The organism is Mycolicibacterium novocastrense (assembly GCF_001499835.1).
Classification (GTDB): Bacteria; Actinomycetota; Actinomycetes; order Mycobacteriales; family Mycobacteriaceae; genus Mycobacterium; species Mycobacterium novocastrense.
The window spans coordinates 1-55,540 of record NZ_LQIH01000023.1 but is presented as its reverse complement, the minus strand read 5'-3'; the positions used below and the strand labels follow the sequence as shown (position 1 = coordinate 55,540).

Below are 55,540 nucleotides of genomic sequence, written 5' to 3'. Positions count from 1 at the left end.
GTGCTGCGCCGCTTCGCGAAGTATCCGGCCGACACCAAGACGGTGCTGATCGTCCGCCACGCCACCGCCGGCAGTAAGTCCCGGTTCAAGGGCGATGACCGCAAACGGCCCTTGGACAAGAACGGCCGCGCGCAGGCGCAGTCACTGGTCGCTATGCTGCTCGCCTTCGGCGCCGACCAGTTGTTCGCGGCGGACAGAGTGCGCTGTGTGTCGACATTGGAGCCACTGGCAGAAGAACTCGGGAAGACGATTCGAAGCGACGAGTTGCTGACCGAGGAGGCGTACGCCGACAACCGCAAGGCGGCCCGGCAACGCTTCCTCGAGATCGCCGGCACCCCTGGCACGCCGGTGATCTGCACTCAGGGCAAGGTGATTCCGGACCTCATCGAATGGTGGTGCGAGCGCGACGGTGTGCGGCCCGACAAGTCGCGCAATCGCAAGGGCAGCACCTGGGTGATGTCGCTTCACAACGGCCGGTTGATCGCGGCGGACCACATGGGCAGCCCACTCGCCGTGAAATGACGTCCACACGTTGAATGCAAATTCCGGGCGGACACCCGCCCGGAAAGATTGAGCCGTAGATGTTTTGGTGGGCGCAAAACGCGAACACGCCGTGGGTCGCGCAGACCCACGGCGTGTCCGGTCGATACTACTTGCGGCCGCGCTTGGTCGCGGCCTTCTTGGCCGGCGACTTCTTGGCGGCGGTCTTCTTGGCCGCCGTCCGCTTGGTCGCGGCCTTCTTGGCCGGAGCCTTCTTCGCGGCCGACTTCTTGGCCGGCGACTTCTTGGCGGCGGTCTTCTTGGCTGCCGTCCGCTTGGTCGCGGCCTTCTTGGCCGGCGACTTCTTGGCAGCGGTCTTCTTGGCCGCCGTCCGCTTGGTCGCGGCCTTCTTGGCCGGGGCCTTCTTCGCGGCCGACTTCTTGGCCGCCGACTTCTTGGCCGCCTTGCGGGCACTTCCCGCCGTAACGCCTCTCTTCACTGCTGGTCCTTCCGCCGGGAGGCGCTGCGCCCCAGAGACAACGGCTTTGAACTGAGCGCCGGGCCGGAATGCCGGCACGGAGGTGGGCTTCACCCGGACGGTCTCGCCGGTGCGCGGATTACGCGCGACGCGTGCTGCGCGGCGGCGCTGTTCGAAAACGCCGAAGCCGGTAATAGTGACGCTGTCACCCTTGTGCACCGCGCGCACGATGGTGTCAACGACATTCTCCACCGCGGCGGTGGCCGACCGACGATCCGAGCCCATTTTCTCCGTGAGTACGTCGATGAGCTCTGCTTTGTTCATGCATAACCTCCGGAAACCAGTGGTCCTCTTTGGACCGACTAGAGGACACGGTAAACCCATTCCCCATTGATTTCCAAGAGCCACGCGCAGTTTCAGGCGAAGCCAGCGAACTTTCTTGCCCCCCTTGACCTCCAGAGGGGCCCCGGAGAACCGGGTTCACAGACGGTGATTTCGGCTCACCGGCCGCCGTTATCCGGTCGGCAGAGTCCGCGGTTTCCAGTCCGGCCTGCGCGCTTCATAAGCCGCGATATCATCGCATTTACGCAGCGTAAGGCCTATATCGTCGAGTCCGGAGAGCAATCGCCAGGCCGTATAGTCGTCAATTCTGAACGGCACCATAACCGTTCCGGCGGCGATGGTTCGATCTTGAAGATTCACAGTGATTTCCAGGCCTGGCTGCTCCTCGATGAGCTTCCATAAAATTTCCACATCGTCTTGCGGAATTTCGGCCGCCAGAAGCCCGGCCTTGCCTGCATTGCCCCGAAAGATGTCGGCGAAGCGGGACGAGATGACGACCCGGAAGCCGTAATCCATAAGCGCCCACACGGCATGTTCGCGTGACGAGCCGGTGCCGAAATCGGGGCCGGCGACCAATACCGAACCTTTGTCGAACGGGGGCAGGTTCAAAACGAACGACGGGTCGTTGCGCCAGGCGGCGAACAGTCCGTCCTCGAAACCCGTTCGTGTAACTCGCTTCAGGTAGACCGCCGGGATGATCTGATCGGTGTCCACATTCGACCGACGCAGTGGGACGCCGATGCCGGTGTGGGTGTGGAAAGCCTGCATGCCCTGTGCTCCTATCAGTCGGTCAGGTCCGTGGGCGAGGACAACGTGCCGCGCACCGCGGTGGCCGCCGCGACGGCGGGAGACACCAGATGCGTTCGACCGCCCTTGCCTTGCCTGCCCTCGAAATTCCGGTTGGACGTCGATGCACAACGTTGACCCGGGGACAGCTGGTCGGGGTTCATCCCCAGGCACATCGAACAACCCGCCTGTCGCCACTCCGCTCCAGCGGCGGTGAAGATCTCTCCGAGCCCCTCCGATTCGGCCTGCAGGCGCACGCGCATCGATCCGGGCACGATCAGCATGCGCACCCCGTCGGCGACCTTGCGACCGCGCAGCACGTCCGCGGTCACCCGCAGATCCTCGATGCGGCCGTTGGTGCACGAGCCGACGAAGACGGTGTCGACCGCGATGTCACGCATTGCGGTGCCGGGTCGAAGGTCCATGTAGGCCAACGCCTTTTCGGCCGCTTGCCGTTCCCCCTCGTCGAACATCAACTCCGGGTCGGGTACCGAATCGGACAGCGGCACCCCTTGGCCCGGGTTGGTACCCCACGTGACGAACGGGCTCAGGGTCGAGGCGTCGATGTAGACCTCGGTGTCGAATTCGGCACCCTCGTCAGTGCGAAGGCTGCGCCACGCGGCGACCGCTTGGTCCCACTGTTCGCCCTGCGGGGCGTGCGGACGCCCGCGAAGAAACTCGAACGTGGTGTCGTCCGGTGCCACCATGCCGGCCCGCGCACCCGCCTCGATGCTCATGTTGCAGATAGTCATCCGGCCTTCCATCGACAGCGATTCGATGGCGCTGCCGCGGTATTCGATGACGTGGCCCTGCCCTCCGCCGGTACCGATCTTGGCGATCACGGCGAGGATGATGTCCTTGGCGCTCACTCCGTCGGGAAGCTCACCGTCGACGTTGACCGCCATGGTCTTGAACGGGCGCAACGGCAGGGTCTGCGTGGCGAGTACGTGCTCGACCTCCGATGTGCCGATCCCCATCGCCAGCGCGCCGAACGCTCCATGCGTCGAGGTATGGCTGTCGCCACACACAACCGTCATACCGGGCTGCGTCAATCCGAGTTGCGGTCCGATGATGTGCACGATGCCCTGTTCGGCATCGCCCATCGGATGCAACCGGATGCCGAATTCTTCGCAGTTGCGCCGGAGGGTCTCCACTTGTGTGCGCGACACCGGGTCCGCGATCGGCTTGTCGATGTCGACCGTCGGCACATTGTGGTCCTCGGTGGCGATGGTCAGATCCGGTCTGCGCACCGGACGCCCGGCCAACCGCAGCCCGTCGAACGCCTGGGGGCTGGTCACCTCGTGCACGAGATGCAGGTCGATGTAGATCAGATCGGGTTCGCGCGCAGCGCCTTCACCGCCGCCCTCGACGACGACGTGGTCGGCCCACACCTTTTCGGCCAACGTGCGCGGTGTGTCACCGCGCCCGCGGGCAGCACTGGAAACATCGGTCGACATCTTGACTATCTCACAATCTGGGACGTTAGTATCTCCTTGTGAGACAGGATAGCGGCATCGGCGTATTGGACAAAGCCGTGGGGGTGCTGCACGCGGTCGCCGATTCGCCCTGCGGGCTGGCCGAACTGTGCGAGCGCACAGGCTTGCCGCGCGCCACGGCGCACCGGCTTGCCGCGGGCCTGGAAACCCACCGCCTGCTGGCGCGTAACGGCGACGGCCGTTGGCGGCTCGGTCCCGGCCTGACCGAGTTGGCCGGACAGGTCAACGATCCGCTCGTGGCCGCGGGCGCGGTCGTCCTGCCCCGGTTGCGCGAGATCACCGGCGAGAGCGTGCAGCTCTACCGCCGCGAAGGCACCTCACGGATCTGCGTGGCGGCGCTGGAACCTCCTGCCGGGCTGCGGGATACCGTGCCGGTCGGCAGCACGCTGCCGATGACGGCGGGCTCCGGCGCCAAGGTTCTGCTGGCGTACGCCGACGCGGCCACTCAGCAGGCCGTACTCCCGAACGCGAAGTTCACCGATCGCGCGCTCGCCGAGGTGCGCAAGCGCGGATGGGCGCAGAGCGCGGCCGAACGCGAGCCGGGTGTGGCGAGTGTCTCGGCTCCGGTGCGTGACGGACGCGGCGTGGTCATCGCCGCGGTATCGGTGTCCGGGCCGATCGACCGGATGGGCCGGCGGCCGGGGGCGCGGTGGGCGGCCGATCTGTTGGCCGCTGCCGATGCCCTGGCGCGGCGCCTGTGAGAGTGACGCAATTCGCAGAGAACGCGAAATCTGTACCCCCGATGGGATTCGAACCCACGCTACCGCCGTGAGAGGGCGGCGTCCTAGGCCGCTAGACGACGGGGGCTAGAACTGGTTTCCGGATGGCCAGCATATCTCAGCGAGATTTGTCGGCCTAATCACGGTCATTGGCTGGGGTACCAGGACTCGAACCTAGAACGGCTGAACCAGAATCAGCTGTGTTGCCAATTACACCATACCCCATTGGCTGTCCGTAACCGCAGGTCACGGGCCCTATTTGGCCCCCCTTGCGCGGCCGGTGGAAGCCTTCGCGCGCGGTATCGGACCGACGTGCAGACTACCAAAGATTTTCAACGCGCTTTTCACGCCTCGGCTTCCGCAGCGGCGTGCTCGCGGCCGGCCCGCAGTCGGGCCAGGCTGCGTTCGCGCCCCAGCAGGTCGAGCGATTCGAACAGCGGCGGGCTGACCGATGAGCCCGTGGCGGCGACGCGGATCGGGCCGAACGCCTTACGCGGCTTGAGCCCGAGGCCGTCGAGCAACGCCTCCTTCAGCGCCGCCTCGATCACCGGGGTGGTCCAGTCGCCGATGTTCTCCAGGGCGCCCAGCGCGGCGTCGAGCACCGCCACCGCCTCGGCCTTCAACTCCTTGGCCGCCGACTTCTCGTCGAGCGTGAACTCCGCGTCGTTGAGGAACCGCAACAGGTCCCACGCGTCGCCGAGCACCACGATGCGGGTTTGCACGAGCGCGGCGGCTTCGGCGAAGCGGTCATCGTCGAGGCCGGTGTCGTGACCGTGCTCGGTGAAGTAGGCCCTCAGACGGGCGGTGAACTCCTGTTCGCTCAGCATCCGGATGTGTTCTGCGTTCAGCGCATCGGCCTTCTTCTGGTCGAACCGGGCCGGATTCGAGTTGACGTCGGCGACGTCGAAGGCCGCCACCATCTCGTCGAGGCTGAAAACGTCGCGGTCCTCGGCGATTCCCCACCCCAGCAGGGCCAGATAGTTCAGCAGGCCTTCCGGGATGAAGCCCCGTTCGCGATGTAGGAACAGGTTGGACTGCGGATCGCGCTTGGACAGCTTCTTGTTGCCGTCTCCCAGAACGCTTGGCAGGTGCGCGAACTCGGGGATCCGGTCCGCTACGCCGATCCGCATCAGAGCCTCATACAGCGCGATCTGGCGGGGCGTCGATGACAGCAGATCCTCACCGCGCAGCACGTGGCTGATCTTCATCAGCGCGTCGTCGACCGGATTCACCAAGGTGTACAAAGGCTCCCCGTTACCGCGGGTCAGCGCGAAATCGGGTACCGATCCGGCCGGGAACGTCGTTTCCCCGCGCACGAGATCACGCCAGCCGATGTCCTGGTCGGGCATCTTCAACCGCACCACGGCGCGCCTGCCTTGGGCGCGCAACTCCGTCCGCTGCTGTTCGGTCAGGTCGCGGTCGAAGTTGTCGTAACCCAATTTGGGATTGCGCCCCGCGGCCAAATGACGCGCTTCGACTTCCTCAGGTGTGGAGAACGACTCGTACGCGTCGCCGGCTTCGAGAAGCCGGGCGATGACATCGCGGTAGAGATCGAGTCGCTCCGATTGCCGGTATGGCCCGTAGGGACCACCGACTTCGGGGCCTTCGTCCCAGTCGAGTCCGAGCCATCGCAGAGCATCGAGTATCGCGCGGTAGCTCTCCTCGGAATCGCGCGCCGAGTCGGTGTCCTCGATGCGGAACACGAAGGCGCCGCCGGTATGGCGGGCGTACGCCCAGTTGAACAGCGCGGTGCGGATCAGGCCGACGTGCGGCGTACCCGTGGGTGACGGACAGAACCGCACCCGGACATCACTTGTCATCACTTCCCTTTGCGCACAACCGGATTCGTCAACGTTCCGATGCCTTCGACGGTGATGCTCACGGTGTCGGAGTCCTCGATCGGGCCTACACCCTCCGGCGTCCCGGTCAAAATGAGATCGCCCGGCAACAATGTCATCACCCGGGATATCCATTCCACGATCGCACCGACGTCGTGGATCATCAGCGACGTCCTGCTGTTCTGCTTGACGACACCGTTGACTTCGGTGCGGATCTGCAGGTCCGAGGGATCGACGTCGGTGACGATCCACGGCCCGACCGGGCAGAACGTGTCATGCCCCTTCGCGCGGGTCCATTGGCCGTCCTTCTGCTGCTGATCGCGTGCCGAGACATCGTTGGCGATGGTGTAACCCAGGATGTTCTCCGCCGCGCGGGCGGCCGATACGTCCTTGCACGGCCGGCCGATGACCGCGGCGAGCTCGCCCTCGAAATGCACGGGATCCGCGTCGGCGGGCAGCTGGATCGGCACGTTCGGACCGATGATCGCGGTGTTGGGTTTCATGAAGATGATCGGGTCGTCGAAAGTGGCAGGCTCCGAACCGTCTCCGGTGCGTGCGGCCATTTCGGCGATGTGGGCGGCGTAGTTCTTACCCACGCACACCACCTTGGTCGCGAGGATCGGGGCGAGCAGGCGCACATCGGCCAGCGGCCACTGCCGACCCGTGAACTGGGGGTTGCCGAACGGGTGCTCGGCGATTTCCCGCGCGATCGCATGAGCGGGGTCGTCGGGTGGACCCTCGACGCTGACGAAGGCGACACCGTCGGGGCTGGCGATTCGGCCAAGGCGCATGGCGTTCAGCCTAGTAGCCGGCCTGGTAGCGGCCGCCGACCGCTCCCACGACAGCCTTGTCTCGGCATATGAGAACACGATTCAGCATGGTGAGATCGCTGTGCCACGATGGTCCGATGTCCGCCGAGCCGCTCACCACCGCCCGTCGATGGTCGTTGCTGTGTATCGCGCTGGCGGCGACGACGAGCGCCAACGTGTTCATCAATGGTGCGGCCTTCCTCATTCCGACGCTGCACAGCGAGAGGGGCCTGGACCTCGCGGCGGCCGGTCTGCTCTCGGCGATGCCGGGCTTCGGGCTGGTGACCACGTTGATCGCGTGGGGTTATGTCGTCGACCGCTACGGCGAGCGCATTGTGCTGACGGTCGGCTCGGTGCTGATATCCGCGGCCGCCTTCGCCGCTGCGTTCTCCGAATCCCTGGTCGGCGTGGGCGCTTTCCTGTTCCTCGGCGGTATGGCGGCCGCGAGCAGCAACTCGGCCAGCGGCCGGTTGGTGGTCGGCTGGTTCCCGGTCAAACAACGCGGCCTGGCCATGGGGATCCGGCAGACGGCCACCCCGTTGGGCGTCGGGTTGGGAGCACTGGTGATTCCGCGGCTGGCCGAAAGCCACGGTGTGACCGGTGCGTTGCTGTTTCCAGCGGGGGTGTGCGCGGTGTCGGCACTGGTGTGCCTGGTCGCGGTGATCGATCCGCCACGGCCGCCGCGTTCCGAGGCGCCGATCGAACATCTCACGAACCCCTATCGAGGCTCTTCGGTGCTGTGGCGTATTCACGCCGTCTCGGTGTTGCTCGTCGTGCCCCAGGCGGTGGTGTGGACATTCACGCTCGTGTGGTTGATGTCCGAGCACGGTTGGTCGGCCGGCTCGGCCGGCCTACTCGTCATGGTGGCCCAATTGCTCGGTGCCGGAGGACGTATCGCGGCGGGGCATTGGTCCGACCGGTTGGGTCAACGGCTTCGCCCGATCCGTGCGATTGCCGCCGCCGCGGCGCTCAGCATGGCAGCACTCGCGTTGTCGGACTGGTTGAACTCCCCCGTCGCGGTGGCGGCGATGGTGGTCGCCTCGGTGATCACGGTGTCCGACAACGGTTTGGCGTTCACCGCCATCGCCGAGATCGCCGGGCCGTTCTGGAGCGGCCGCGCCCTGGGCACCCAGAACACCAGCCAGCATCTCGCGTCGGCCGTCGCGGCCCCCACGTTCGGGGCGTTGATCGGGGTTGCCGGTTATCCGGCGGCGTTCGCCGTCTGCGCGTTGTTCCCGCTGGCGGCGATCCCGCTCGTGCCCCCTGACCCCTCGGGTTCGCCGGAACCTGCGCGGGGGCTGTGATTCGGTGGCCGACTTCGGGCGGGGCTGTTCACGCCGGCGTCCTCAGTCTCCCCCGGAACCACTCCTGCCATTGCCCGCCTACGAGCGAATAATTCGCTGGCAGCGAATTATTCGCTGAGAGCTGGGCAGTACGGGGACGTAGTCGCCGGGGGTAGTGAGCGTCCGGAGTGCCCGGGCACCCGAGGGTCTGGGCGGCCAAAGCACCTGAGTGTCCGGAGTGCCCGGGCACCCGAGAGGTTCTGAGGCCGCCGTGGCACCTGAGCGCCCAGGGGTATCTGGAGCGGCGTGCCGCCGAAATCGATAGCGCCCTGGTTATAGGCCTTGCCTATAGATAGCCCGCGATCCGGTCGCCGACAGCGGTGGTGGACAGCTTCTGGTCACCGCGCGTGGCCAGATGCTGCTCGACGGCTTTGTCGACGCGCGCGGCCGCATCCGTCTCGCCGACATGGGCCAGCAGCAATGCGACCGACATGATCGCCGCAGTCGGGTCGGCGATCCCCCGGCCCGCGATGTCGGGGGCGCTGCCGTGCACGGGTTCGAACATCGACGGATTGGTGCGCGTGGCATCGATATTGCCGCTGGCCGCCAGCCCGATACCCCCGCACACCGCGGCCGCGAGGTCGGTGACGATATCGCCGAACAGGTTGTCGGTGACGATCACATCGAAACGGCCCGGGTCGGTGACGAGGTGGATGGTCGCGGCGTCGACGTGCTGGTAGGCGACCTCGACGTCTCCGAAGTCGGCGGCGACCTCCTGAACGGTGCGCCACCACAACGCGCCTGCGAAGGTCAGGACGTTGTTCTTGTGCACCAGCGTCAGATGTTTGCGACGTTGCTGGGCGCGGACGAACGCGTCCTCTACGACACGACGCACACCGAAAGCGGTATTGACGCTGACCTCGGTGGCGACCTCATGCGGTGTCCCGACACGGATCGCGCCGCCGGTACCGGTGTAGGGACCCTCGGTGCCTTCCCGCACGACGACGAAGTCGATGTCGGGGTTGCCCGCCAGCGGGCTGTTCACGCCGGGATAGAGACGGCCGGGCCGCAGGTTGACGTGGTGGTCGAGTTCGAACCGGATGCGTAGCAGGAGACCGCGTTCGAGCACGCCGCTGGGTACCGACGGGTCACCGATCGCGCCCAGCAGGATCGCGTCATGCCCGCGGAGCTCGTCGAGCACGGTGTCGGGCAGCACCTCCCCGGAGGCGTGGTACCGGCGGGCGCCGAGGTCGTAAGGCGTCTTGTGCACGCCGGGAAGCACCGCGTCGAGAACCTTGACGGCCTCCCCGACGACCTCCGGGCCGATCCCATCGCCCGCGATGATCGCCAGCTTCATGGCCGAACTCACGACAGATCAACCACTTCCAGCATCTTCGCCCCGACTTCTTCGGCGATGGTGGACCGGACATCGGCGGGAACGTCGCGGTCGATACGCAGCAGGATGGTCGCGCCGGGACCTTCGGCGTCCTCGCTCAACTGGGCGGCGTGGATGTTGATGCCCGCCGACCCGAGGACGGTGCCGATCTTGCCGAGCGTGCCCGGCTGGTCGACGTAGTTGACGATCAGGTAGATGCCCTCGGCGCGCAGGTCGAAATTGCGCCCGTTGATCTGGACGATCTTTTCCACCAGGTCGGTGCCGGTCAGCGTGCCCGCGACATTTGCGGTGGAACCGTCGGCGTAGACGGCCCGCACGTCGACCACGCTGCGGTGGTTGGGACTTTCGCTCGCGGTGCTGATCTCGGCCTGCACGCCGCGCTCGGCGGCCAGCGCGGGTGCGTTGACGAATGTGACGGGATCTTCGATGATCGCCGAGAACAGTCCGCGCAACGCCGAAAGCCGAAGCACCTCAACGTCTTCGGCGGCAAGCTCACCCTTGACCTGCACCGCCAGCGACACCGGCAGCTCGTCGCACAACACTCCGACCAGCAAGCCGAGCTTGCGGACGAGATCGAGCCACGGCGCGACTTCCTCACCGACCACTCCCCCGCCGACGTTGACCGCGTCGGGAACGAACTCCCCGGCCAGCGCGAGCTTCACGCTGGCCGCGACATCGGTGCCCGCCCGGTCCTGCGCCTCGGCAGTGGACGCGCCGAGATGCGGGGTCACCACGACCTGCGGCAGCTCGAACAGGGGGCTCTCGGTCGTGGGCTCGGTGGCGAACACGTCGATGCCGGCCGCGCGCACATGACCGGAGCGCACCGCTTCGGCCAGGGCGTCCTCGTCGATCAGGCCACCGCGGGCGGCGTTGACGATGATCACGCCGGGCTTGGTCTTGGCCAGCGCCTCCTTGCCGATCAGTCCTGCGGTCTCCGGCGTCTTCGGCAGGTGTACCGAGATGAAGTCCGCGCGCTCCAACAACTCGTCGAGGCTCAGCAGCTCGATGCCGAGCTGTGCAGCGCGGGCCGCCGACACGTACGGGTCGTACGCGACGACGTGGGTGCCGAACGCGGCCAGGCGCTGAGCCACCAACTGACCGATGCGGCCCAGACCGACCACGCCGACGGTCTTGCCGTAGATCTCGGTGCCCGAGAACGACGAGCGCTTCCAGGTGTGCGCGCGCAGCGACGCATCGGCGGCCGGGATCTCGCGTGCCGCGGACAGCAGCAGGGCCAGGGCGTGCTCGGCCGCGCTGTGGATATTCGAGGTCGGTGCGTTGACGACCAGCACGCCGCGGGCGGTGGCGGCGTCCACGTCGACGTTGTCGAGCCCCACTCCGGCACGGGCGACGATCTTGAGCTTGGGCGCGGCGGCGAGCACCTCGGCGTCGACGGTCGTCGCGGAGCGCACCAGCAGCGCGTCGGCGTCGGCCACCGCGGCGAGCAGCTTGGGCCGGTCCGGACCGTCGACCCAACGGACTTCCACCTGGTCACCGAGGGCGGCGACCGTCGATTCGGCCAATTTGTCGGCGATCAATACAACGGGCAGACTCACGCGGTCAGCCTAATGGGCTTGAATGTTCGGGTGGTGGGCGGGAGAAGCGCAAGCGTGGATGTCACCGTCGTCGGCAGCGGACCCAACGGTTTGGCGGCGGCCGTCATCTGCGCCAGGGCCGGGTTGTCGGTGCAGGTGCTCGAGGCGCAGCCGACCCTCGGCGGCGGGGCCCGCACACTTGCCGACCCGGAGTTTCCCGGCGTTTCCCACGACATCTGTTCGGCCGTTCACCCGCTCGCGCTGGCGTCGCCGTTCCTGGCCGAATTCGACCTGCCCGCCCGAGGCGTGAGCTTGCGGGTGCCCGAGGTCTCCTACGCCAATCCACTCCCCGGGGCGCGCGCCGCGATCGGCTACCACGACCTCGACCGAACCGTCGCCGAGCTCGAACACGGGCACTCGTGGCGCAGGTTCTTCGGACCCATGGTCGAAGGCGATGGCGCCGTTCTCGACCTGCTGCTCGGCGACAAACGATCGGTGCCGAGCAACCCGATCGCCGCCGTCCAGGTGGCGAGCAGGCTGCTCGAACAGGGCACCCCCGCATGGAGTGCGCTCAAGGGCGCCGACGCTCGCGCGTTGTTCAGCGGCGTTGCCGCGCATGTGATCTCGCGTATGCCGTCCCTGGTGTCGGCGGGTGGGGGCCTGATGTTGGCCACGCTCGCGCACACCGTCGGCTGGCCCATCCCCGTCGGGGGAAGTCAGGCCATCGTCGATGCGCTGATCTCGGATCTGCGGGCGCACGGTGGTGTGATCACGGCCGACCAGGAAGTCACCGAACCACCCGAGGGTGTCGCACTTTTCGACACCGCGCCGACCGCGCTGGCTCACATTTACGGCGACAAGCTGCCCCGCCGCTATGCGAAAGCGTTGCAGCGGTATCGATTCGGCCCCGGTGTGGCCAAGGTCGACTTCGTGCTCTCCGAGGATGTGCCCTTCACCGACGAGCGCTTACGGCAGGCCCCCACGCTGCACATGGGTGGCACCCGGGAACAGATGGCACACGCCGAACGCGAGATCGCCGCCGGGCGGCACCCCGAGTGGCCGATGGTGCTCGCCGCCCAGCCGCACCTGGAGGATCCGAGTCGTATCGACGCCGAGGGCCGGCGACCGTTGTGGACCTACGCGCACGTCCCGAACAGTTCGACCGTCGACCAGGCCGAGCGGGTCACCGCCATCTTCGAACGCTTCGCGCCCGGCTTCCGCGACATCGTGGTGGCCGTCCGATCCGTTCCCGCCGCACGCCTGGCAGAACACAACGCCAACCTGGTCGGCGGCGACATCGGCGTCGGCGGCAACACCCTCATGCATGCGCTGACGGGGCCGACCCCCCGACTCAACCCCTGGACCACACCCATCCCCAAGGCATATCTGTGCTCGTCGGCCACGCCACCGGGCGGAGGCGTGCACGGTATGGCCGGCTACTTCGCCGCACGCACAGTGTTGCGGCGCGAGTTCGGCATCAAGACGATGCCCGCACTGTCTCCCTGAGCGGACGCCCCTTACCTATCGATGCAAATTCGATGCATAGGTGTCGGCCAGAGGGGGTACCCCGGTTGAGTTCGACCGATTCGGGTACCTGTCATCGCATCGAGTAAAGGGGACGCTGCTTGAGCGGTATCAACGGAAACACGCAGACCCCGCTCCTGTCGGTGTCAGACCTCCCCGCTCCGCCAAAAGGGCTGATGACCAGGGCCTTTCCCGAATGGCGCGACGCCATACGCGACGAGGTGCTTGGGTCCCTCAACGAATTCGTCACTACGCGCTGCGCCGACGATCTCAAGTCGGCCGGTGTCGATATCGCCGCCGACGTCCTGAGCGATTTCGTCGACGGCGGAAAGTGCGTCCGCTCGACGTTCGTCTACCTGGGCTGGCTGTGCAACGCCGACGACGATCCCGGGGCGCTGCGGGCTGCGGCGAGCTTCGAACTGCTGCACGCGTTCGCCCTGTTGCAGGACGACGTGATGGACGGCTCCGCGCTGCGGCGCGGGCGACCATCGGCGCATGTGAGGTTCGCGCAGTGGCACCGCGAGCGGGCGATGTCGGGTTCACCCGACCGCTTCGGTGAAGCCGCGGCCGTCCTTCTCGGCGATCTGTGCCTGGTGTGGGCGCAACAGATGCTGCGGGAAAGCGGCATCGGCGAGGCCGCGCTGGCGCGGGGCTGGCACAGGTACGACGCGATGCGCACCGAACTCGCCGTCGGCCAGTTCGCCGACCTGGTCAACGACGCCGCCGAATTCCCCGAGTGGGAACGGGTTCTCGATGTGCTGCGGCGCAAGTCGGGCAACTACACCGTGCGCAGACCGCTCGAGATCGGCGCCGACATGGCCGGATGCCCGCCGCGCGTGCTGATGTTGCTCGGCGAGTACGGCGAAGCGGTCGGCGAGGCCTTCCAGCTGCGCGACGATGTGCTCGGCATCTTCGGGTCCCCCGAGATCACCGGCAAGCCGGCCGGCAGCGACCTCTTCGAGCACAAGGCGACCAGCGTCGTGGTGGCCGCCTACCGCCTCGCGGACGCGAGCCTCCGCCGCGACCTCACCCGTCTGATGAGCGCCCCCGACCTGGACGACGAGGACATCCGCCGGTGGCGCGAACTGATCGTCGCGACCGGCGCACTGGAATGGGTTGAACAGCTGATCGATTCGCGGCTCACCCGCGCACTCGAGCTGATCGACACCCGGCAACTGAATCCGTTGATCCGCACCGCGCTTGCCGACATGGCCGTCGCCTGCAGCGAACGGGCCGCATGATGCGCACCGTCGCGGGCCGCACCGACCACGTCGTGGTGGTCGGCGCAGGGTTGTCCGGGCTGTCGGCGGCGCTACAGCTCGCCGGACGAGGTCGACGCGTGACGGTCCTCGAACGCGGACATCACCCGGGAGGGCGCGTCGGCCGCGCCGATGTCGACGGGTACCGCCTCGACACCGGCCCGACCGTGCTGACGATGCCCGACATCATCGACGACGCATTCGCCGCCGTCGGCGAGACCGCCGCGGACCGACTGGAGCTGATGAACGTCGACCCCGCCTACCGTGCGTCGTTCACCGACGGCAGCTCACTTCACGTCCGCACCGAAGCGGGCGCGATGGCCGCCGAGATCGAGGGCTTCGCCGGTCCCGACCAAGCGGAGGGTTATCTGCGCCTTCGCGATTGGCTGACCAAGCTGTACCGCGTCGAGTTCGACGGGTTCATCGCCGCGAACTTCGACTCACCGCTGTCGCTTCTGACGCCGCAGCTCGCCCGGCTGACCGCCATCGGCGGTTTCCGGCGGTGGGACAGGATGGTGCGCCGATTCATCAGCGATGAGCGACTGCAGCGGGTGTTCACCTTTCAGGCGTTGTACGCGGGTGTGCCGCCGCACCGGGCGCTGGCGGTGTACGCGGTGATCGCCTACATGGACACGATCTCCGGCGTGTACTTCCCCCGCGGTGGCGTGCGGGCGTTGCCCGATGCGCTGGCCGCGGCCGCGTCCGACGCCGGTGTCGAATTCCGTTATGGCTCGGCGGTTTCGGCGTTGGAGCGCACCGGCGACCGGGTGGTCGCAGTGCACACCGAGGGCGGTGAGCGGGTCACCGCCGACGCGGTGGTGCTGACCACCGAACTGCCCGACACCTACCGGTTGCTCGGTCGCACGCCGCGACGTGCGCTGCCGCTGCGGCCCGCCCCGTCGGCGGTGGTGGCCCACGTCGGCTGCCGCGCAGTGGGTCCGGACGTCGGACACCACACCATCGTCTTCGGGAACGAGTGGGAGAAGACGTTCACCGACATCATTGACGACGGACGCGTGATGTCGGACCCGTCGCTGCTGGTGACGCGGCCCACCGCCGGCGACCCGTCGCTGGCACCCACGGGCCGGGATCTGCTGTACGTCCTGGCTCCCGCCCCCAACCTCGCAGTCGGCCATATCGATTGGGCGTCGGCGCGCGACGATTACGTGCGGCACATGATGGACGTGGTGAGCTCGCGGCTCCCGCAGGTGGGGCTCGACCCCGAGGTGCTGCACGTGGTGGATCCCGCGGACTGGGCACGCCAGGGGATGGCCGCGGGAACCCCGTTCGCGTTGGCCCACACGTTCGGCCAGACCGGCCCGTTCCGTCCCGCCAACACCGTTCGCGGCGTCGCCAACGTGGTGTTGGCGGGTTCGTCGACCGTTCCGGGAGTCGGCGTGCCGACCGCGCTGCTGTCCGGGCGGCTGGCGGCCGACCGAATCACCGGCCTGCCAGTCCGGCGGGCCCGAAGCCAGGTGGTGCAAGCATGATCGGTTCCGAACTCGACGCCGCGGGCGTACACGACCCGGCACTGCGCGAGGCCTATCGCCGTTGCCGCACGATCAACGCCGAACACGGCCGCACCTTCTTCTTGGCCACCCGGCTGCTCGCACCCGAACAGCGCCCCGCCGTGCACGCGCTGTACGGGTTCGCCCGCCGCGCCGACGACATCCTCGACGACTTCGATCCCGTCATCAGCATGGACGAACGCGCCGATCAGTTGCAGCGGCTGGCCACACAACTGTTCAACCGGCTCGCGCAGGGCAGCACCGACGACGCTGATCCTTGCCTGGCCGCGGTAGTGCACTGCGCCCGTCGGTACGGCATCCCGTGGGAACTGTTCGACGACTTCCTCGGCTCCATGCGCATGGACCTGACCGTCACCGACTACCCCGACCGCGCCGCCCTCGATCGCTACATGTACGGCTCGGCGGAGGTCATCGGTCTCCAACTGCTCCCCGTACTGGGCACCGTCGGCCCGCTCGAAGAGGCCGCGCCGTATGCGGCAGCACTCGGAAAAGCGTTCCAGCTCACGAATTTCCTGCGCGACATCGACGAAGACCTCGAGCGCGGCCGGGTCTATCTGCCCGCCGACGAACTCGCCGCACACGGGGTCGACCGGGATGTGCTGACCTGGTGCCACGAGAACCGGCGTACCGACGCGAAGGTGCGCCGGGCGCTGGTCGAACAGCACGCCATCAACCGGCGCGTGTACGACTTCGCGCGGCGCGGCATCGCCCACCTGAGCCCGCGGTCGCGCCCCTGCGTGTCGGTCGCCCTCACCCTGTACTCGGAAATCCTGGACCGTATCGAGCAAATCGACTTCGCCGTGTTCAGCCAGCGCGCCACCGTCGGCACAACTCGCCGCATCCGCGTCGGGTGCGCCGGACTACTCAAGGCGTGGAGGGCACGGCGACAGGTACCGAAGGCGTGACGATGGACAACTGGCACTACCTGTTGGTTCTGGCCGCCTGCCTGCTGATCACCGCGCCGTTGGAGATCTTCGGCGACGGCGTGTACCGGCAGGCGCGGCGCGCCGCGGCCGCGATCCTGCCCGTGGCAGCCGTATTCGTGCTCTGGGACGTGATCGCCATCTTCGCCGACGTGTGGACGTACAACTCGAAGTACGTCACCGGGATCGACATCCCCGGCGTCATGCCGATCGAAGAACTGCTGTTCTTCATCGTGATCCCACTGTGCGGATTGTTGACCTACAACGCCGTCACCACGATCCTGACCTGGTTGCAACGGACGCGGGATCGTGTGGAGCAAGCCAAATGACCGGACTCGGATACACGGTGCCCGCCGTGCTCGCGGTGATCGCCGTGTGCGTTCTGGAATTGGGCGTACTACGCACCGGACTGTTCCGTAAGCCCGCGTACTGGATCTCGATGGCGATCGTCCTCGGATTCCAGACACCGGTCGACGGTTGGCTCACCAAGCTCAGCGCACCCATCGTCATCTACGACGAACGGCACACCAGCGGTATCCGATTCCCGTTCGACATACCGGTCGAGGACTTCCTTTTCGGCTGGGCCATGGTCACCGCGGTGTTGTTGCTGTGGGAACGCCAGCGGTTGCGCACACAGAGGAGGAACGTGTCGTGAACGTCAATGCGGGTCGTGACGCCGGCGACCCCGTGGATGTTCCCGCCGCCTTCGACGAGGGGGCACCGGCCTACGACACGCTGGTCGACTCCAATCCCGGATACCATGAGCACCTGCGAATTTCGGCGCAGCGGATGCGGCTGCCCGATGACGGTCGCGGGCTGCGTCTGCTCGATGCCGGATGCGGCACCGGCGCATCGACCGCGGCGCTGCTGTCGGTGGCGCCGCACGCGGAGATCGTCGGTGTCGACGGTTCGGACGGCATGCTGGAGGTGGCGCGGGCCAAACAATGGCCGCCGTCGGTGCGGTTCGTCCACAGCCGGATCGAGGACCTCGCCGCCGCAGGCGTGAGCGGACCGTTCGACGGCATCTTCGCCGCCTACCTCATCCGCAACCTCCCCGACCCCGACGCCCAACTGCGTGGGTTCCGCGCACTGCTGCGCCCGGGAGCGACGCTGGCCGTTCACGAGTACTCGGTGCGCGACTCGCGGCTCGCGACCGCTGTGTGGAACGCCGTGTGCGCCACCATCATCATCCCCAGCGGACGTCTCCGCAGCGGTGACGCCTCGCTGTACCGGTACCTGCGGCGCAGCGTGAACCGCTTCGACGGGGCCGCCGATTTTCGTGATCGCCTGCGCCGCAGCGGCTTCACCGCCGTGCACAGCGAGACGATGCCGGGCTGGCAGCGCAACATCGTGCACACCTTCCTCGCCGAGGCCCCGCGATGACCGATCCGCACCGCATCACGCACTCCGCACCGCCGCCCGACCAGGTAGTGCCGTTCGACAAACCACACGTGGTCGTCGTCGGCGGGGGGATCGCGGGCTTGGCCGCGGCCACCGGTCTGGCCGAACGCGGTGTGAGCGTCGACATCCTCGAGCGCGAGACGTATCTCGGCGGTCGCGTCGGAGGATGGACCGATTCGCTCGACGACGGCGCCCCCGTCGCGATGAACCGCGGATTTCACGCCTTCTTCCGGCAGTACTACAACCTGCGAAACCTGTTGCGGCGCATCGATCCGGCATTGGGCATGCTCACCGCGGTCTCCGACTACCCGTTGGTCGACGCGCACGGTCGACGCGACACGTTCCGCGGTCTGCCGCAAACGCCACCGTGGAACGCGGTGGCCTTCGCGCTGCGCAGCCCCACGTTCCGGTTTCGTGACCTGATGCGGCTCAACGCACGCGCCGCGGCGCCCCTGGCCGCGGTGTCGGTCCCCGAGATCTATGACCGTCTCGACCACGTCGACGCCGATACCTTCCTACGCGACATCAACTTTCCCGAACCCGCTCGCCACCTGGCCTTCGAGGTCTTCTCGAGGAGCTTCTTCGCCGAACCGACCAACCTCTCGGCCGCCGAACTGGCGACGATGTTCCACATCTACTTCCTGGGCTCCAGCGAGGGCCTGGTCTTCGACGTGGCGGTTTCGAACTTCGATACGGCGCTGTGGGATCCGCTGCGCGCCTACCTGCAATCGCTGGGAGCCGGTGTACACACCGGCGTCTCGGTGACCGAGATACGCGCCGGTGACCGCTTCGCGGTGCACTCCGACGGTGGCGATCGCATCGAGGCCGACGGGGTGGTGCTCGCCACCGATGTCTCGGGCCTGCAGCACATCGTCGGCAATTCGGCGGCACTCGGCGATGACGAATGGCGGTCCCGGATCGCCGCGATGGGCACGGCCGCGCCGTTCGTCGTGCAGCGACTGTGGTTGGACCGGCCCGTCGATCCAGACCGTGCGGCTTTTCTCGGGACGGGCGGCCGACCGCCGCTGGACAATGTGAGTGTGCTGGACAGATACGAGCGGGAGGCGGCGACGTGGTCGCGCCGAACCGGCGGCTCGGTGGTGGAGCTGCACTCGTATGCGGTGACCGGCAGTACGGACGATGTGCTCGAGCGGTTGCCGGTGCGGATGCGCGAGCTGTATCCAGAAACGGTCGGCGCCAAGGTTGTCGGTGAACGGGTGCTGTGCCGACAGGACTGCCCGCGCTTCGCCCCCGGTGACTTCGCGCACCGCCCCACGGTCTCTACCCCGCAGGCCGGCCTGGTACTGGCCGGTGACGGTATCCGCATCGACCTGCCGGTCGCGCTGATGGAGCGGGCCGCCACCACCGGCTGGTCGGCGGCCAACCTGCTGCTGAAGCGCTTCGGCCTCACCGGCCACGACCTCCAGACGGTACCCACCCAGGGTCGCTTCGCGCCCCTGCGTCGGCTGGCCGAAAGGCAGTACGCATGACCATGCTCTCCGAACTCAAGGCGCGGTTGGCGAAAACCACGCCGTTCGAACTACTTCCACGCACCACGTGGTCCGGCCAACGGCCGACGTACGACGACGCCCAGCCGTCGTTGATCCACAGCGCCCTGCGCCGTTCGCAGCGCAGGCCCAGCGGCAACTGGTACGCGTTCGCGGCCAGCGACACCATCGGCAAACGACCGGTCAGCGCCACGGTCGGCGGAATCGAACTGGTCGCCTGGCGCGGCAACGACGGCAGTCTCGCGGTCGGCCCGTCGTCCTGCCCGCACCTCGGCGCGGACCTGTCCACCGGGACCGTCGAGTGCGGCACCTTGATCTGCCCGTGGCACGGCCTGCGCTTCGACGGCGGCCGGACCTGGACCTGGCGACCCTACCCCGCCCACGACGACGGTGTGCTCGCATGGGTGCGGCTCGACGCGCTCGGCGGCGAAACCCCCACGGAGGCACCGATACTGCCGAGGCGGCCCGACACACCGCGGCTGTCGGCAGTGACGCGGTTGGTCGGCACCTGTGAGCCCAGCGACGTGATCGCCAACCGGCTCGATCCGTGGCACGGGGCGTGGTTCCACCCGTACTCGTTCACGCGGCTGGACGTGCTGTCGGCCCCGGCCGCCGACGACGATCTCCCCGAAGACGCCGACCGCTTCCTCGTCGCGGTCACCTTCCGCATCGGGCAACTCGGCGTCCCGGTGATCGCGGAATTCACCACACCGGAGCCGCGCACCATCACCATGCGCATCATCGACGGCGAAGGTGCGGGAAGCGTGGTCGAGACGCACGCGACGCCCCTCGGTCCCGACCGGGACGGCGCTCCGCGCACCGCGGTCATCGAGGCGGTCATCGCACACTCCGACCGTCCCGGATTCGCGCACGCGCTTCGGGGCGCGCCGTTGATCACACCGTTCATGCGATATGCGGCCACCCGCTTGTGGCGTGACGATCTGGCCTACGCCGAACGGCTCTACCGGCAACGCTCGCAGCTCTGAGCTGTTTTGCTTGGCGGCGCCCGGGTATACCGCCACAGATGAGCAAGGACATCCACAAAGGCGACAAGGTGCAGTGGAAGAGCCACGGCACCAACGTGACTGGCACCGTCGAGGAGAAGATCACCTCGGACACGCAGGCCGCGGGTCGCACGGTGCGCGCCGACGCCGACAACCCGCAGTATCGGGTGCGCAGTGACAAGAGCGGCCGCGACGCGGTGCACAAGCCGGAAACGCTGAAGAAGAAGTAGCCACTCCGCCGCAGCGTCCGAGCCAACGGGTGGCGTTACTCGCTCACGAACCGGGACCCGGCCCCTGCGCGTAGGGCTCGTCGAGAAGCGGTATCTGCTCCATCGCCCACGGGCTGATCGACCAGGGCAACCCGACCGCCGAGCGCAGTTGTTCCCAGGAGACCCACATCCACTCCATGACCTCGGCTGGATCCGGCCGCAGCCGCCCGTCGCACCGGGCGAAGAACACCGGACAGATCTCGTTCTCGACCGTGCCGTCGGCCGCGACCGCGCGGTACCGGAAGTGCGGTAGCACGCACTCCGGCGATTGGATCGATACGCCCAACTCCTGGACGGCGCGGCGGCGCACCGCATCCTCGACCTGCTCCCCCGGCGCGGGGTGACCGCAGAAGGAGTTGGACCACACACCCGGCCATGTCGTCTTGTTCAGTGCGCGACGGGTCAGAAGCACGCGACCGTCCTCGTCGAACAGGTAGCAGGAAAACCCGAGGTGCAGCGGTGTCGCGGCGTGGTGCACGGTCGTTTTCGCTGCGCTGCCGATCTCGCGCCCCTCTTCATCGAGAAGGACGACACACTCGTTGGCCGTGGCCCTGCTCGTCGTGGTCACTGAAGACACCTCATGTGTGTACCCAAATCCGCCGGGCTAACCGACGCACAGTCGATGCAACCCGGTCATCGGGTGCCGACACACCATTCGAGGGCCTCACGCAGGCTGTGCACGCGCGCGGCCCCGTCGACGCCGGCGGCCTCCCACCCGGTGCCGCCGAGCACGACGTCGGCCTCCGCGGTGGCCGCCGTGACCATCTCCATGTCGGCGGTCTCGGGGGTGTGTGACCACAGCACCACCCGCGCGGACGGCCGCACGCGGCCGATCGCCTCGGTCAGCGCCGCCATCGGAACGTCGGCACCGAGCATCACCGCACCGCGTCCCCGCTCGGCGAGGGCGGCGCGAAGTGCCTCGAGCGGCAACACATGCGCTTCGTGCGCGGTGCACGCCAGGATGAGCGCGGTTGATGCGTCGCGGCGCATGAGCGGAGCCGCGTGCAGTGAGCGCGACACCGCCCACGACAGGGCGTGCTCGACGTCGACGCAGCCGCCGTCCTCGTCCTGTCTGCTCACGATCGCCGCGAACGCCGGCCGGACCAGCAGGTCCCATGTGTCGACCACTCCGAAGTGACGCAGGTGGGCCTCCAGGAGCCGACCCAGCGAGGCGAGGTCGAGTTCGAATGCGGCCGACAGCAATGCGTCCGCGTCTCCGCGGCGCGGCGCTACGGCCCCGGTCGCGACTCGGGCAGCGCTGCGGGGGCTGGTGCCCTGCCCGATGAGCTGGTGCATGTGCTGCACGGCGGCGACGTCGTTGTCGCTGTAGAGCCGGTGTCGACCCGGGTGGTGCTGCGACGGCCCGACGCCGTAGCGCTGGCTCCAGCTGCGCAGCGTCGCGGTCGGTACGCCGACGCGTTCGGCCACCACGCGGACGGTGTACCGCGGTGTGTCAGCGTCATCCATGGGGCCTGCTAACTGGGGTTTCGGCCTAGCGAGGGTTCACCGATAGCACTACGAGCAAACCATCAATGCGGAAGCGATGCACAGTTCGTTATCTGGATATGGTTGCGGTCGGAACCGGGTACTTCTAGCCCCATGACCCAGAAGGACGAACAACACAGCCGACCCGAAGGAGTCGACGACGCGACCGTCGAGGCCGTCGGCGAAGTCTCGGAGGCATTGGAGTGGGTGGAACGCGCACGCGGCCATCTGTATTCGTTCCACCAGCTGATGGGTCGCGCCGACCTTCAGCTCGGCGAGGCGTGTGACAAGCTGCGCGACGCCGGCCACGACGGCGTCGCCGAACGTCTGGAGTCCGAACTCGTCGGCCGCAACGTGCTTTACGGTCGCTGGACCTTCCAGATCGTCGAGGACTTCGACGACAACTACTGGTCGGTGTTCCGCGACCATGAACGCCAGGTGCGCGACGAACTACAGCAGGGCCGCAGACACGTGTTCGAGTCCGAGATGAAGGAGCGGCGCCGCACCCAGGGTCGCCCCGGGCACGAGCACCGCCCCTGATCCGTGTGACTTGTGGAGCGGTAGCGGCGGTGAGCGCCGCTGCGGCTCCACAAATCGCGGCTTAAGCCGTCTCGGTGATGGGCCGGTCCACCCAGCTCATCAGGTCGCGTAGCTTCTTGCCGGTCACCTCGATCGGATGCTCGGCGTTCTTCTTGCGCAGCGCCTCGAGCTCCTTGTTACCGCCCTCGACGTTGGCCACGAGTTTCTTGACGAAGGTGCCGTCCTGAATCTCGGAGAGAATGGCGCGCATCCGCTCCTTGGTGTCGGCGTCGATCACCCGCGGCCCGGAGAGGTAGCCGCCGAACTCCGCGGTGTCGGACACCGAGTAGTTCATCCGCGCGATGCCACCCTCGTACATCAGGTCCACGATCAGCTTGAGCTCGTGCAGCACCTCGAAGTACGCCAGCTCCGGCGCGTACCCGGCCTCGACCATGACGTCGAAACCGGTCTTGACGAGTTCCTCTGTGCCGCCGCACAACACGGCCTGCTCGCCGAACAGGTCGGTCTCGGTCTCGTCTTTGAACGTGGTCTTGATGACGCCTGCGCGGGTGCCGCCGATGCCCTTGGCGTACGACAGTGCGAGCGCCTGCCCCTCACCCTTGGGGTCCTGATCGATCGCGATCAGACACGGCACGCCCTTGCCGTCGACGAACTGCCTGCGCACCAGGTGGCCCGGCCCCTTCGGGGCGACCATGCCGATCGTCACGTTGGCCGGCGGCTTGATCAGGTCGAAGTGGATGTTGAGGCCGTGCCCGAAGAACAGCGCGTTGCCGTCTTCGAGGTTGGGTTCGATGTCGCCTGCGAAGATCTCGGCCTGTGCGGTGTCGGGCGCGAGCAACATGATGACGTCGGCCCACTTGGCGACCTCGGCGGGCGTGTCGACCTCGAGGCCCTGCTCGGTGACCTTCTCGCGCGACTTCGACCCCTCCTTGAGGCCGACCTTCACCTGCACGCCGGAGTCGCGCAGGCTCAGCGAGTGCGCGTGACCCTGGCTGCCGTAGCCGATGACGCCGACCTTGCGTCCCTGGATGATCGACAGGTCCGCGTCGTCGTCATAGAACATCTCTACTGCCACTGAATTTCCTTATCTACTCAATTGATTGGGGACTGGTCGGGTTGAGTTGTGGGCTACTCGTCTCGATCCTGCGCTTACTTCGTGGTCCCGATGCTTCGTGGGCCGCGTGACAGGGACACCACACCGGACTGCACGATCTCGCGGATTCCGAAGGGCTCCAACACCCGCAGCAGCGCCTCGAGCTTCTCGGGTGTACCGGTCGCCTCGACGGTCAACGACTCGGTCGATACGTCGACGACCTTCGCGCGGAACAGGTTCACCGCCTCGATGACCTGCCCGCGGGTCGACGCGTCGGTGCGCACTTTGATCAGCGCGAGCTCGCGCGAGACCGAGTTCTCTTCCTCCTGCTCGACGATCTTGATCACGTTCACCAGCTTGTTGAGCTGTTTGGTGATCTGCTCGAGCGGCGCCTCGTCGACGCTGACGACGATCGTCATCCGCGACATGTTCTTCTGCTCGGTCGCACCGACGGCCAGGGACTGGATGTTGAAGCCGCGCCGCGAGAACAGCGACGCGACCCGCGCCAAGACACCCGGCTTGTCCTCAACCAGAACCGACAACGTCTGCGTAGCGGCGGTACTCATCAGGCGTGCCCTTCTTCTGGATCGTCGAACAGCGGGCGGATGCCGCGCGCGGCCTGGATCTCGTCGTTGCTCGTGCCCGCCGCGACCATGGGCCACACCTGAGCGTCTGCGCCGACGATGAAATCGATCACGACCGGTCGGTCGTTGATCTCGCGGGCCTGGCGGATCACGTCCTCGACGTCTTCGGCTCGCTCGCAACGTAATCCGACGCACCCGAGCGCCTCGGCGAGCTTGACGAAGTCGGGGATGCGATGCGAGTGCGTGGCCAGATCCGTTTGGCTGTACCGCTCTTCGTAGAACAGCGTCTGCCACTGTCGCACCATGCCGAGGTTGCCGTTGTTGATCAGCGCCACCTTGATCGGCGCACCCTCCACGGCACAGGTGGCCAACTCCTGGTTGGTCATCTGGAAGCAGCCGTCGCCGTCGATGGCCCACACCTCGGCCTCCGGGCGGCCGAACTTGGCTCCCATCGCCGCGGGCACGGCGTAGCCCATGGTGCCCAGTCCGCCGGAGTTGAGCCATGTCTTGGGCTTCTCATAGGAGATGAACTGCGCGGCCCACATCTGGTGCTGGCCGACGCCTGCGACGTACACCGCGTCGGGCCCGGCCATCTTGCCCAGCGTCTCGATGACGTACTCCGGGGAAAGGCTGTCGTCGCTCTGCGGCCCGTAGCTCAACGGGTAGGTCGCCTGCACACCGCTCAGGTACTCCAGCCAGTTGTCGATCTTGATCGCGTCGGCGGTGCCGTCGCGGCGTAGCGCCACGACCAGCTCGGCGATCACGGCCTTGACGTCACCCACGATCGGCACGTCGGCGTGGCGGTTCTTGCCGATCTCGGCCGGGTCGATGTCGGCGTGGATGACCTTGGCTTCGGGCGCAAAGGAGTCCAGCCGCCCGGTCACCCGGTCGTCGAAACGGGTGCCCAGCGCGATCAGCAGGTCGCTGCGCTGCAGGGCGGCCACCGCGGACACCGTGCCGTGCATCCCCGGCATGCCCATGTTCTGCGGATGGCTGTCGGGGAACGCCCCGCGCGCCATCAGCGTGGTGACGACGGGAATTCCGGTCAGCTCGGCCAGCTCCAGCAGCTCCTCGCTGGCCTCACCGCGGATCACCCCGCCGCCGACGTAGAGCACCGGCTTGCGTGCGGCGGCGATCAGCTTGGCGGCCTCGCGGATCTGACGGTTGTGCGGTTTGGTGTTCGGCTTGTAGCCCGGCAGGTCGATGCGCGGCGGCCAGCTGAACGTGCACTGCCCCTGCAGAACGTCCTTGGGAATGTCGACGAGCACCGGTCCGGGGCGGCCCGAGGACGCGATGTGGAACGCCTCGGCGATGGCCTGCGGAATCTCGTCGCCGCTGCGCACCAGGAAGTTGTGCTTGGTGATCGGCATCGTGATGCCGGAGATGTCGGCCTCCTGGAACGCATCGGTGCCGATCAGGCCCCGTCCGACCTGGCCGGTGATCGCCACCACCGGAATGGAGTCCATGTGCGCGTCGGCCAACGGCGTGACGAGGTTGGTCGCGCCGGGTCCCGAGGTGGCCATCATCACGCCGACCTTGCCGGTCGCGTGAGCGTAACCGCTGGCCGCATGCCCCGCGCCCTGCTCGTGGCGGACCAGGACATGGCGCAGCTTCTTGGAATCGAACAGCGGGTCGTACACCGGCAGCACCGCGCCGCCGGGGATCCCGAAGATGGTGTCGACGTCGAGTTCCTCCAGCGACCGGATGACCGCCTGCGCACCCGTCATCTGTTGCGGCGCAGTGCGTTTGGCCGGTGCGGGCGCAGACTTGGCCGCCGGCCGCGTGGCATGTCCGTCGTCGGGCACGGTTGCCGCCACCTGCTCCAGCGGTCGGGTTGTTGGTGCGCTCACGGTGTTCGTTCTCCTAAATCCTTCTTCGGATCCGTCTCTAGGGTCTCAAATTCGGTGGTCGGGCAAGAAAAAACCCCCGTCAGCTGGGTCGCTGTACGAGGGTCGCGCGTTGATGCCGGAGTTATGCCCGAGTAAGGGCGAGCGCGGCATCAACGCGCTTCCCGATTACTACGAGCAACCCCAGGGCCTGCATAACCGTCGACGGTAGCCTCTGCACTGGTCACAGGTCAAATTGCGGCACGGTGCGAAGATGGCGGGGTGAGTCCGAAGGCCGCACCCGCTCCCGTCGTCATCCGCATCTCCCCCATGGCGCATTTCGCCGTCGCCTTTCTGGCGTTCAGCATGCTTTCGCTGGTCCTGGCGGGCCTCACCTGGGTGGCGGCCCTGCTGATCATCCCGATCGTGTTGTCGGTGTTCGTCGCGCGCTACCGCACCGTCGCCGACCGCGACCACGTGACGGCACGCACGCTCTGGGGCAGCGAGACCGTCGACTGGAGCGATATCGACGGCCTGCGGTTCGGCAAAGGCTCATCGGCCTACGCCCACCTGAAGGACGGCAGGGACGTGCGGCTGCCCGCGGTGACGTTCGCGACGTTGCCCCTGCTGACCGAAGCCAGCGGCGGGCGGGTGCCGAATCCGTATTCGAGGGATTAGGCGAACGGATTGCCGCCGTTGAGCAGCACCCAGATCGCCACACCCGCGCCTGCGCCGAGGACCAGCGCGCCGAGCGATCCGAGGAAGGGCCGGCGCGCCCAACCGCGTCCGGCGTCGAATCCGTACCTGCCGGGCCCGGTCAACACCAGCGCCGCCACCGCGCAGGCCAGGAACACCTTGTACTCGTGTCCATCGGTGAGGAAGTCCGACAGCCGCGCCTCCTCGTGCGCGACCATCGCCTCGGCCAGCACGCCGGTCACCAGATACGCCAGCGCACCGGCGGCGGCCACGGGCGTGAAGAGACCCAGGATGAGCAGCACCCCGGCGGCGATCTGCCCGAAGGCGCCGACGTAGGTCAGGATGTCGGCATAGCGGAAGCCCATATCGGACAGCTCCGCTTCCCAACCGTTGAGCCCGGGGCCACCCCACAGGCCGAACGCCTTCTGCAGGCCGTGGCCGATGAACAGGGCGCCCACCGCGAGCCGCAACAGCAGAAGGCCGAGGTCGAGGGTGCCGCGCCGCTCGGGGGCGACGCGGAACGGATCGGGGCCGACCTCCGCCGGTTCCGCCGAGTAGTCGAGTGCATGCCGTCCGCCGGGCTGCACGTACGGCAGCGGCTCGGGATCGTTGAGCAGTCCGAAGCCGGTGGAGACCGGCGCTCCGGTGTTCGAGTCGTAGTGCGGGATCGCGGTGGTCTCGAAGTCGCCGGCGTAGTTGGCCGACGGGAGATCGTCTTCAGGGTCGACCAGGCTCGCCGACACGGGCCGCCCGGGCGCGTCGTCGGGCCGTTGCCAGGCGCGTGGGTCATTGGAATGACTGGTCACCATGCCAGCGTAAGTGCTTGTCACCCGGTAGCCGGGTATTGGCGCGGTGCTTTCGGGGCCTTAATTCGCCGACGGTTCGCGGCGCGGTCCAGCGGGTGTGCGTGGCGAACACCTCCGAATGATCCGTAACCTGGCTCGCATGAAACTGCGCCGGCCGATGCGGGGTGTGCTCGCCGTGGCGTGCGCGGCGTTGCTCGTCGGGTCGGGGTGCGCACGATTCGACGATCTGCAGTCGCAACCGTTCACCACTGAGCCCCAGCTCGAGCCCGGCCCGACGTCGACACCTCCGCCACCGCCGCCGCTGCCCCCGACGCCGTTTCCGAAGGAGTGCCCGGCGCCCGGCGTCATGCAGGGCTGTCTGGAAAGCACCAGCGGCCTGATCATGCTGCCCGACAGCCAGTCGGCCCTGGTCGCCGAGCGCACGACCGGTGTGGTCAAGGAGGTGTCGGTACGGGCCGAGCCCAAGGTCAAGACGACGCTGCCGGTCGACGGGTCGGGCGACGGCGGGCTGATGGACATCGTGCTGTCGCCGACGTACCAGCAGGACCGGCTGATGTACGCCTACGTCAGCACCCCCACCGACAACCGCGTCATCCGCATCGCCGACGGGGACATCCCCAAGCCGATCCTGACCGGTATCCCGAAGGGCGCCACCGGTAACACCGGAGCGTTGATCTTCACCAGCCCGACGACGCTGCTCGTGCAGACCGGCGACGCGGGCAATCCCGCCGATGCCGCGAACCCGGGGTCGCTGGCCGGTAAGGCATTGCGGATCGAGCAGCCCACCACGGTCGACCAGGCCCCGACGACCACGGCGCTGTCGGGGTTGGGCGCCGCGGGCGGTATGTGCCTCGACCACTCGGACGGATCGTTGTACATCACCGACCGCGCCCCCTCCGGTGACCGGCTGCAGCGCATCACCAAGGATTCCAAGACCTCGACGGTGTGGACCTGGCCCGACCGGCCCGGTGTCGCGGGCTGCGCCGCGCTCGACGGGTCGGTCCTGGTCAACCTGGTCAACACCAAGCAGACCGTCGCGGTGCGGCTCGCACCCGAGACCGGCGCGGTGACCGGCGATCCCGAGGTGGTGCGCCAGGACCAGCACGGCCACGCCTGGGCGCTGGCGATGTCGCCCGACGGCAACATCTGGGGCGCCACGATCAACAAGACGGCCGGCGATGCGCAGAAGCTCGACGATGTCGTCTTCCCGCTGTTCCCGCAGGGCGGCGGGTTCCCGCGCAGTCCCGCGGACAACACGTAACCGCCTGCGCGGCAGACGGTTTCAGCTCTCGACGATACGCAGGCCGATGACGCCCATGACGATGGCCGCAAGACACGCCACGCGCGCCGCGCTGGCCGGCTCACCGAGCAGGAACACCCCCGCGACCGCGACGCCGACCGCGCCGATGCCCACCCAGACCGCATAGCCGGTGCCCGCGGGCAACTGACGGAGCGCGAGCGTCAGCAGGATGAAGCTGAGCAGCGCGACACCGACGCCGATCACGCTGGGGACCAGCCGGCTGAACCCCTCGGACTGTTTGAGCGCGATCGCCCAGACGACCTCGAGCAGCCCCGCGACAACCAGGATCAGCCAGGCCATCGCGGGTCACGCATTCGTCCCACCGTCGACGGTGAGAACCGCCCCGGTGATATTCGATGCACCCGGACCCGCAAGGAACGCAACGGAATCCGCGATGTCGTCGGCGGCGGCATACCGGCCGAGGGCACTGAGCGCGCGCTGCTCGTCGGCTCCGGCACCGTCGGCGGGATTCATGTCGGTGTCGGTCGAGCCGGGCTGCACGAGGTTGACGGTGATGTCCCGCCGCCCGAGGTCGCGCGCGAGACCTTTGGTGAACCCGATGAGCGCGGCCTTGCTCATCGAGTAGAGCGTGACCCCGGCATGCGGCACCCGTTCGGCGAGATTGCTTCCGATGCTGATGATCCGGCCGCCACCGGGCATGTACCGCACCGCGGCCTGACTGGCCAGGTACACGGCACGGGCGTGGATGGCCAGCGTGCGGTCGATCTCCTCGACCGATACCGCCTCGATCGGCCCGTAGGGAAAGACGCCGGCATTGTTGACCAGGATGTCGAGCTTGCCGAAGTGGGTACTCGCCTGCTCGACCGCGGCGGGCACGTCGGCCGCGGAGGCGCTGTCCGCGCGGATCGCCAGGCCGCGCCGACCTCGGGCCTCGATTCCGTCGACGACCTCGTCGGCGCGCTCCTTGGACTGGGCGTAGGTGATGGCCACGTCCGCGCCGCGTTCGACAAGGCGAGCGGCGATGGCGGCCCCGATCCCGCGACTGGCGCCCGTGACCAACGCCGCCTTCCCCGTCAGGTCCGTCATTCCGGCCTCCTTTTATGTATCGTTCGATACATAATTAACTTCCCTGCGTATACTTGTCAACAATTTCTTTGGCGTTCGATACAGAAGGGGTGCGAGTACATGGCGTCACGCGGCCGGCCGCGCACCTTCGATCGCACCGAAGCCCTGGAACGCGCCATGGAGGTGTTCTGGCAGCACGGCTACGAGGGCACGTCGATGAGCGACCTGACCGCGGCGATGGGCATCAATTCGCCGAGCCTGTATGCGGCGTTCGGTTCCAAGGAGGAGCTGTTCCGCGAAGCCGTCGCCCGCTACGACCAGACCCTGGGGGCCACCGCGGCAGCCGAGTTGCGCGATCGGCCCACCGCACGGGAGGCCATCGCCGCGGTGCTGCGACACCACGCGGACGTGTTCTGCGATCCGGACAAACCTCGCGGCTGCATGATCGTCCTCGCCGCCACCACCTGTACCGAACGCACCCGCTCAGTGCACGAATACCTCGCCGAGTGGCGGGTCGCCACCGAGGATGCCTTCCGCGCTCGGGTCGAACGCGGGATCGCCGACGGCGACGTCCCGGCCGGAGCCGACGCCGCGACCATCGCCGCGTTCTACAACACCGTGAACCACGGGATGGCGATACAAGCTCGCGACGGCGCGAACCGAACCAAGTTGTCGGCGATAGCCGAAGCTGCCATCGCGGCCTGGAACGGCCTCGTCTCGGGATAACCGTCTCCGCGCTCGAAACTGCAACCAGGGCTGTGAATAAGCGTCGCGCACGACCCTGTGCGCAATTTCGGCGCTAGCTGCAGGCCGCCAAGACCAGCTCGCGCACCCGCGCCGCGTCGGCCTGACCCTTGGTGGCCTTCATGACCGCGCCGACGATCGCCCCCGCGGCCTGCACCTTGCCGCCCCGAATCTTCTCGACGATGCCGGGGTTCGCCGCCAGCGCCTCGTCGACGGCGGCCTGCAGCGCCGAATCGTCGCGCACCACCTCGAGCCCGCGGTCCTTCATCACCTGCTCGGGTTCTCCCTCGCCGGCCAACACGCCCTCGACCACCTCCCGGGCGAGCTTGTTGGACAGCTTGCCGTCGTCGACGAGCTTCACGACCGCGGCCACCTGCGCGGGCGTGATCGGCAGCGCATCGAGTTCCACCCCGGCTTCATTGGCCTTCTGCACCAGGAAGTTTCCCCACCACGCCCGGGCCGCGTCGCTGGATGCGCCCTGTTCGACGGTGGCGGCGATCAGGTCGAGGGCGCCGATGTTGACGAGGTCGCGCATCACCTCGTCGGAAATTCCCCATTCTTCCTGAATCCGCCTGCGGGACAGCCACGGAAGCTCGGGGATCGTCGCACGCAACCGCTCGATCCACTCCGCGTCCGGTGCCACCGGCTCGAGGTCCGGCTCGGGAAAATACCGGTAGTCCTCGGCGGTTTCCTTGCTGCGACCCGGTGAGGTGTAGCCGTCCTCGTGAAAGTGCCTGGTCTCCTGGGTGATTCGCCCACCAGAGTCGAGAATCGCTGCTTGGCGGCGCATCTCGTAGCGGACGGCGACCTCGACGCTCTTGAGCGAGTTGACATTCTTGGTTTCGGTTCGGGTGCCGAACTCCTTCTGCCCCACCGGTTTCAGAGATACGTTGGAGTCACAGCGCATCGATCCCTGATCCATGCGGACATCGGAGACGCCCAGAGCGCGCAGCAGATCCCGCAACGCCGTCACATAGGCACGGGCGATCTCGGGCGCACGCTCACCGGCACCCTCGATGGGCTTGGTGACGATCTCGATCAGCGGCACACCCGACCGGTTGTAATCGATCAGCGAGGTCGTCGCGCCCTCGATGCGACCCGTCTCGCTACCCAGGTGGGTCAGCTTGCCGGTGTCCTCCTCCATGTGGGCCCGCTCGATCTCGACCCGCCAGGTCGAACCGTCGTCGAGCGGCACGTCGAGGTGACCGTTGATCGCGATCGGCTCGTCGTACTGCGAGATCTGGTAGTTCTTCGGCATGTCCGGATAGAAGTAGTTCTTGCGGGCGAACCGACACCACGGGACGATCTCACAGTTCAGCGCCAACCCGATCCGGATCGCCGACTCGACGGCCTTCTCGTTGAGCACCGGCAGCGAGCCGGGCAACCCCAGGCAGACGGGGCACACCTGGGTGTTGGGTTCGGCGCCGAACCTGTTGGCGCAACCGCAGAACATCTTGGTCGCGGTGGAGAGTTCGACGTGGACTTCCAGCCCGAGCACGGGCTCGTAGCGCGCGACGACGTCGTCGTAGTCCAGCAGGTCGGCGGTCGCAGCAGTCATGACCCCGATCCTAGTAAGCGGGCTCAGCCGAAGAACTCCGCGGCGTCGTCGTACCGGCTCTGCGGGACTAGCTTCAACTGACGGGTGGCATCGGCGAGCGACACACGGCCGATCTCCTGGCCGCGCAGCGACACCATCATCCCGTACTCGCCCGCGTGCGCGGCGTCGGCGGCGTTGACGCCGAAGCGGGTGGCCAGCACGCGATCGAAGGGCGTCGGCGTGCCGCCGCGCTGCACGTGACCAAGAACCGTGACCCGCACCTCTTTGTTGATCCGCTTCTCCACCTCGAGGGCGAGCTGCTGGGCGACGCCGGTGAAGCGCTCATGGCCGAACTCGTCAACCCCACCCTGGCGCAGTTGCATCGACCCCTCGGCCGGCTTCGCCCCTTCTGCCACCACGCAGATGAAGTGCGAATCGCCGCGCACGAAGCGCTGTTTGATCAGGCGGCAGACCTCTTCGACGTCGAAGGGCTGTTCGGGGATGAGGGTCATGTGCGCCCCCGACGCCAGCCCCGCATTCAGTGCGATCCAGCCCGCATGCCGGCCCATCACCTCGACGAGCATCACGCGCTGGTGCGATTCGGCGGTGCTGTGCAGCCGGTCGATGGCCTCGCTCGCCACCCCGAGCGCGGTGTCGTGGCCGAACGTGACATCGGTGCAGTCGATGTCGTTGTCGATGGTCTTCGGCACGCCGACGACGGGAACGTTCTCCTCGGAGAGCCAGTGCGCGGCCGTGAGCGTGCCCTCGCCGCCGATCGGGATCAGCACGTCGATGCCGTTGTCGTCGAGCGTCTGCTTGATCTGATCCAGCCCGGCGCGCAACTTCTCCGGATGCACGCGGGCGGTACCCAGGATCGTGCCGCCCTTGGCCAGCAGCCGGTCGTTACGGTCGTCGTTGGCCAGTTGTATGCGGCGGTTCTCCAGCAGACCGCGCCAGCCGTCCTGAAAGCCGACGACCGACGATCCGTAGCGCACGTCGCACGTGCGCACCACGGCCCGAATGACCGCGTTCAGTCCCGGACAGTCACCGCCACCGGTCAGCACTCCGATCCGCATGGCTACATCCTCCCCGAGCGCGCACATGTTTGCGCCCTCTGTCGGCGTTTGCGTCCGATAAGCGTGCGCTCGCGGCGACTAAACCGCCGTCGAAAGCGGTCCGCGCGCCGCCTCGTAGGCCGCACCGACGCGGTACAGCCGGTCGTCGGCCAGCGCGGGCGCCATGATCTGCAGTCCGACGGGCAGGTTGTCGTCCGGTGACAGCGCCGCAGGCACCGACATTCCGCAGTGTCCGGCCAGGTTCAGCGGCAGTGTGCACAGGTCGAACAGGTACATCGCCAACGGGTCGTCGACCTTCTCCCCCAACGGGAATGCCGTGGTCGGTGTCGTCGGCGAGATCAGCACGTCGACCTTCCGGTACGCCTCGTCGAGATCGCGCGCGATCAGCGTGCGCACCTTCTGCGCCTGGTTGTAATACGCGTCGTAGTAGCCCGCCGACAACGCATAGGTGCCAATCATGATGCGGCGCTTGACTTCCGGGCCGAATCCGGCGGCCCGAGTCAATGCCATGACTTCCTCGGCGCTGTGTGTGCCGTCATCACCGACGCGCATCCCGAAGCGCATCGCGTCGAACCGCGCGAGATTGCTGGAGACCTCCGAGGGAAGGATCAGGTAGTAGGCGGGCAGCGAGTAGTCGAAGTGCGGGCAGTCCACCTCGCTGACCTCGGCGCCCAGCGCGGTCAGCTGTTCGACGGCGGCGTTGAACGACTCCAGCACACCGGACTGGTAGCCGTCGCCGCGCAACTGCTTCACCACCCCGATCCGCACGCCCGCCAGGTCGCCGGCCGCCCCTGCCCGCGCGGCGGCGACAACGTCGGGCACCGCGGCGTGCACCGACGTGGAATCCTTCGCGTCGTGCCCGGCGATCACCTGGTGCAGCAGTGCGGTGTCCAGGACGGTGCGCGCGCACGGGCCACCCTGGTCGAGCGAGGACGCGCAGGCGACCAGCCCGTAGCGCGACACGGTTCCGTAGGTCGGTTTGACGCCGACCGTGGCGGTCAGCGCGGCCGGCTGGCGGATCGAGCCGCCGGTGTCGGTGCCGATCGCCAACGGCGCCTGGAACGCCGCCAGCGCTGCGGCGCTGCCTCCGCCCGAGCCGCCGGGGACGCGCTCGACATCCCACGGGTTGCGCGTCGGCCCGTACGCGGAGTTCTCCGTGGACGATCCCATCGCGAACTCGTCCATGTTGGTCTTGCCCAGTATCGGCAGGCCCGCGGCGCGTAGCCGCATGGTGACGGTCGCGTCGTAGGGGGACGTCCAGCCCTCGAGGATCTTCGATCCGCAGGTGGTCGGCATGTCGGTGGTGGTGAACACGTCCTTGAGGGCCACCGGCACCCCGGCCAGTGGCGAGGGCAGGTCTTCTCCGGCCGCGACGGCCGCATCGACGCGTGCCGCGGCCGCCAGCGCGCGTTCCGCTGCGACGTGCAGGAACGCGTGGTAGCGGTCGTCGGTCGCCGCGATCTGCTCCAGATGCGCCTGGGTGACCTCCGTCGACGACACCTCGTTGGCGGCGATCTTTTCTCCGAGCGTCGCCGCGTCCATCCGGGTGAGATCGCTCACTGCGCCTCCCCCAGGATCCGTGGCACCGCGAACCGGCCCTCGGCCGCCTTGGGCGCCTGGTCAAGCGCCTCCTCCTGCGTCAGGCACGGCTCGACCGTGTCGGGCCGGAACACATTGACGTCGGTGAGCGGGTTCCCGGTCGGCGTGACTCCTTCGACGTCGACGGACTGGATTTGGCTGACGTGACCGAGGATGGCGTCCAACTGGCCGGCATAGCTGTCCAGCTCGTCTTCGGTCAGGGCGAGGCGGGCCAGACGCGCCAGATGGGCTACCTCGTCTCGGGAGATCTGCGACACGACAAGCAAGCCTAGTCATCGCCGTCGCGGCCGCCGAGGCCGGAATGCCTGCCCCCATTCTCTGTGCGACAGTGTTGCGCGTGCCTACGTACCTGCTGCGGGTCCAGCTCGAGGACCGGCCCGGCAGCCTCGGCTCACTGGCCGTGGCGCTCGGGTCGGTGGGCGCCGACATTCTGTCGCTTGACGTGGTGGAACGCTCGGCCGGTTACGCCGTCGACGATCTGGTCGTCGAGCTGCCCGGGGGCGCGATGCCCGACATGCTGATCACCGCCGCCGAGCAGATCAAAGGCGTCTACGTCGACTCCATCCGTCCGCACACCGGGCTGCTCGAGGCGCATCGCGAACTCGAACTCATCGACCACATCGCCGCGGCGGACCGCAAGAAGAGGCTGCAGGTGCTCGCCGACGAGGCGCCCAGGGTGCTGCGCGTAAGCTGGACGTCGGTGGTGCGGCTGACCGACAACGGCCCGGAACGTCTCGTCGGTAGCTCCGGGGCCCCCGAGACCCAGGTGGAAGAGGCCCCGTGGCTGCCGCTCGACCACGCCGAGGCGCTCGACGGTGACGCCGCGTGGGTGCCGCAGGTGTGGCGCGACATGGCGACCACGCTGGCCGCCGCCCCGCTCGGTGACCCCCGCACCGCGGTGGTGCTGGGCCGCCCCGGCGGGCCACAGTTTCGGCCGTCCGAGGTCGCCAGGCTGGGCTACCTGGCGGGGATCGTCGCGACGATTCTGCGCTGACGGTCGCAGAGCCGTTGCGCCGGAACGGAACTCGTCAGCCGCCGGCGGGTACCGGCCAGCGGTCGTTGACGTCGGCGTTGGTGTCCTTGCGGGCACAGTGCGCGCAACAGAAGATCGCCTCTTCGGTCTCGATGCCGTGCCCGAGGATTCGGCACCCGCAGTGCGCGCACTCCGGGGCCAGCTGGCCCGCCGCGCACTCGACACTGTCGAACGTCGCGCTGCGGCCGTCGGGCCACGTCACGGTGAACGCCTTGTCGTAGTCGTTGCCACAGGTATCGCAGATCGCCATCACAACTCCTTGTCGATTCGCCCAGTCGGGTGCCCGGTGAGCGGGGCGAACAAACGCGGCAGCAGTCAGAGAACCGCGACTCAGACTCCGTCGGGCCCGTTCTGCAGCAACCGGGCGAACCCCTCCTCGTCGAGAATCGGCACCCCCAGTTCGACGGCCTTGTCGTACTTCGAACCCGGCGAATCACCGGCGACCACGTATGCCGTCTTCTTCGACACGGAGCCGGCCGCCTTGCCGCCGCGAGCGACGATCGCCTCCTTGGCCTCGTCGCGCGAGTAGCCGGTCAGCGACCCGGTGACGACGATGGACAACCCCTCCAAGGTCCGTTCGATGCTGGCGTCGCGTTCGTCGGCCATCCGCACGCCCGCCGCACGCCACTTGTCGATGATCGCGCGGTGCCAGTCGACGGTGAACCACTCGGTCACCGCGGCGGCGATCGTCGGGCCCACACCCTCGACGACCGAGAGCTCTTCTTCCGACGCCGCCATGACCGCGTCGAGGCTGCCGTACTCGGTGGCCAGGGCGCGCGCCGCCGTCGGCCCGACATGCCGGATCGACAACGCGACCAGCACCCGCCACAGCGGTTGGGATTTCGCCTTGTCCAGGTTGGCCAGCAGACGTTTCCCGTTCGCCGAGAGCTGCCCGTTCTTGGTGGTGAACAGGTCGGTGCGCAGCAGGTCCTCTTCGGTCAGCGTGAACAGGTCGCCCTCGTCGGTGATGACGCCGGCCTGCAGCAGAGCCGTACCCGCCTCGTAGCCCAGTCCCTCGATGTCGAACGCGCCGCGGCCGGCGACATGAAATACGCGCTCGCGCAACTGCGCCGGGCACGACCGGGTGTTGGGGCAGCGGATGTCGGCGTCGCCCTCCTTCGCGGGGGCGAGCTTGGTTCCGCACTCCGGACAGTGGGTGGGCATCACGAACTCGCGTTCGGAGCCGTCGCGCAGATCGACGACCGGACCGAGAACCTCGGGGATCACGTCACCCGCCTTGCGGATGACCACCGTGTCGCCGATGAGCACGCCTTTGCGCTTGACCTCCGAGGCGTTGTGCAGCGTCGCCTGGCTGACCGTCGAGCCGGCCACCTTGACCGGTTCCATCCACGCGAACGGCGTGACCCGGCCGGTGCGCCCGACGTTGACCCTGATGTCGAGCAGTTTGGTCTGCGCCTCCTCGGGCGGAAACTTGTAGGCGATGGCCCAGCGCGGCGCCCGCGAGGTGGAGCCGAGCCTGCGCTGCAACGCCACATCGTCGACTTTGACCACCACGCCGTCGATTTCGTGGTCGACGTCGTGGCGGTGCTCTCCCCAGTAGGCGATGCGTTCGGTGACCGCGTCGATTCCCGTCACCTGGGCGGTGTGCTCGGAGACCGGCAGCCCCCAGGCCGCCAGCGCGCGATAGGCGTCGTGCAGCGTCTTGGGCCGGAACCCCTCGGCGCGCCCTATGCCGTGGCAGATCATCCGCAGCTTGCGACGCGCGGTGACGGCGGGGTTCTTCTGCCGCAGCGAACCCGCGGCGCTGTTGCGTGGATTGGCGAACGGCGGCTTGCCGTCGGCGACCAGCCCGGCGTTGAGTTCCTCGAAGTCGGCGACCCGGAAGAACACCTCGCCGCGTACTTCGAGAACCTTCGGCAGCGGGAATTCCTTGCTGTCGGTGAGCTTTTGGGGCACATCGCCGATGGTGCGGGCGTTCAACGTGACGTCTTCACCGGTGCGGCCGTCACCGCGGGTGGCCGCGCGCTCCAACCGGCCGTCGCGGTACACCAGTGAAAGCGCCACCCCGTCGATCTTGAGTTCACACAGGAATTGTGCCTCCTGCAGCACGTTCGGTCCGATCTCGCCCTTGAGTCGCCCCGCCCACGCGGCGAGTTCATCGGGGGTGAACGCGTTGTCCAGGCTCAACATCCGCTCGAGGTGCTCGGCGGGGGTGAAGTCGGTGGCGAAGCCCGCCCCACCGACCAGCTGCGTCGGCGAATCCGGGGTCCGCAGTTCCGGGTGCTCGTCTTCGAGCGCTTCTAGTTCGCGCAGCAGCGTGTCGAATTCGGCGTCGGTGATGATCGGCGAGTCACGCACGTAATAGCGGAACTGATGCTCACGCACCTCATCGGCGAGCTCTTGCCAGCGGCGACGCGTGTCGGCGTCGGGGGCGTCGTCAGCCTGTGCGGCCAGCGCGTCTTCCGCACCCTTGGAGGTCACCTTCGCAGGCTAACCGAGCGGCCCGACAGCACCGCACCGTTACCCTGACCCCATGCCGCACCCGATCATGTTCCGCGACGACGACCCGGTGCTGGCCCGGGTACGGACGGTGGCGTTGGCGTTCCCCGAGGCTCACGAGAAGGTCTCGCACGGACGGCCCGCGTTCTTCGTCGCCAAGATGTTCGCCATGTACGGCGGCAGCGTCAAACCACCGACCAAGGGCGACTACATCCAGTACCCGCAGTCGATCCTGGTCAAAGTCGACGAGAGCGAACGACAGGCACTGCAGCAGGACCCCCGATTCTTCGCTCCCGCCTACCTCGCACCCTCGGGATGGCTCGGGCTCGACCTGTCGGCCGGAACCATCGATTGGAATGAGGTGCGCGAGCTGATCGATGCGTCGTTTCGGTTGACCGCGCCCAGGAAACTCGTCAAGCAACTCGACGAGGTCTGAACAGGTACCGGCAGGCCATGATTCGATCGGAGACGCCATGAGTTTCGCGAGCCCCTTCCCCGAGGTCGACATCCCGTCCACCAGCGTCTACGACTACCTGTTCGGCGATATCGCCGAAGCCGACCTCGACCGCGTCGCGCTCGTCGATGCGAAATCGGGGCGGCAGACCACCTACCGCGAGACGATCACGCGCATCGACGCGTTCGCGGGCGCGCTCGCCGGGCGCGGGATCGGCGTCGGGGATGTGGTCGGTCTGCTCTCGCCGAACAGCTCGGGGTTCGCCGTCGCGTTCCACGGCATTCTGCGCGCGGGCGCGACGGCCACGACCATCAACGCGCTGTTCACCGCCAAAGACATCGCCAAGCAGTTGACCGACTCGAAAGCCAGGATGCTCGTGACGGTGTCGCCGCTGCTGGCGCAGGCCGAGGAAGCCGCCGCGGCGGTCGGCATTGCCGACGACGGGCTCGTCGTGCTCGACGGACCCGGCCTGGCCGTCGACGGGCATCCCAATGCCGACGACCTCATGGGTCCGGGCCATCCGGCACCGGAGGTGAGCTTCGCGCCCTCGTCGCACTTGGCGGTGCTGCCCTACAGCTCGGGGACGACCGGAAATCCGAAGGGCGTCATGCTCACCCACCGCAACCTGGTGGCCAACGTCGCCCAGATCCGACCGCTGCACGGCATGGTCGCCGACGACACGGTGCTGGCCGTTCTGCCGTTCTTCCACATCTACGGGATGACCGTGCTGCTGAACGCGGCGCTGCATGCCCGGGCCCGTCTGGTCATCATGCCGAGCTTCGATCTCGGCGACTTCCTGGGCAACATCGCGAATCACGCCTGCACCATCGCGTTCATCGCGCCGCCCGTCGCCGTTGCGCTGGCCAAGCATCCGCTGGTCGACGAGTACGACCTGTCGTCGTTGAATGTCGTGATGTCGGGAGCGGCCCCCCTGGACGCCGACCTAGGCCACGCCGTCGCCGAGCGCCTGGGGTGCCGCGTGCTTCAGGGTTACGGCATGAGCGAGCTCAGCCCGGTCAGCCACATCACGCCGTTCGACGGCGGCCGACACGAAATGAACATGGAGGCCCCGCTCAGCTCGGTCGGCTGGACGGTATCGAACGCCGCGTCCAAAATCGTCGACCCCGAGACCGGCGACGAGATCGACCCGCCCACAGAGGGTTTGAGCAAAACTGGCGAACTGTTGTTCAAGGGACCCAACGTGATGGCGGGGTACCTCGGCAACGAGAAGGCCACCAAGGAGACCATCGACGACCAGGGCTGGTTGCACACCGGTGACCTCGCACAGGTCGACGCCAATGGCTGCGTCTACATCGTCGACCGGCTCAAGGAGCTGATCAAGTACAAGGGTTATCAGGTGCCGCCCGCCGAACTGGAGGCCGTGCTGCTGACCCACCCCGACATCGCCGACGCAGCGGTGGTCGGAGTCGTCGACGCCGAAGGTGAAGAGGTGCCGAAGGCGTTCGTGGTCAAGCGATCCGGCGCTGAGTTGACCGAGCAGCAGGTGATGGAGTTCGTCGCGGGCGAGGTGGCTCCCTACAAGAAGGTCCGCCAGGTGGCTTTCATCGATGCGGTGCCCAAGTCGGCGTCCGGCAAGATTCTCCGCAAGGATCTGAAGTAGCGGTCAGGGCCGGCCGATCCGTTCGGCGGCCTGCGCCGCCCGCGCCTGCCGGTAGCCCAGCGCGGCTCCCGCCACCGGGATGAGCAGCAACCCGGCCAGACCCCACAGCGGGTCGCTCGTTCCTGCGCCGGGCGCGACGACGAACTGGCCCACCACCGCGGGCGGAGTGCCCACCCGGTCCAACGGGGCCGGCGCCGGCGGGGCCGGTGCGAGCGGCGGCGGGAGGATCGGTTGCGCGGGAACCGGCCCTCCAGGCGCCAGTGCGGTTGGCGGCCCACGGGTTTCGGATTGTGGGCCGCGGCTCTCCGGGGCGCGGCCGTTGCCGATCGTCACCTGGGGCGGTTCGAACGCGGCGGCCGGTGCGCTCGCGACACCGGAGCCGCCAGAGGCAACCGGGCCACCCGTCACCGCGATGGTCGCGGGCGCTTCGACGGGAGGCGCCGCGACGGCCGACCGGTTCGCCGATGCGTCAGGCGTCGCCGCGCGGCTGGCCGATGCTGTGCGGCTGGCCGATGCGCCGGGCGACGCGGTGCGGCCAGCCGATTCCGGATCGACAGCTGCCGACCGGTTACCCGGCGACGGCTCCGGGAAGTCGTCGCGGCCCGATCCGACCCGCGACGACGGGGCCGCGCCTGGCCCTTTGGCGCCCCCGCCCCGTTTGCTGTCGGTGGGGCGCTTGCTGTCGCGACGGTCGTTGCCGTGCTTGCCGTTGCCGGATCCGCCTCCGTGGTCGCCGCCACGATCGGCACTGTGTCCCCGGTCCGAGCCGCGCGAATCACCGGGATGGGCGTATGCGACTGCCGCACCTGATCCGCTCACCAGGAGAAATACGGACACCACGCCGGCACCTGCGGCGAGGCGCGGGTTCATCCGGACACCGTTCCCTTCTCGGCAAAGGCGATCGACGCCGCCTGCGAAGAATTCTCGCACGCGGACGCCCTCAAAACGAGGTGTCCAGCAGGAACGCCCGCAAATTGTTCAGCGAAGCGCGTCCTCAGTGATCCTCGACGTGCGCCCGCAGCCGGTCGAGGGCGCGGTCCCACCGCTGGGAGAGCTTCGAAAGGTACTCGCTGGCGTCGGCGAGGGGCGCGGGACGCATCCGCCAGATGCGTTCACGGCCACTGCGGTGGCTGCTCACCAGGCCCGCCGACTCCAACAGCAGGAGGTGTTTGGTGGTTGCCTGCCGACTGACCGGGATCACCTCGGCGACTTCGCTGGTCGAACACGGTCCGCCGTCGCACAGTCTCGTGACGATGCGCAGGCGGTTCGGATCGCCCAGGGCGTTGAACAACGACGACACCGGCGCGTCCGCCGTCGATGTGCTCACACTGCCTCGCTGACGGCGAGGTACTTGCGCACCAGTTCGGTCTGCGTGGCCCAGCCCTCGCTGTTGCCCTCGAATGCCGACGTCCGACGGTGTGGGGGCAGCGCGTCGAATCCGGACTCGACGATGCGCAGCAGCACACCCTCGGCGACCTCTTCCAGCGTGAACTCGACCAGCGTCGTCGGTTCCTCGGAGACGTCAACGCCCTCCTCGACCCCGTAGGGGTGCCAGCGGAACGCCAGTCGTCGTGGCGGTTCGACCGCCTCGATGTGCCATGGGTCGGCGGTGCCGGCGTACGGTTCCTGCTGCTTGGCGACGTCGGCGTCGACCGCCGTCGGCGTCATGACGCCGGTGATCGAGGTGCCGGCCACGAAGGGCCCGTCGAAACGCACCCCGAACCATTGGCCGAACTCGTCGGCGTCGCTGATCGCCCGCCAGACCCGCTCGAGCGGCGCCTTCAACACCACTTCCTTCTCGATTCGATCCGTACTCATATGCAACCTCCTGGTTGCTCCTCAATGTAGTAAGGACGACCCGCTAACGCAACCTTTTGGTTGCTTTTTCTGTCGGCTGCGCCGAATCCTGCCGAGGGGGAGCGGTTTTCGACTGGGGGCGAGCCTGGCGCGGAGTTGGTAACGCGACCCTAGATCGCGTCGGGGTCCTCCGCGAGGGCGTCCGCCGCTTTCTGCGCCAATCCGATCGCGGTGCGCGCCCATTCGGTGGTGGCGCCCGCCAGACCGCACGCGGGCGAGATGCCGGTCCTCTCCTTGAGCACGGACCGGGCGAAGCCGAGTCGGTCGGTCAGCGACACCGCGGCCTTGGCGATCTCCTCGGCCGAAGGACGGCTTTCCGGTGCCGTCGTGGGCACCACACCGAACACCACGGTGCGACCGGAGTCGACGAACTCCCCCGCACCGTCGAGATCATCGGCCACCAGTGTTGACACATCGATGGAAACCGCATCGATGCGACTGCGCTGCAACACATTCCATGGCACATCCGACGCGCAGCTGTGCACGGCCACCGGGACGCCCACTGCCGCGACACATTCGTCGAGCAAGCCGACGGCCACCGCCTCGTCGACGGCGTGCACCGGCGTCAGGCTGGTCACCCCGCTCAGCCGGCCCTTGAGCGCGGCGGACAACAGTGGTTCGTCGAATTGGACGACGACCGCGGCGTCCAGGCGTCGACCGACATCCGCGCGGTGCGCTGCGACACCTTCGGCCAGCGAAGCGGTGAGGTCACGCACCGCGCCTCGATCGGTCAGCGCGCGATGGCCGTTGGCGAGCTCGAGCTGCGCCGCCAACGTGACCGGTCCCGGCGACTGAACCTTGACGGTGCGGCCACCGCCGCGCAAACCTGCCTTCTCCCAGGCCTCTTCGAGCGCATCGAGGTCCTCATCGAGCAGGCTTTTGGCGCGCTTCAGCACCGCTGTGCGGCCCGCCGCGATCCGATACCCGCGGGGGACCGTGTCCATCCCGATGTCGACCAGAATCGCCCCGGCCCGGCCGATCATGTCGGCGCCCACGCCGCGGCCAGGCAGCTCCGCCAGATGCGGCAAGGTGTGCAGTTCGCCGACGACGACCTCGGCGGCCTCGCGCGCTGACGTTCCGGGCCATGACCCGATGCCGGTGGCTGCGGCGAAAGCACTCACTCGTTTGACAGTATTCGATCGGGCTAGTCTCATCTCAAAAGGGTTGGGGAAGGACAGGCCATGCCCGCAGCGCTTCGGTCGCTCGCGCCGTGGTGCGTGGCGGTCGCGATCACGTCGGGATGCACTCAGGTCATCGACGGGCACGCGCTGCGGGCGACACCCGGCATCGACGACGGATCGCTGTCACCGGTCGATGTGGAGACCATCATGCTCGACCAGTCGCAGATGCGCGCAATCACCGGCGCCGGCGAGGATCTCACGATCATCCCGACCATGGACGGCAAGATCCCTGTCGACATCGAGCCGCTCGCCGAGACCACTCCCCTGCAGTGCCAATGGATCTTCGCCGAGACCCAGGTCTTCGGGCCCGACGTCGAGGAGTTCCACAAGACCACGTTCCAGCACCCGCCCGAAGGCGGATTGATCTCCGAGGGCGCGGCGGCCTATCGCGACACCGCCGCCGCCCGGCGGGCGTTCGACTCACTTGTCACTCTCGTTGACGGTTGTGGCGCAACGCCTTTGGGTCCGATGTTCGTCGGCGAGTGGACGGCGGGCACCGACACGCTGCAGACCCGGCCATCGGGTGACTGCGGTCGCGACTACCGCGTGAAGTCGGTCGTGCTGGTGGAAGTGACCGCGTGCCGGTTCCCCGAGTCGGTGCCCGAGATCGTCATGTCCAACATCTTGGCCAACGTTCCCGGATAGTCACCGGGTGATCGTCGCGCTGCCCAGCACCTCGTCGCCGGCCGGGTCGGGGCGGTACAGCACCATCGTCTGCCCGGGAGCCACCCCGCGCAGGGGCGCGCGCAGCTCGACGACGATCCGGCCGTCGCGCAGTTCGGCCACGCCGTCTCCGAGGCCGCCGTGCGCGCGGACCTGCACCTGGCATTCGACCGGGCCCGAAGGGGCGACACCACAGGTGAAGACCGGCCGCTCACCGGTCAGGGTCCACACGTCGAGGTCCTCGGCGCCACCGACCCGCACGGTCGCGGTCTGCGGGTCGATCGCCGTCACATAGCGCGGCTGTCCGTCAGCGCCCGGTCCGGCGATGCCCAGACCCTTGCGCTGTCCCACCGTGAACCCGTGCACGCCGTCGTGCTCGGCGAGGACCGTGCCTGCGGCGTCGACGACCGAACCGCGTCGCACGCCGATCTTGGCCCCGAGGAACGCGCGAGTGTCCCCCGACGGGATGAAGCAGATGTCGTGGCTATCCGGCTTTTCGGCGACCGCCAGCCCGCGATGCGCTGCCTCCTCACGAATCTGTGGCTTGGGGGTGTCGCCCACCGGGAACACTGCGTGTCGCAACTGCTCGGCGGTCAGCACCGCGAGCACGTACGACTGGTCTTTTGCGGCATCGACCGCACGTCGCAGTCGACCGTCCGACAGCCTGGCATAGTGTCCGGTGGCCACGGCGTCGAAACCCAGCGCCAGCGCGCGGGCGGCCAACGCGGAGAACTTGATCCGCTCGTTGCACCGCACGCACGGGTTCGGGGTCTCCCCGCGGGCGTATGACGACACGAAGTCGTCGATGACGTCCTCTTTGAACCGGTCGGCGAAATCCCAGACGTAGAAAGGGATGTCCAGAATGTCGGCGACCCGGCGCGCGTCACCGGCGTCCTCTTTCGAACAGCAGCCACGCGAACCGGTGCGCAGTGTGCCCGGAGACGGCGACAGCGCCAGGTGGACACCGACGACGTCGTGGCCGGCGTCGACCATCCTGGCGGCCGCGACCGAGGAGTCCACACCGCCGCTCATGGCCACGAGTACCCGCATTACTCGATCACTCCCGAACTTGCCAGCGCCGCCTGCCGGGCGCGTTCGACCGCGGCGGGCAGCACCGCGAGCGCGGCATCGACGTCCGCCTCACTGCTGGTGTGCCCCAACGAAAGCCGCAGCGAACCCCGCGCACTGGCCGGATCGGCACCCATCGCGATCAGCACATGCGAGGGCTGCGCGACGCCGGCCGTGCAGGCCGAACCCGTCGAGCACTCGATTCCCTTGGCGTCCAACAACATCAGCAACGAGTCACCCTCGCAGCCGCGGAAGGTGAAGTGGCAGTTACCGGGCAGCCTCGCGGCCCCCGTCGCCCCGTTCACCTCGACGTCGTCGATGGCGGCCAACACACCCTCGATCAGGCGGTCACGAAGCGCCGACACCCGCGCGCCGTTCGCGTCGAGCCCTTCGACCGCGACCCGCGCCGCCGCGGCCATCGCGACGGCACCTGCCACATACGGTGTGCCCGAGCGGACGTCGCGCTCCTGGCCGCCGCCGTGCAACAGCGGGACGCAGGCCGTGTCGCGGCGCAGCAGCAGAGCACCGATTCCGGTGGGGCCACCGAACTTGTGGGCGGCGATGCTCATCGCCGAGAGCCCACTCGAGGCGAAGTCGACCGGGATGTGGCCGACGGCCTGAACGGCATCACTGTGCATCGGCACGTCGAATTCCGCTGCCACGGCGGCGAGCTCGGCGATCGGCATGATCGTCCCGACCTCGTTGTTGGCCCACATCACCGACACCAGAGCGACGTCGTCGTGGTCCTGCAATGCCTGTCGCAGCGCTGCCGGCGAGACCGAACCGTCCCTCTCGACAGGCAGCCAGGTCACCTCGGCGCCCTCATGCTCGACGCACCACTCGACCGAATCGAGCACCGCATGGTGCTCGACGGGGGTGGTCACGATCCGCCTCCGGCGCGGATCGGCGTCGCGACGGGCCCAGAAGATGCCCTTGACCGCGAGGTTGTCGCTCTCGGTGCCGCCCGCGGTGAAGATCACCTCCGACGGGCGGGCGCCCAGCAGATGGGCCAGCGTCTCGCGTGACTCCTCCATCCGTCGCCGTGCCGTGCGGCCCGTGCCGTGCAGCGACGAGGCGTTGCCGACCGTCGCCATCGCGGCCGTCATCGCCTCGATGGCAGCGGGGTGCATCGGGGTGGTGGCGGCGTGATCGAGGTAGACCGGCTGATCCGAGGTCATAACCAGTCCAGAATAGCCGCCGGGCCGGGGCTCCCCCGATTCGCTCAGGCCACGAGCGCGTGACCCGAGGGGCGACTCGTCGTATCGCCCCGCACCGCGGTCTCGCAGCGATACGCCAGGTCGCGGCGGTCGGTTCCCGGTAGCTGCAGCGACCCCACGTGCACCCGTGCGACCGTGCGCTTCGTGCCGACCAGTCGCCGGACCGAGGCCGGCAGTGTGTCGTCGCCCACATAGGCGGGCACCGTGGAGGCGGCGCCGCCGGGGTGGTGGTAGGCCAGCCGCAGCGGCTGCACCGGCCTGCCTGCGTCGATGGCGGCCTGGAACATGGCGGGGCGGAAGCGGCCGTACGCCAGTCCGCAGTAGGTGGTGCCTTCCGGAAAGGCGACCACGGTATGGCCGGCACGCAGGTTGCGGGTCACGGCACCGACCACCTCGGGCAGGCGCCGCAGATTCGACCGCTCGATCGGGATCACTTTCAGCAGTCGGGCCAGCAAGCCGAGGCCCGGCCAGCCGACGAGTTCGGATTTGGCGACGAACCGGCCGGGAAGCACCGAGCCGATCACGAAGACGTCCACCCAGGAAATGTGGCCGCTGACCACCAGAACGCCGCTCAGGTTGCGGATCGGTCCCCCCGACAGTCTGATCCGCACGCCCAGGCAGTACAGCAGCAGCCGACAGTAGCCGCGCTGGAGATGGGAGCGGCCGGGAGCGGGGACCGCCAGCATGGGCGCCAGCAGCAGAAGCAGCACGGCCGCGGTGACGCGTACGGCGACCCGGCAGGCGATGACCACCCGGCGCCCGGAAAGTCCGGCGCCTGCGCCGACGCAGCTCGCATCGCAGGACGCCTGCGGCACCCAGCGTGTGCTCACGACGCCATTCCGCCGGTCACCGCGGCGGCGGCCTCCACGGATCTCAGCCTGCGCAGGTAGCGCGTGTCGGCCCGGCGTTTGTCGAGCAACGCCGGAAAGTCGCCCACACCGAAGTCGGGGTCGTGCGCCGGCTCACCGCACACTTGGGCACCGAGCCGCAGATAACCACGCATCAGCGCAGGCATGGCGAGCCGCTCCGGCGGGTCGATGTCGTCGAGCACCTTGCCGTCGACGGTCACCGGCCGGTACGGGTGCACGGTGTAAAGCGTCGGCGCGGCGTGGCGACGACGGACGAAATCGCGGACTCCGCGGATTTGTGCGCCCGGCGGGTAACCGTCGGGTCCGTGGACGGCCACCGACACGCAGCCGGTGACGTAGTCGTACCCGCAGCGATCGAGGTAGGCCAGAATCCCGGCCCACATCAGCAGTACGACGGCTCCGTTACGGTGATCGGCCCGCACCACAGCCCGGCCCATCTCGACCAGTCCCGGCCGCAGTGGATCGAATGCGCGTACATCGAATTCGGTTGCGCTGTAGAGGCTTCCGGCGGCAATGGCACCCGCGGGCGGTAGCATCCGGTAGCAGCCGACGAGTTCGCCGGTGACATCCTCGCGTACCAGCAGGTGGTCGCAGTGCTCGTCGAAGCGGTCGGCGTCCAGACCGCCGGCCGAACCGGCCAGCGCGAATCCGGGCTCAGCGGTGAACACCTCGTGGCGCAGCCGCTGCGCCGCCTCGATGAGCGTGGCGTCCGTCGTCAGCAGCAGGGTGTAGAGCGGGGCGGGCCCTGCAGAACCGGTCCGGCCGCGGTCGATCTCCTCGGGGGCGATGAGTACAGAAGCAGTGCTCATGGCTGCACGGTCGCCCAGCCGCCTCTCCGGGCGGCATCGGATGCATGACGTGTCGATGAGCGTCAGGTGACGAATTGCCCCGCCTGGCCGAGCGCTCAGTCGCGCAACACCACGACGTTGTCTGCGACCGCGTTGCGGGGTGTGCGCACGTGGTTTGCCGGGAAGTCCGGGTCGGCGTACCCGATCGCGAGTCCGCACAGCACCCGCAGGTCTGCGGGGATGTCCAGCTGTTCGCGCAATACCTCCGGGAAGTGCGCGACCGAAACCTGCACACAGGTGTCGAGACCGCGCTCGGTCAGTGCGAGCACCAGCGTCTGGAGGAACATCCCGACCGCGAGGCTGTCGGCGTGTCCGAGATCCCGGTGCATACAGACCACTCCTGCCACCGGGGCGCCGAAGAACTCGAAGTTGCGCAGCTGTGCGAGACGCCGTCCTTCGGCGTCATGGCGGGCCACCCCCATCGAGCCGTAGACCAACGCGCCCAGTTCGTGCCGTAGGGGAGCGAAACTCTCCGGGATGCCCATGGTCGCGGGAAAACCGGCGGAGGCGCGGCCCAGCAGGGCCTCGACGAGTTGGTCGCGACGCGCGCCGGTGGCCAGGAAGAGGCGCCACGGCTGAATGTTGGAGTTCGACGGTGCACGCATCGCCAGCTCGAGTGCCTCGACGAGTAGTTCACGCGGTACGGGCTTGTCGGGCAGGAACTTTCGCGTGCAGTGCCGCTCCCGGATGACTCGGTCCAGGCTGTTCTCGGGCACTGCGGGGGTCATCGTCGCGCCAGCCAATCCGCGAAGTGCGTTCCGGCGATGACGGCGGCCTCCCCGGTCACCAGGCTCTGCTGGTCCAGCGGGGTGCCGAAATAGGTTGCTTCGGTGCTGATCACGACGGGCCGCTCGTCACCGCGTTTGGCCAGCACCGCACCGGCGAGCTCGGCGAACGGGATCTTGTCGGGGCCGCCGACGTCGATGTGACCCTTGCTCGGGGCCGCGACGGCTGCGCGGGCCACCTCGGCGGCGACCTCGTCGGCCGCGATCGGCTGGATCAGCGCATCGGGTGCCCGCACTTCGTCGTTGTCACTCAGCGAATCGGTGATGGCCTCGGCGAATTCGTGGAACTGCGTGGCGCGCACGATGCTGTACGGCAACCCGGAGTCTCTGATGATCCGCTCCTGCGCGACTTTGGCCCGCAGATAACCGCTTTCGGGGAGGCCGTCGACGCCGACGATGGACAGCGCCACGTAGTGACCCACCCGAGCGGCCGCCGCGGCGCGTACCAGGTTCGTCGTCGACCGCGTGAAGAAGTCCATGACCGCGTCGTCCTCGAACGATGGCGAATTGGTCACGTCGATCAACACATCCGCGCCCGCGACCGCGTCGGCCACCCCGGCGCCGGTCAGCACGTCCAAGCCGGTGGAGCGGGCCGCGGCGACCACCTCGTGGCCTCCCGCGGTGAGCAGCGAAACCACCTTCGACCCGATGAGTCCGGTCGCGCCGATCACGGTGATCTTCATGTCGGAACCTTTCCTCGTGCCTGTTATCACCACACTGGCACTCCGGTGGCGGTGACTGAACCCTTGAAAGTCCGTAGTCCTGAACGCCGAGCGCTCACCCTTGTACGCCCATCGGCCCGCGGCTGGACATGGCTGAGCGCTCGCGGCACGCAAAAGGCCCCCGGACAGCGTCCGGGGGCCTCGTGCACGAAAAAACTAGCCCTTGCGAGCCTTGACCGCCTCGGTCAGCTGCGGCGTGACCTTGAACAGGTCGCCGACGATGCCGAGGTCGGCGATCTCGAAGATCGGCGCCTCTTCGTCCTTGTTCACCGCGATGATCGTCTTGGACGTCTGCATACCTGCGCGGTGCTGGATCGCGCCGGAGATGCCCAGGGCGATGTAGAGCTGCGGCGACACCGTCTTACCGGTCTGGCCCACCTGGAACTGGCCCGGGTAGTAGCCGGAGTCGACGGCGGCACGGGACGCGCCGACGGCGCCACCGAGCGAGTCAGCCAGTTCCTCGACCACGCTGAAGTTCTCGGCGCTACCCACACCGCGGCCACCCGAGACGACAACCGTTGCCTCGGTCAGCTCCGGGCGGTCGCCGGCGACGGCGGGCTCGCGCTTGGTGATCTTCGTCGCGTTCTCGGCCTGAGCGGGCACCTCGACGGTGACGACCTCGCCCGCACCGTCGGCGGGTTCGGCGTCGATGGCTCCGGCGCGCAGCGTGATGACTGGAACCTCACCGGTGGACTCGGCCTCGACGGTGAACGCACCACCGAAGATCGAGTGCACGGCCTTGCCACCCTCCTGGACGTCGACGACGTCGGTGAGTACACCGGAACCAGTGCGGGCCGCCAACCGGCCGGCGATCTCCTTGCCGTCGGCGTTGGCCGACAGCAGAACACCGGCGGGCGAAGCCGACTCCACCAGCGATGCCAGCACGTCGACCTGCGGGGTGATCAGGTAGTTCTCCGCGTCGTCGGACTCGGCGACGTAGATCTTGGCCGCGCCGGCAGCCTTCAGGCCGTCGGTGAGCGGTTCTGCGGTTCCCGGCGCGCCGACGACGACGGCCGAGGGCTCGCCAAGCTTGCGAGCCGCGGTGATCAACTCCGAGGTGACCTTCTTCAGTGCACCTTCGGCGTGCTCAACGAGCACGAGTACTTCAGCCATGAGTTCTTCTCTCGTCTCTATGTTCTTCGCAGTATCGGTCTCGGGGCCCTAGATGATCTTTTGAGCGACCAGGTACTCGGCGATCTTGGTTCCGCCGTCGCCTTCATCGGTGACCTTCTCGCCGGCGGTCTTGGGCGGCTTCGGCGTCGACGACAGCACCTTGGAGCCGGCGTTTCCAAGACCGACCTCATCGGCCTCGACACCGATCTCGGCGAGCGTGAGCTTGGTGACTTCCTTCTTCTTGGCGGCCATGATGCCCTTGAAGGACGGGAAGCGGGGCTCGTTGATCTTCTCGTTGACGCTGACCACGGCGGGCAGCGCCGCCTCGACGAAGAACACGCCGTCGTCGGTTTCCCGCTCGCCGCTGACCTTGCCGTCCTCGACGGTCACCTTGCGCAGATGCGTCAGCTGCGGCAGGCCCAGGTACTCGGCGATGATCGCGGGGACCGCGCCGCCGGTGCCGTCGGTGGCCTCGTTGCCGGCGATGACCAGCTCGGTGCCCTCGATGGTGCCCAGCGCACGCGCCAGGGCCCAACCGGTCTGGACCATGTCCGAGCCGTGCATGCCCTCGTCGACGAGGTGCACGGCCTTGTCGGCACCCATCGACAGAGCCTTGCGGATGGCCTCGGTCGCGCGCTCGGGACCGGCCGTCAGCACGGTCACAGTGCTGTCGCCGCCTTCCCGCTCCTTGATGAGCAGCGCTTCCTCGACGGCACGCTCGTTGATCTCGTCGAGCACCGCGTCGGCGGCCTCGCGGTCGAGAGTGAAGTCGCCGTCGGTGAGCTTGCGCTCCGACCAGGTGTCAGGGACCTGTTTGATCAGGACCACGATGTTCGTCATGAGTCTGGTTCGTCCTCCTCGAAGGGACCGATGGTCGGCCCGCAATAACACGCTTTGAGCAACAACCACCATGTTACTCGCGGGTAACTTATGGCGGTTCGCAGGAACACTGTAGCGGGTCGAAGTTCGTGTTCTAGCAGCACGTAGGGGGTGAACCATTCGTCTGTGGGCCGTTTCACGTTAGCCTGCCTTCCAATGAGCGCTTTTGTTACTGATGGACCGGACCTCCCCCTGACCGGGGAGCGCACGGTTCCGGGACTCGCGGAGGAGAACTACTGGTTCCGCCGCCACGAGGTCGTCTACGAGCAGATGGCCGACCGCTGCGCGGATCGCGACGTGCTCGAGGCGGGCTGCGGCGAGGGGTACGGGGCCAACCTGATCGCCGACGTGGCCCGCTGCGTGATCGGCCTGGACTACGACGAGTCGACGGTCGCTCACGTCCGTGCGCGGTATCCGCGGGTGGACATGCGCCACGGCAACCTGGCCGAGTTGCCGCTCGCCGACGGCTCGGTCGATGTGGTCGTCAACTTTCAAGTCATCGAACACCTCTGGGATCAGGGGCAATTCGTGCGCGAATGCCTGCGGGTGCTGCGGCCGGGTGGGTGTCTGCTGATGTCGACGCCGAACCGGATCACGTTCTCCCCCGGCCGGGACACGCCGATCAACCCGTTCCACACCCGCGAACTCAACGCCGCCGAGCTGGCTGAACTGCTCGCCACGGAAGGTTTCGCGGTGGAAAGCGTGTACGGGGTCTTTCACGGGCCCCGGCTCGTCGAACTCGACGCTCGGCACGGCGGGTCGATCATCGACGCCCAGGTCGCGCGGGCGCTGGCCGGCGCCCCGTGGCCCGAGGACCTGCTCGCCGACGTGGCGTCCGTGCGCAGCGACGACTTCGATCTGGTCGACGCGCGCGAGCGGAACATCGACGACAGCCTCGATCTGGTCGCGATCGCGGTGCGGCCGTGACCTCCCCGGAGCCCGCCGACCCCGTACCGGGCCTCTTCACCCTCGTTCTTCACACCCACCTGCCCTGGCTGGCCCATCACGGGCGCTGGCCCGTCGGCGAGGAATGGCTCTATCAGTCGTGGTCGGCGTGCTATCTGCCGCTCATGCGGGTGCTGCGCACGCTGGCCACCGAAGGCCGTCGCCACCAGCTGACGCTGGGCATGACGCCGGTTGTCACCGCACAACTCGACGACCCGTACTGCCTGACGGGCATGCACCACTGGCTGGCGAACTGGCAGCTGCGCGCACTGGAAGCAACAACTCTTGGGGATCCGTTGCGGCAGTTCGGTGTTCGCGAGCACGCCGAGGCCGAGCAGGCCCTCGAGGACTTCGCCACGCTGTGGGCGCACGGAGGCAGCCCGTTGCTGCGCGAGGTGATCGACGCCGAAACCATCGAACTGCTCGGCGGCCCGCTCGCGCACCCGTTCCAGCCGCTGCTGAACCCGAGGCTGCGGGAATTCGCGCTGCGCGAAGGGCTGGCCGATGCCCGCTTGCGGTTCGCGCATGCGCCCGTCGGTATCTGGGCCCCGGAATGCGCATATGCGCCCGGCATGGAGAACGACTACGCCGCAGCGGGTGTCGGCCACTTCATGGTCGACGGGCCGTCCCTGCACGGCGACACCGCACTGGGCCGTCCAGTCGCATCCTCGGACGTGGTGGCCTTCGGCAGGGACCTTCACGTCAGCTATCGGGTGTGGTCGCCGAAATCGGGCTACCCCGGTCACGCCGCCTACCGCGACTTCCACACCTACGACCACACCACCGGACTCAAGCCGGCCAGGGTCACCGGCCGCAATGTGCCGTCCGAAGCCAAGGCGCCCTACGACCCCGAGCGCGCCGACCGCGCGATCGACGGCCACGTCGCCGATTTCGTCGCAGTCGTCCGGCAACGACTGTGCGACGAGAGCGAACGCATCGGGCGTCCCGCACACGTCATCGCCGCCTTCGACACCGAGTTGTTCGGCCACTGGTGGTACGAGGGCCCGGTATGGCTCGAACGGGTGCTGCGCGCGCTGCCGCAGGCCGGTGTGCGCGTCGGCACGCTGAGCGACGCCAAGGCCGACGGCTTTGTCGGCTCTCCCGTCGAATTACCGCCCAGCTCTTGGGGTTCCGGTAAGGACTGGCAGGTGTGGGCCGGTGAGCAGGTCACCGACCTGGTGCGGCTGAACACCGAGGTCGTCGACACCGCGCTGACGACCGTCGACAAGGCGCTCGGCGAGACCGACGCTCCGCCGGCACGCAACTTCGTCGCCGACCAGATCCTGCGCGAGACGCTGCTGACCGTCTCCAGCGACTGGCCGTTCATGGTCAGCAAGGACTCAGCGGCGGACTATGCCCGCTACCGTGCGCATCTGCACGCCCACGCCACCCGCGAGATCGCCGACGCCGCGGCATCCGGTCGCCACGAGCATGCCCAGCGTCTCGCCGCGGGCTGGAACCGCGCCGACGGTCTGTTCGGCGCGCTGGACGCGCGGCGGTTACCGCGATGACCCCGAGCCGTTCTGTGTCAGCTGCGAGCGACCGTGTTTGCACACCGACACGCCGCGAAACCACACCACTGTGCGGTCGCTCGCGCCGAGGTGAGCGACCGTGAAAATCCTCATGGTGTCGTGGGAGTACCCGCCGGTGGTCGTCGGCGGGCTCGGTCGGCACGTGCATCACCTCGCGACCGCGCTCGCCGAAGCGGGCCACGAGATCGTCGTGTTGAGCCGGCGACCGTCGAACACCGACCCGAGCACGCATCCGACCACCGACGAGATCGCCGAAGGCGTGCGCGTAGTCGCCGCGGCGCACGATCCTCACGAATTCGACTTCGGTTCCGACATGATGGCTTGGACGTTGGCGATGGGCCACGCGATGGTCCGCGCCGGTTTGACGCTCAAGTCGCAACGCGGCCGTCCCTGGCGCCCCGACGTCGTGCACGCACACGACTGGCTGGTCGCACATCCCGCGGTCGCTCTGGCCGAATACTTCGATGTGCCACTGGTATCCACGATCCACGCCACCGAAGCCGGTAGACATTCCGGATGGGTGTCGGGGCGCATCAGCCGGCAGGTTCACGCGGTGGAATCGTGGTTGGTGCGCGAATCCGACTCGTTGATCACCTGTTCGGCATCGATGCGTGATGAGGTTTCGGAGCTCTTCGGGCCGGGACTCGCCGAGTCGTACGTTATCCGTAACGGAATCGACTGCGGCCGTTGGCCGTTCGCCCGACGCAAGGTACGTACCGGCCCGGCGCAACTGCTGTACCTGGGGCGGCTCGAGTATGAGAAGGGCATCCACGACGCGATCGCCGCGCTACCCCGAATCAGGCGCACCCACCCCGGTACCACGCTGACAGTCGCCGGCGAGGGCACTCAGTTGGACTGGCTCGTCGAGCAGGCGCGAAAGTACAAGGTGCTCAAGGTGACCGCGTTCGTCGGACATCTCGACCACGAGGCGTTGGTGGACCTGTTGCACACCGCCGACGCCGCCGTGTTGCCCAGCCATTACGAGCCGTTCGGCATCGTCGCCCTGGAAGCTGCGGCGACCGGAATCCCCTTGGTGACCTCGAACGTCGGGGGGTTGGGCGAAGCGGTCATCGACGGTGAAACCGGAATGTCCTTCCCGCCGCGTGATACCGCGCGCCTGGCGGCGGCCGTCCGCTCGGTTCTCGACGATCCGCATGCCGCCCAACAACGGGCGATCGCCGCCCGCGAGCGGCTCACCTCCGAGTTCGAATGGCACGCGATCGCGGAGGAAACCGCTCAGGTGTACTTCGCCGCCAAACGCCGTGAGCGCGAACCACATCGGCGCCGCCCCATCATCGAACACGCCCTACCCGGCCGCTGACACGCGGTAGACGTGCCGACTGGCGGGGATCGTGGATTGATCCCCGCCAGTGGCGTTGTGTGGTTGGACTGGCGTTGTGTG

At 67.9% G+C, this 55,540-nt stretch carries 57 protein-coding genes and 2 tRNA genes (1 of these 59 cut by a window edge); 24 read left to right on the top strand and 35 right to left on the bottom strand.

Annotated features, from left to right (window positions below; translation table 11 throughout):
- Positions 1-522, top strand: the 3' portion of a protein-coding gene (gene mutT1, locus AU072_RS16650; RefSeq protein WP_064414806.1) for an 8-oxo-(d)GTP phosphatase MutT1. The gene continues 402 nt to the left of window position 1, outside the view; the window shows 522 of its 924 coding nt (coding positions 403-924); its start codon lies beyond the left edge, outside the window; it ends in the stop codon at positions 520-522.
- A gap of 127 nt (positions 523-649) precedes the next feature.
- On the opposite strand, the gene AU072_RS16645 is transcribed toward mutT1, so the two are convergent.
- From AU072_RS16645 to leuC, 3 genes are all read right to left on the bottom strand, one after another.
- Positions 650-1,282, bottom strand: a complete 633-nt coding sequence (locus AU072_RS16645) for an HU family DNA-binding protein (protein ID WP_064414805.1) — start codon at positions 1,280-1,282, stop codon at positions 650-652.
- 189 nt (positions 1,283-1,471) lie between these two features.
- Positions 1,472-2,068, bottom strand: coding sequence for a 3-isopropylmalate dehydratase small subunit (leuD, locus tag AU072_RS16640; RefSeq protein ID WP_064351144.1), 597 nt, complete (start codon positions 2,066-2,068; stop codon positions 1,472-1,474).
- A 14-nt stretch (positions 2,069-2,082) separates the two neighbouring features.
- Positions 2,083-3,543, bottom strand: a complete 1,461-nt coding sequence (leuC, locus tag AU072_RS16635) for a 3-isopropylmalate dehydratase large subunit (protein ID WP_064414804.1) — start codon at positions 3,541-3,543, stop codon at positions 2,083-2,085.
- Positions 3,544-3,581: 38 nt separating this feature from the next.
- Between leuC and AU072_RS16630 the strand changes: the two genes are divergently transcribed.
- Positions 3,582-4,283, top strand: coding sequence for an IclR family transcriptional regulator (locus AU072_RS16630; RefSeq protein WP_064414803.1), 702 nt, complete (start codon positions 3,582-3,584; stop codon positions 4,281-4,283).
- Between the two features lie 33 nt (positions 4,284-4,316).
- Here AU072_RS16630 and AU072_RS16625 read toward each other — a convergent pair.
- From AU072_RS16625 to AU072_RS16610, 4 genes are all read right to left on the bottom strand, one after another.
- Positions 4,317-4,389 (bottom strand) — tRNA-Glu (locus AU072_RS16625).
- 62 nt (positions 4,390-4,451) lie between these two features.
- Positions 4,452-4,526 (bottom strand) — tRNA-Gln (locus AU072_RS16620).
- 119 nt (positions 4,527-4,645) lie between these two features.
- Positions 4,646-6,121 carry a glutamate--tRNA ligase gene (gltX, locus tag AU072_RS16615; RefSeq protein ID WP_064414802.1) on the bottom strand — a complete coding sequence of 492 codons (1,476 nt, stop codon included), beginning with the start codon at positions 6,119-6,121 and terminating at the stop codon, positions 4,646-4,648.
- Entirely contained in the window at positions 6,121-6,930 is an 810-nt protein-coding gene (locus AU072_RS16610) for a fumarylacetoacetate hydrolase family protein (RefSeq protein WP_064414801.1), read from the bottom strand. The genes gltX and AU072_RS16610 overlap by 1 nt, the downstream gene beginning before the upstream one ends.
- Positions 6,931-7,046: 116 nt before the next feature.
- On the opposite strand from AU072_RS16610, the gene AU072_RS16605 reads away from it, so the two are divergent.
- The gene (locus tag AU072_RS16605; RefSeq protein ID WP_064414800.1) at positions 7,047-8,252 is read left to right on the top strand and encodes an MFS transporter; all 1,206 of its coding nucleotides are present in this window, start codon (positions 7,047-7,049) and stop codon (positions 8,250-8,252) included.
- A 325-nt stretch (positions 8,253-8,577) separates the two neighbouring features.
- Here the strand turns inward: AU072_RS16605 and AU072_RS16600 are convergent, their stop codons facing one another.
- Together AU072_RS16600 and serA are read right to left on the bottom strand one after the other, a co-directional pair.
- Positions 8,578-9,588 carry a 3-isopropylmalate dehydrogenase gene (locus AU072_RS16600; protein ID WP_064414799.1) on the bottom strand — a complete coding sequence of 337 codons (1,011 nt, stop codon included), beginning with the start codon at positions 9,586-9,588 and terminating at the stop codon, positions 8,578-8,580.
- A gap of 8 nt (positions 9,589-9,596) precedes the next feature.
- Positions 9,597-11,183 (bottom strand): phosphoglycerate dehydrogenase, encoded by a 1,587-nt coding sequence (serA, locus tag AU072_RS16595; protein WP_064414798.1) that lies wholly within the window; start codon positions 11,181-11,183, stop codon positions 9,597-9,599.
- Between the two features lie 54 nt (positions 11,184-11,237).
- Here serA and AU072_RS16590 point away from each other — a divergent pair, with 54 nt between their 5' ends.
- From AU072_RS16590 to AU072_RS16545, 10 genes are all read left to right on the top strand, one after another.
- A complete protein-coding gene (locus AU072_RS16590) occupies positions 11,238-12,668 on the top strand; it encodes a phytoene desaturase family protein (RefSeq protein WP_174523744.1) in 1,431 nt (476 codons plus the stop codon).
- 194 nt (positions 12,669-12,862) lie between these two features.
- Positions 12,863-13,927 (top strand): polyprenyl synthetase family protein, encoded by a 1,065-nt coding sequence (locus AU072_RS16585; RefSeq protein ID WP_120270996.1) that lies wholly within the window; start codon positions 12,863-12,865, stop codon positions 13,925-13,927.
- The gene (crtI, locus tag AU072_RS16580) at positions 13,927-15,435 is read left to right on the top strand and encodes a phytoene desaturase family protein (RefSeq protein ID WP_064415014.1); all 1,509 of its coding nucleotides are present in this window, start codon (positions 13,927-13,929) and stop codon (positions 15,433-15,435) included. Before AU072_RS16585 ends, crtI begins: the two co-directional genes overlap by 1 nt.
- Positions 15,432-16,379 carry a phytoene/squalene synthase family protein gene (locus AU072_RS16575; RefSeq protein ID WP_064414795.1) on the top strand — a complete coding sequence of 316 codons (948 nt, stop codon included), beginning with the start codon at positions 15,432-15,434 and terminating at the stop codon, positions 16,377-16,379. Before crtI ends, AU072_RS16575 begins: the two co-directional genes overlap by 4 nt.
- Before the next feature lie 2 nt (positions 16,380-16,381).
- Complete coding sequence (locus AU072_RS16570) at positions 16,382-16,726, top strand: lycopene cyclase domain-containing protein (RefSeq protein ID WP_064351155.1); 345 nt, start codon at positions 16,382-16,384, stop codon at positions 16,724-16,726.
- Entirely contained in the window at positions 16,723-17,052 is a 330-nt protein-coding gene (locus AU072_RS16565) for a lycopene cyclase domain-containing protein (RefSeq protein WP_064414794.1), read from the top strand. Before AU072_RS16570 ends, AU072_RS16565 begins: the two co-directional genes overlap by 4 nt.
- Complete coding sequence (locus AU072_RS16560; RefSeq protein WP_235629856.1) at positions 17,049-17,780, top strand: class I SAM-dependent methyltransferase; 732 nt, start codon at positions 17,049-17,051, stop codon at positions 17,778-17,780. Before AU072_RS16565 ends, AU072_RS16560 begins: the two co-directional genes overlap by 4 nt.
- A complete protein-coding gene (locus AU072_RS16555; RefSeq protein WP_064414793.1) occupies positions 17,777-19,288 on the top strand; it encodes an FAD-dependent oxidoreductase in 1,512 nt (503 codons plus the stop codon). Before AU072_RS16560 ends, AU072_RS16555 begins: the two co-directional genes overlap by 4 nt.
- Positions 19,285-20,292: a Rieske (2Fe-2S) protein gene (locus AU072_RS16550; protein WP_064414792.1), complete on the top strand. Its 1,008-nt coding sequence runs from the start codon at positions 19,285-19,287 to the stop codon at positions 20,290-20,292. Before AU072_RS16555 ends, AU072_RS16550 begins: the two co-directional genes overlap by 4 nt.
- A gap of 38 nt (positions 20,293-20,330) precedes the next feature.
- Positions 20,331-20,540, top strand: a complete 210-nt coding sequence (locus AU072_RS16545; RefSeq protein ID WP_064414791.1) for a hypervirulence associated TUDOR domain-containing protein — start codon at positions 20,331-20,333, stop codon at positions 20,538-20,540.
- A gap of 43 nt (positions 20,541-20,583) precedes the next feature.
- On the opposite strand, the gene idi is transcribed toward AU072_RS16545, so the two are convergent.
- The gene (gene idi / locus AU072_RS16540) at positions 20,584-21,147 is read right to left on the bottom strand and encodes an isopentenyl-diphosphate Delta-isomerase (RefSeq protein ID WP_064415012.1); all 564 of its coding nucleotides are present in this window, start codon (positions 21,145-21,147) and stop codon (positions 20,584-20,586) included.
- 65 nt (positions 21,148-21,212) lie between these two features.
- Positions 21,213-22,046 carry a MerR family transcriptional regulator gene (locus AU072_RS16535; protein WP_064414790.1) on the bottom strand — a complete coding sequence of 278 codons (834 nt, stop codon included), beginning with the start codon at positions 22,044-22,046 and terminating at the stop codon, positions 21,213-21,215.
- A 132-nt stretch (positions 22,047-22,178) separates the two neighbouring features.
- On the opposite strand from AU072_RS16535, the gene AU072_RS16530 reads away from it, so the two are divergent.
- Entirely contained in the window at positions 22,179-22,604 is a 426-nt protein-coding gene (locus AU072_RS16530; protein ID WP_064414789.1) for a hypothetical protein, read from the top strand.
- A 61-nt stretch (positions 22,605-22,665) separates the two neighbouring features.
- Here AU072_RS16530 and ilvC read toward each other — a convergent pair whose 3' ends face one another.
- The 3 genes from ilvC to AU072_RS16515 all read right to left on the bottom strand — a co-directional run bounded on the left by ilvC (position 22,666) and on the right by AU072_RS16515 (position 26,131).
- Positions 22,666-23,667, bottom strand: coding sequence for a ketol-acid reductoisomerase (gene ilvC, locus AU072_RS16525; protein ID WP_174523747.1), 1,002 nt, complete (start codon positions 23,665-23,667; stop codon positions 22,666-22,668).
- A gap of 86 nt (positions 23,668-23,753) precedes the next feature.
- On the bottom strand, positions 23,754-24,263 hold the full coding sequence (gene ilvN, locus AU072_RS16520; RefSeq protein ID WP_064351164.1) for an acetolactate synthase small subunit: 510 nt from the start codon (positions 24,261-24,263) through the stop codon (positions 23,754-23,756).
- On the bottom strand, positions 24,263-26,131 hold the full coding sequence (locus AU072_RS16515; protein WP_064414787.1) for an acetolactate synthase large subunit: 1,869 nt from the start codon (positions 26,129-26,131) through the stop codon (positions 24,263-24,265). Before AU072_RS16515 ends, ilvN begins: the two co-directional genes overlap by 1 nt.
- Before the next feature lie 306 nt (positions 26,132-26,437).
- On the opposite strand from AU072_RS16515, the gene AU072_RS16510 reads away from it, so the two are divergent.
- A complete protein-coding gene (locus tag AU072_RS16510; protein ID WP_064414786.1) occupies positions 26,438-26,785 on the top strand; it encodes a PH domain-containing protein in 348 nt (115 codons plus the stop codon).
- On the opposite strand, the gene AU072_RS16505 is transcribed toward AU072_RS16510, so the two are convergent.
- Entirely contained in the window at positions 26,782-27,609 is an 828-nt protein-coding gene (locus tag AU072_RS16505; RefSeq protein ID WP_064415011.1) for a DoxX family protein, read from the bottom strand. The genes AU072_RS16510 and AU072_RS16505 overlap by 4 nt on opposite strands.
- A gap of 139 nt (positions 27,610-27,748) precedes the next feature.
- Here AU072_RS16505 and AU072_RS16500 point away from each other — a divergent pair, with 139 nt between their 5' ends.
- Positions 27,749-28,870, top strand: a complete 1,122-nt coding sequence (locus tag AU072_RS16500) for a PQQ-dependent sugar dehydrogenase (protein WP_064414785.1) — start codon at positions 27,749-27,751, stop codon at positions 28,868-28,870.
- 21 nt (positions 28,871-28,891) lie between these two features.
- On the opposite strand, the gene AU072_RS16495 is transcribed toward AU072_RS16500, so the two are convergent.
- Positions 28,892-29,209, bottom strand: coding sequence for a DMT family transporter (locus AU072_RS16495; protein ID WP_064414784.1), 318 nt, complete (start codon positions 29,207-29,209; stop codon positions 28,892-28,894).
- A 6-nt stretch (positions 29,210-29,215) separates the two neighbouring features.
- Positions 29,216-29,956, bottom strand: a complete 741-nt coding sequence (locus AU072_RS16490) for an SDR family NAD(P)-dependent oxidoreductase (RefSeq protein ID WP_064414783.1) — start codon at positions 29,954-29,956, stop codon at positions 29,216-29,218.
- Positions 29,957-30,055: 99 nt separating this feature from the next.
- Here AU072_RS16490 and AU072_RS16485 point away from each other — a divergent pair, with 99 nt between their 5' ends.
- On the top strand, positions 30,056-30,661 hold the full coding sequence (locus AU072_RS16485; protein ID WP_064414782.1) for a TetR/AcrR family transcriptional regulator: 606 nt from the start codon (positions 30,056-30,058) through the stop codon (positions 30,659-30,661).
- Between the two features lie 73 nt (positions 30,662-30,734).
- Here the strand turns inward: AU072_RS16485 and gatB are convergent, their stop codons facing one another.
- From gatB to gatC, 4 genes are all read right to left on the bottom strand, one after another.
- On the bottom strand, positions 30,735-32,237 hold the full coding sequence (gatB, locus tag AU072_RS16480) for an Asp-tRNA(Asn)/Glu-tRNA(Gln) amidotransferase subunit GatB (RefSeq protein WP_064414781.1): 1,503 nt from the start codon (positions 32,235-32,237) through the stop codon (positions 30,735-30,737).
- A 23-nt stretch (positions 32,238-32,260) separates the two neighbouring features.
- On the bottom strand, positions 32,261-33,292 hold the full coding sequence (locus AU072_RS16475) for an ATP-dependent 6-phosphofructokinase (RefSeq protein ID WP_064414780.1): 1,032 nt from the start codon (positions 33,290-33,292) through the stop codon (positions 32,261-32,263).
- Between the two features lie 78 nt (positions 33,293-33,370).
- Positions 33,371-34,834, bottom strand: a complete 1,464-nt coding sequence (gene gatA / locus AU072_RS16470) for an Asp-tRNA(Asn)/Glu-tRNA(Gln) amidotransferase subunit GatA (protein WP_064414779.1) — start codon at positions 34,832-34,834, stop codon at positions 33,371-33,373.
- A gap of 14 nt (positions 34,835-34,848) precedes the next feature.
- Positions 34,849-35,148 (bottom strand): Asp-tRNA(Asn)/Glu-tRNA(Gln) amidotransferase subunit GatC, encoded by a 300-nt coding sequence (gene gatC, locus AU072_RS16465; protein WP_064414778.1) that lies wholly within the window; start codon positions 35,146-35,148, stop codon positions 34,849-34,851.
- An 80-nt stretch (positions 35,149-35,228) separates the two neighbouring features.
- On the opposite strand from gatC, the gene AU072_RS16460 reads away from it, so the two are divergent.
- A complete protein-coding gene (locus AU072_RS16460) occupies positions 35,229-35,885 on the top strand; it encodes an ACT domain-containing protein (RefSeq protein WP_064415010.1) in 657 nt (218 codons plus the stop codon).
- 34 nt (positions 35,886-35,919) lie between these two features.
- Here AU072_RS16460 and AU072_RS16455 read toward each other — a convergent pair whose 3' ends face one another.
- Positions 35,920-36,174, bottom strand: a complete 255-nt coding sequence (locus AU072_RS16455; RefSeq protein ID WP_064351170.1) for a metallothionein — start codon at positions 36,172-36,174, stop codon at positions 35,920-35,922.
- A gap of 80 nt (positions 36,175-36,254) precedes the next feature.
- Complete coding sequence (ligA, locus tag AU072_RS16450; RefSeq protein WP_064414777.1) at positions 36,255-38,366, bottom strand: NAD-dependent DNA ligase LigA; 2,112 nt, start codon at positions 38,364-38,366, stop codon at positions 36,255-36,257.
- A 52-nt stretch (positions 38,367-38,418) separates the two neighbouring features.
- Here ligA and AU072_RS16445 point away from each other — a divergent pair, with 52 nt between their 5' ends.
- Positions 38,419-38,820, top strand: coding sequence for an MmcQ/YjbR family DNA-binding protein (locus tag AU072_RS16445; RefSeq protein ID WP_064414776.1), 402 nt, complete (start codon positions 38,419-38,421; stop codon positions 38,818-38,820).
- A gap of 37 nt (positions 38,821-38,857) precedes the next feature.
- Positions 38,858-40,459, top strand: a complete 1,602-nt coding sequence (locus tag AU072_RS16440; RefSeq protein ID WP_064414775.1) for a 4-coumarate--CoA ligase family protein — start codon at positions 38,858-38,860, stop codon at positions 40,457-40,459.
- Positions 40,460-40,462: 3 nt separating this feature from the next.
- Here the strand turns inward: AU072_RS16440 and AU072_RS16435 are convergent, their stop codons facing one another.
- The 4 genes from AU072_RS16435 to AU072_RS16420 form a co-directional block, all read right to left on the bottom strand.
- Positions 40,463-41,329: a hypothetical protein gene (locus AU072_RS16435; RefSeq protein WP_064414774.1), complete on the bottom strand. Its 867-nt coding sequence runs from the start codon at positions 41,327-41,329 to the stop codon at positions 40,463-40,465.
- 124 nt (positions 41,330-41,453) lie between these two features.
- Positions 41,454-41,786: an ArsR/SmtB family transcription factor gene (locus AU072_RS16430; protein ID WP_064414773.1), complete on the bottom strand. Its 333-nt coding sequence runs from the start codon at positions 41,784-41,786 to the stop codon at positions 41,454-41,456.
- Positions 41,783-42,277 (bottom strand): SRPBCC family protein, encoded by a 495-nt coding sequence (locus AU072_RS16425; protein ID WP_064414772.1) that lies wholly within the window; start codon positions 42,275-42,277, stop codon positions 41,783-41,785. Before AU072_RS16425 ends, AU072_RS16430 begins: the two co-directional genes overlap by 4 nt.
- A 149-nt stretch (positions 42,278-42,426) precedes the next feature.
- Positions 42,427-43,437: a uroporphyrinogen decarboxylase/cobalamine-independent methonine synthase family protein gene (locus AU072_RS16420; RefSeq protein WP_064414771.1), complete on the bottom strand. Its 1,011-nt coding sequence runs from the start codon at positions 43,435-43,437 to the stop codon at positions 42,427-42,429.
- A 60-nt stretch (positions 43,438-43,497) separates the two neighbouring features.
- Between AU072_RS16420 and AU072_RS16415 the strand changes: the two genes are divergently transcribed.
- Positions 43,498-44,142, top strand: coding sequence for a sensor domain-containing protein (locus AU072_RS16415; RefSeq protein WP_064414770.1), 645 nt, complete (start codon positions 43,498-43,500; stop codon positions 44,140-44,142).
- On the opposite strand, the gene mnmA is transcribed toward AU072_RS16415, so the two are convergent.
- From mnmA to AU072_RS16375, 8 genes are all read right to left on the bottom strand, one after another.
- Complete coding sequence (gene mnmA / locus AU072_RS16410) at positions 44,143-45,210, bottom strand: tRNA 2-thiouridine(34) synthase MnmA (protein WP_064414769.1); 1,068 nt, start codon at positions 45,208-45,210, stop codon at positions 44,143-44,145.
- A complete protein-coding gene (locus tag AU072_RS16405) occupies positions 45,210-46,406 on the bottom strand; it encodes a cysteine desulfurase family protein (RefSeq protein ID WP_064414768.1) in 1,197 nt (398 codons plus the stop codon). Before AU072_RS16405 ends, mnmA begins: the two co-directional genes overlap by 1 nt.
- A gap of 44 nt (positions 46,407-46,450) precedes the next feature.
- Positions 46,451-47,275, bottom strand: a complete 825-nt coding sequence (locus AU072_RS16400; RefSeq protein WP_064414767.1) for a lysophospholipid acyltransferase family protein — start codon at positions 47,273-47,275, stop codon at positions 46,451-46,453.
- Positions 47,272-48,123 carry a GNAT family N-acetyltransferase gene (locus tag AU072_RS16395; RefSeq protein WP_064414766.1) on the bottom strand — a complete coding sequence of 284 codons (852 nt, stop codon included), beginning with the start codon at positions 48,121-48,123 and terminating at the stop codon, positions 47,272-47,274. The genes AU072_RS16400 and AU072_RS16395 overlap by 4 nt, the downstream gene beginning before the upstream one ends.
- A gap of 95 nt (positions 48,124-48,218) precedes the next feature.
- Positions 48,219-48,890 (bottom strand): nitroreductase, encoded by a 672-nt coding sequence (locus AU072_RS16390; RefSeq protein WP_064414765.1) that lies wholly within the window; start codon positions 48,888-48,890, stop codon positions 48,219-48,221.
- Positions 48,887-49,630, bottom strand: a complete 744-nt coding sequence (locus tag AU072_RS16385) for an SDR family oxidoreductase (RefSeq protein ID WP_064414764.1) — start codon at positions 49,628-49,630, stop codon at positions 48,887-48,889. Before AU072_RS16385 ends, AU072_RS16390 begins: the two co-directional genes overlap by 4 nt.
- Positions 49,631-49,825: 195 nt before the next feature.
- On the bottom strand, positions 49,826-50,782 hold the full coding sequence (locus AU072_RS16380) for an electron transfer flavoprotein subunit alpha/FixB family protein (protein ID WP_064351183.1): 957 nt from the start codon (positions 50,780-50,782) through the stop codon (positions 49,826-49,828).
- Between the two features lie 48 nt (positions 50,783-50,830).
- Complete coding sequence (locus AU072_RS16375; RefSeq protein ID WP_064414763.1) at positions 50,831-51,622, bottom strand: electron transfer flavoprotein subunit beta/FixA family protein; 792 nt, start codon at positions 51,620-51,622, stop codon at positions 50,831-50,833.
- A gap of 195 nt (positions 51,623-51,817) precedes the next feature.
- Here AU072_RS16375 and AU072_RS16370 point away from each other — a divergent pair, with 195 nt between their 5' ends.
- The 3 genes from AU072_RS16370 (at position 51,818) to AU072_RS16360 (ending at position 55,459) form a co-directional block, all read left to right on the top strand.
- On the top strand, positions 51,818-52,588 hold the full coding sequence (locus tag AU072_RS16370; protein WP_064414762.1) for a class I SAM-dependent methyltransferase: 771 nt from the start codon (positions 51,818-51,820) through the stop codon (positions 52,586-52,588).
- A complete protein-coding gene (locus tag AU072_RS16365; protein ID WP_064414761.1) occupies positions 52,585-54,117 on the top strand; it encodes a 1,4-alpha-glucan branching protein domain-containing protein in 1,533 nt (510 codons plus the stop codon). Before AU072_RS16370 ends, AU072_RS16365 begins: the two co-directional genes overlap by 4 nt.
- Positions 54,118-54,217: 100 nt before the next feature.
- Positions 54,218-55,459 (top strand): glycosyltransferase family 4 protein, encoded by a 1,242-nt coding sequence (locus AU072_RS16360; RefSeq protein ID WP_082680801.1) that lies wholly within the window; start codon positions 54,218-54,220, stop codon positions 55,457-55,459.
- Positions 55,460-55,540: the final 81 nt, after the last annotated feature.

Excerpts from the sequence above, each read along its gene's own strand:
- AU072_RS16645 (WP_064414805.1), bottom strand. The coding sequence starts at position 1,282 with ATGAACAAAGCAGAGCTCATCGACGTACTCACGGAGAAAATGGGCTCG.
- leuD (WP_064351144.1), bottom strand. The coding sequence starts at position 2,068 with ATGCAGGCTTTCCACACCCACACCGGCATCGGCGTCCCACTGCGTCGG.
- leuC (WP_064414804.1), bottom strand. The coding sequence starts at position 3,543 with ATGTCGACCGATGTTTCCAGTGCTGCCCGCGGGCGCGGTGACACACCG.
- gltX (WP_064414802.1), bottom strand. The coding sequence starts at position 6,121 with ATGACAAGTGATGTCCGGGTGCGGTTCTGTCCGTCACCCACGGGTACG.
- AU072_RS16610 (WP_064414801.1), bottom strand. The coding sequence starts at position 6,930 with ATGCGCCTTGGCCGAATCGCCAGCCCCGACGGTGTCGCCTTCGTCAGC.
- AU072_RS16605 (WP_064414800.1), top strand. The coding sequence starts at position 7,047 with ATGTCCGCCGAGCCGCTCACCACCGCCCGTCGATGGTCGTTGCTGTGT.
- AU072_RS16600 (WP_064414799.1), bottom strand. The coding sequence starts at position 9,588 with ATGAAGCTGGCGATCATCGCGGGCGATGGGATCGGCCCGGAGGTCGTC.
- AU072_RS16585 (WP_120270996.1), top strand. The coding sequence starts at position 12,863 with ATGACCAGGGCCTTTCCCGAATGGCGCGACGCCATACGCGACGAGGTG.
- crtI (WP_064415014.1), top strand. The coding sequence starts at position 13,927 with ATGCGCACCGTCGCGGGCCGCACCGACCACGTCGTGGTGGTCGGCGCA.
- AU072_RS16575 (WP_064414795.1), top strand. The coding sequence starts at position 15,432 with ATGATCGGTTCCGAACTCGACGCCGCGGGCGTACACGACCCGGCACTG.
- AU072_RS16570 (WP_064351155.1), top strand. The coding sequence starts at position 16,382 with ATGGACAACTGGCACTACCTGTTGGTTCTGGCCGCCTGCCTGCTGATC.
- AU072_RS16565 (WP_064414794.1), top strand. The coding sequence starts at position 16,723 with ATGACCGGACTCGGATACACGGTGCCCGCCGTGCTCGCGGTGATCGCC.
- AU072_RS16555 (WP_064414793.1), top strand. The coding sequence starts at position 17,777 with ATGACCGATCCGCACCGCATCACGCACTCCGCACCGCCGCCCGACCAG.
- AU072_RS16550 (WP_064414792.1), top strand. The coding sequence starts at position 19,285 with ATGACCATGCTCTCCGAACTCAAGGCGCGGTTGGCGAAAACCACGCCG.
- AU072_RS16545 (WP_064414791.1), top strand. The coding sequence starts at position 20,331 with ATGAGCAAGGACATCCACAAAGGCGACAAGGTGCAGTGGAAGAGCCAC.
- AU072_RS16535 (WP_064414790.1), bottom strand. The coding sequence starts at position 22,046 with ATGGATGACGCTGACACACCGCGGTACACCGTCCGCGTGGTGGCCGAA.
- AU072_RS16530 (WP_064414789.1), top strand. The coding sequence starts at position 22,179 with ATGACCCAGAAGGACGAACAACACAGCCGACCCGAAGGAGTCGACGAC.
- ilvC (WP_174523747.1), bottom strand. The coding sequence starts at position 23,667 with ATGTTCTATGACGACGACGCGGACCTGTCGATCATCCAGGGACGCAAG.
- ilvN (WP_064351164.1), bottom strand. The coding sequence starts at position 24,263 with ATGAGTACCGCCGCTACGCAGACGTTGTCGGTTCTGGTTGAGGACAAG.
- AU072_RS16510 (WP_064414786.1), top strand. The coding sequence starts at position 26,438 with ATGGCGCATTTCGCCGTCGCCTTTCTGGCGTTCAGCATGCTTTCGCTG.
- AU072_RS16500 (WP_064414785.1), top strand. The coding sequence starts at position 27,749 with ATGAAACTGCGCCGGCCGATGCGGGGTGTGCTCGCCGTGGCGTGCGCG.
- AU072_RS16495 (WP_064414784.1), bottom strand. The coding sequence starts at position 29,209 with ATGGCCTGGCTGATCCTGGTTGTCGCGGGGCTGCTCGAGGTCGTCTGG.
- AU072_RS16490 (WP_064414783.1), bottom strand. The coding sequence starts at position 29,956 with ATGACGGACCTGACGGGGAAGGCGGCGTTGGTCACGGGCGCCAGTCGC.
- AU072_RS16485 (WP_064414782.1), top strand. The coding sequence starts at position 30,056 with ATGGCGTCACGCGGCCGGCCGCGCACCTTCGATCGCACCGAAGCCCTG.
- gatB (WP_064414781.1), bottom strand. The coding sequence starts at position 32,237 with ATGACTGCTGCGACCGCCGACCTGCTGGACTACGACGACGTCGTCGCG.
- AU072_RS16475 (WP_064414780.1), bottom strand. The coding sequence starts at position 33,292 with ATGCGGATCGGAGTGCTGACCGGTGGCGGTGACTGTCCGGGACTGAAC.
- gatA (WP_064414779.1), bottom strand. The coding sequence starts at position 34,834 with ATGGACGCGGCGACGCTCGGAGAAAAGATCGCCGCCAACGAGGTGTCG.
- AU072_RS16455 (WP_064351170.1), bottom strand. The coding sequence starts at position 36,174 with ATGGCGATCTGCGATACCTGTGGCAACGACTACGACAAGGCGTTCACC.
- AU072_RS16445 (WP_064414776.1), top strand. The coding sequence starts at position 38,419 with ATGCCGCACCCGATCATGTTCCGCGACGACGACCCGGTGCTGGCCCGG.
- AU072_RS16440 (WP_064414775.1), top strand. The coding sequence starts at position 38,858 with ATGAGTTTCGCGAGCCCCTTCCCCGAGGTCGACATCCCGTCCACCAGC.
- AU072_RS16435 (WP_064414774.1), bottom strand. The coding sequence starts at position 41,329 with ATGAACCCGCGCCTCGCCGCAGGTGCCGGCGTGGTGTCCGTATTTCTC.
- AU072_RS16425 (WP_064414772.1), bottom strand. The coding sequence starts at position 42,277 with ATGAGTACGGATCGAATCGAGAAGGAAGTGGTGTTGAAGGCGCCGCTC.
- AU072_RS16415 (WP_064414770.1), top strand. The coding sequence starts at position 43,498 with ATGCCCGCAGCGCTTCGGTCGCTCGCGCCGTGGTGCGTGGCGGTCGCG.
- mnmA (WP_064414769.1), bottom strand. The coding sequence starts at position 45,210 with ATGCGGGTACTCGTGGCCATGAGCGGCGGTGTGGACTCCTCGGTCGCG.
- AU072_RS16405 (WP_064414768.1), bottom strand. The coding sequence starts at position 46,406 with ATGACCTCGGATCAGCCGGTCTACCTCGATCACGCCGCCACCACCCCG.
- AU072_RS16395 (WP_064414766.1), bottom strand. The coding sequence starts at position 48,123 with ATGAGCACTGCTTCTGTACTCATCGCCCCCGAGGAGATCGACCGCGGC.
- AU072_RS16390 (WP_064414765.1), bottom strand. The coding sequence starts at position 48,890 with ATGACCCCCGCAGTGCCCGAGAACAGCCTGGACCGAGTCATCCGGGAG.
- AU072_RS16385 (WP_064414764.1), bottom strand. The coding sequence starts at position 49,630 with ATGAAGATCACCGTGATCGGCGCGACCGGACTCATCGGGTCGAAGGTG.
- AU072_RS16380 (WP_064351183.1), bottom strand. The coding sequence starts at position 50,782 with ATGGCTGAAGTACTCGTGCTCGTTGAGCACGCCGAAGGTGCACTGAAG.
- AU072_RS16375 (WP_064414763.1), bottom strand. The coding sequence starts at position 51,622 with ATGACGAACATCGTGGTCCTGATCAAACAGGTCCCTGACACCTGGTCG.
- AU072_RS16370 (WP_064414762.1), top strand. The coding sequence starts at position 51,818 with ATGAGCGCTTTTGTTACTGATGGACCGGACCTCCCCCTGACCGGGGAG.